The following is a 50,172-nucleotide window of genomic DNA, read 5'->3' on the forward strand; positions in this document are numbered from 1 at the left end:
CGGGGGCCGACGGTCGGCGGCGATGTCGGCCAGCAGCCGCTCGATCGACTCCAGCCGCTCCCGCAACTCCTCGACGTCCCCCTTGGTGGCACTCCGCTCGACCGCGCGGAGGGTCACCAGCAGCTGCCCGTCCGGCTCCAGCCGGGCCCGCGCGACGCCGCTCACGTCATCGCCGTTCTGCACCCGGATCGCGTGCTCCAGCTCGGAGGGGCGCAGCGCCAGCTGGTGCAGCGCGCCGGGCACCAGAACACCGTCCCGGACCACCGTGGTCGGCGTGCCCTCCAGGATCCGCGCGGCCCGCGGGTCCCGGGCCAGCCAGCGGGTCACCCCGGCGTTCACCGCGATCAGGGTGACCGCGCCGATCGCGCCGCCCAGCAGGCTGTTGTCGTTGCCGATGATCGCGTTCTGCACCACGTTGGAGAGCAGGAAGACGACCACCATGTCGAAGGTGTTCAGCCCCGCCAGCCCGCGCTTCCCGGCGAGCCGGAACAGCACCAGGATCAGTACGTAGACCGCGATCGTCCGGAGGATCTTCTCCACGATCGGAATCTGGACGACCACCAGGTCATGCCACACGGCCCCGCTCCTCCCACCACGACTGTCCGGAACGGGGCCGACGCTACTCCGCGGGCGGTGTCAGGAACGGCGCTTCGGCTTGCCCCGCCGGCCGGCCGCCGCGCTCCGGCCGCCCGCCGCCGGCTTCGCCTTGGGCTTGGGCTTCTGGGACTGCTGCTGCGGCTTGCGCTGCGCGGCGGCCTTCTTCGGCTGGGCCTTCTGCTGGGGCTCGGCCCCCTGCCCGGCCCCGCGGCCGCGCGAGCTGTTGACGGTGCGCCCCCGGACGATCCCGATGAACTCCTCCACCAGGTCCGTGGTGCGCTCCTGCGGCCAGGACAGCGCCACCTGCGACTGCGGTGCCTCCACCACCGGCCGGTAGGTGAGGTCCCGCCGGTGGTGCAGCCGGGCCAGCGACTGGGGCACCAGCAGCACCCCGACGTTGGCCGCCACCAGCTCGACCGCGTCCGCGGTGGTGTCCGGGCGGGCGATCGCCGGGCGACCGGGCAGGGTCTCGGCGGTGAAACCGAGGGTGTCGTCCAGCGGGTGGAAGACCACCTCGTCGGCGAGGTCGGCGAGCGCGACCTCCTCGGCGGCGGCGAGCCAGTGGTCCTTGGGGAAGATCACCACGGTGCTCTCGGTGTACAGCGGGATCGCGCTGAGCACGTCCTTGTCGACCGGCAGCCGGACCAGCCCGGCGTCCACCGCGCCCTCGCGCACCGTCCGCTCGCCGTCGGTGGAGGGCACCGCGACCAGGTCGAGCGGGACGTCCGGGAGCCGCTCGACCCAGACCCGGGCCCATTTGCCGGGGGTCACGCCCGGAACGTACGCGAGCCGGAAGGGCGGGTTCACCTGCATGTCTGTCACAGGGCAAGGCTACCGACCGTGACCGGAAGCGCCCGCGCACTCCCTTACCCTTGTCACATGACATCGCTCAAGCAGAAGACCAGCCAGACCATGAAGCCGGAGACGGCGGCCAAGAAGCTGGGGATCTACCTCGCAGCGGCGCCGACCGACTTCCAGGAGGGCGTGGTCTCCCGCGAGGAGCTCAACGCACTGCAGGCCGAGCCGCCGCAGTGGCTCCAGGAGCTGCGCAAGAACGGCCCGCACCCGCGCCCGGTGGTCGCCGCCAAGCTCGGCATCTCCATCTCGGGCCTGGCCCGCGGCGGGGTGACCGAGGCCCTCACCACCGAGCAGATCGACGCGATCAAGGCCGAGAACCCGCTCTGGCTCCAGCACGAGCGCGCCAACCAGGTGGACGTCCGCAAGGAAGAGGCCCGGATCAAGGCGAAGCGCGAGAAGGAGGCCGCCGAGCAGGCCGCCAAGGAGACCCAGCGCCGCTGAACCCGGCCCCGGCGACGGCGCGTTCATCACGAGCGGACGGAACTCGTTTCCGTCCGCTCGTGTATTGACCGCGCCGTCGCCGACTCCGAATAATCGGCCCGATCGGGCCGCACCAGGGAACCCGTGCCGCACTGACCACACCGGACCCGGGAGCACCCGATGCCCGCTCAGCCCGCCGACCCCACCCAGCGGATCGGCTCCGCTCCCAAAGCCGGGGCCGACGCCGCGCCACAGGCCGAACTCGCCGCGCTCGCCGAAGAGTTCTTCGCCGCCGAGAACGCCCATGACCCCTTCGAGGCGACCCTCGCCGGCACCGAGGGCTACGCCCACGAGGTGCCCGACCCGTCCCGGGCGGCCGCACTGCGCCACCGCGAGGTGCTCCAGGGCTTCGGCGCCCGGCTGGCCGCGATCCCGCTGGACGGGCTGACCGGCGAGGACCGCATCACCCACCGGGTGCTCGTCCGGCTGATCGACAACGACAGCGGGCGGATCGCCCACGGGCTGGCCGACTTCAGCATCTCCGCGACCATCGTCGCCCCGCACAACACGGTGTTCAGCTCGCTCGCCATGACCGCCGTCGACCAGGAGGGCGCCGACGCCTACCTGGAGCGGCTGGCAGGCCTGCCCGGCTACTTCGACGCCGTGCTTCAGGTCGGCCTGGACGCCGCCGCCGAGGGCCGGCACCCGCTGCGCAGCGGCGTGGACGCCGCGATCACCCAGCTGGACGGCCACCTGGCCGCCGACCCCACCGCCGACCAACTGCTGCGCCCGCTCCAGGGCCGCCCGGAGTTCGAGCGGGCCCGGGCGATCGTGCGCGACGGCGTCCGCCCGGCCGTGGCCCGCTACCGGGCCGGGCTGGCCCAGCGGCTGGCCCCGGGCGCCCGCCCGGACACCGAGGCGGGGGTCTGCCACGTGCCCGGCGGCGCCGAGGGCTACGTCGACGCCGTCGGCCGCTACACCCGCCCCGGGCTGGCCCCGGAGGAGATACACCGGATCGGCCTGGAGACGGTGGCGGCGCTGCGCGAGGAGCTCGCCGAGCTGGGCGGCAAGGTGCTCGGCGTCAACGGCACCGACGCCGTACTGACCGCGCTGCGCGAGGACCGGTCGCTGCGCTTCGGCAGCGCGGCCGAGATCGTCGCCCTGGTGGACGCCGCCCTGGAGCGCGCCCGGCACGCCTCGGCCGACTGGTTCCGCCCGTACCCGATCGCGGACTGCGTGACCAGGGAGATCGACCCGCTGGAGGCCGAGACCGCGCCGCTGGCCTACTACCAGCCGCCGGGCCCGGGCGGGCGGCCCGGCACCCACTGGATCAACACGCTGAACCCGGAGAGCCGGTTCAGCTACGAGTACGAGGCGATCGCCTTCCACGAGAGCGTGCCCGGCCACCACCTGCAGCTCGCGCTCGCCCGCACCCTGACCGGGCTGCCGCGCTTCCGGCAGCAGCCCAGCGCCCAGCTGACCGCGCACGTCGAGGGCTGGGGCCTGTACACCGAGCGGCTGGCCGACGAGATGGGCCTGTACAGCTCGGAGCTGTCCCGCTTCGGCATGCTCTCGATGGACGCGCTGCGCGCGGTGCGCCTGGTGGTGGACACCGGGCTGCACCATTACGGCTGGTCCCGGGAGCGGGCGATGGCCTTCATGCGGGACAACACCGCTACCCCCGAGGCCAACGTCCGCAACGAGATCGACCGCTACATCGCCTGGCCCGGCCAGGCCACCGGCTACCTGATCGGCCGTCGGGAGATCGTCCGGCACCGGGAGCGGGCGCAGGCCGCGCTCGGCGGGCGCTTCGACGTACGGGAGTTCCACCACGAGGTGATCGGGCACGGCAGCCTGCCGCTGGGCGTGCTGGAGGACCTGATCACCGACTGGATCGAGACGCTGCGCCGGTACTGAGATCCCTCGGGGCGCGTCCTGACATCCGTTCGGGTCGTGCACCACCGAGGTCCTGTTCGGGTCGTGCACCGAGATCCCGTTCGGGTCACGTACTGACGTCCGCTCGGGTCGCGGAAACGATTCCGCGCGCCCGTGACGGTCCTCCCGCGCCGGACCCTGCGTCACCCCTTCGGCCTCCTCGACACGGTAGTGTCCGCTGACGCGGCCTCCGGCACCTCGCCCGCCGGCCGCCCGTACTACCGCAACGACCTGGAGGAACTCCGTGCCGGCTCCCGCCCGAGGCGCCCTCGCCATAGCCGCGGCCGTCCTGCTCGCCGCAGCCGCCGGCTGCTCGTCCGGCGGCGGCCAGACCGCCAAGGGCGGCTCGCACGCCAAGGAGAGCTCCCACGCCGGCGCCCACACCTCCGCCCCGGCGGCCCCGGGCGACGCCGCCCAGCCCGTCCCGGCCGCGGTCGTGACCGGCCCCGGTCCGAAGAGCTCCTACGACGCCCAGCCGCAGCCCGCCGCGGGCAGCTGCCACTACCGCTACACCGCGGACAAGCAGCCGCTGCCCGACCCGAACTGCACCCCCGGCGCGATCAGCCCGGCCGTCAACCAGGGCAACATCAACGACACCATCTGCAAGCCGGGCGGCTACACCTCGACCATCCGCCCGCCGGTCAACATCACCGGCAAGGAGAAGGCCGAGAACGCCAAGTCCTACGGCTACAGCGGGCCGATGGGCGACGCCGAGTACGACCACCTGATCAGCCTCCAGCTCGGCGGCGACCCCAACGACCCGCGCAACCTCTGGATCCAGCCGCCCTCCCCCGGGCACGTCCCGGGCAAGGGCCCCAACAACCCCAAGGACTCGGTGGAGACCCACCTGCACACCGCGATCTGCAAGGGCCAGGTCACCCTGACCGCCGCGCAGCAGGCGATCGCCACCGACTGGACGACGGCCGAGGCCAAGCTCGGCATCAGCAAGGGCGGCGCCGCCGCGCCCACCCCGGAGGCGGACGCGGACGGCGACGGCAACTGACGGGACGTCCCGGCAGCCCCTGCCACCACGACGGTCGTCAGAGCGTCTCGACCAGCTCGGCGATGGTGTCGAACGGCCGGTACTCCGCGAACTCCGCGCCCAGCGCGCGGGCCCGTTCGCGGAACCGGCCCTCGCCGAGCACCCGCTCCACCGCCCGGCCGACCGACTCCGGCTCCGGGCAGCCGGTGCGCAGGTCCAGTCCGACGCCCGCCCACTGCACCCGGGCCGCCACCTCCGGCTTGTCCTCGCTCGCGCCCGCCACCACCAGCGGCACCCCGTACCGCAGCGCCGTCTGAACCCCGCCGAAGCCGCCGTTGCTCACCAGCACGTCGGTGTGGGGCAACAGTCGGTCGAACGGCACGTACCCGGCGGCGCGGACGTTGCCCGGCAGCCGCCCGCCCAGCAGCTCGGTCAGCACCTGCGGACCGTCCGGACGGGCGGTGGCCGCCACCACCAGGACGTCCCGCTCGGCCAGCGCGCGGACCGTCGGCACGACCAGCTCGGACAGGTCGTCATTGGCCAGCGTGCCCTGGGTCACCACCACGACCGGCCGCTCCCCGGTGACCTCCGCCCACCACTCGGGCAGCGGCTGCTCCTCGCCGACCTTCCCCGGCAGCCCGCCGATCAGCCGGTAGGAGGCGGGCGCGTCGCCGCGCGGGTACTCGAAGCCCGGAACGGTCAGCTGCAGGAACACGTCCGGCACCGTCGCCGCCGCCAACCCGCGCGGGCCCTCCGGCAGCCGGACGCCCACCTCCGCGAACACCTTCTCCGCGTACCGCTGCAACGGCTCGCCGCGCCGGTCCATCTCCTCCTGCAGCGCGCGGTTGCGGATCCGGCCCTCCTCCCCCGGCAGCGGCGGCAGCGCCAGCCCGAACGGCGCGGTGTCCACGCTCGGCAGCATCGACGGCGTGGTCCCGACCCCGATCAGCGCCGGGCGCTCCGCCCGCGGCCGGGAGAGCGCCAGCGGCAGCGCCCCCTGGACGAAGGAGTCGGCGATCACCACGTCGGCCGGGAACTCCGCCAACAGCGCGAGCAGCGCCCGGTACTGGTACGGGACCGGGTCGAGGAAGATGTGCCGCACGTCGAAGCCGATCCGCTCCGGGCCGGGCGGCAGCTCCGCCCGCCCCGGGAACGACGCGTCGAGGTCGCGGTCGTCCCAGTCGGCCTCGGCGGGCAGCGCGGCGAAGCGCACCCCGGCCCGCCCGGCGGCCTCCGCGAAGCGCGAACCACCGAGGAAGACCACCTCGTGGCCGCGCGCGGCGAGATCGGCGGAGATGGCCAGCAGCGGGCTGACGTGCCCGTGCGCGGGCAGGGCGGTGGTGATGATCCTGGACAGCGGAAGCTCCTGTGGTCGGGCCCGGTTCGTTCTGCGCCGCACGGTAGCCAGGGGCGGTAGACGACCGATCAACGGATCATCTATCCGGCACGGTGCCCCCGTTCGCGGTAGTACGGTGACGATCCGCCCGCGCGGACGATCACGGGGTACGAGGGCCGGCCGGCGGGCCGCCGCTGGAACGGCTCCTGGGCCGGCCCGGCCGAATACGCCGCCAGCCGCTCCGCCAGCCGCAGCAGGTCGGGCGCCCGCAGGACGCGTCCGTCGGAGCCCGGGAGGGGCACGTGCAGCGGCTCGGTCCAGCGGGCCGGGACGGCCGCCAGGCCGTAGCGGGCGCCGGCCAGGCCGCCGGTGACGGCGGCGACGGTGTCGGTGTCGCCGCCTAGGTCGACGGCGGCGCGCAGGGCCGCCTCGAAGCCGTCGGTGGTGCGCAGCGCCCAGACAGCGGAGCCCAGGCAGGGCCAGACTGCGCCGTTGGGCTCGGTGGCCTGGTCGGGGTGCCAGTCGTGGGCGAGGACGGTGGCGTAGCGCTCACGGTGCTCGGGGTCCACCGCGGCCAGCACGGACGGGAGTTCGGCGAGCGGTTCGGTGCCGTCCAGGGCGAGACGGACCAGCTCGTGGAAGATCGCCGTACCCTCCCAGGCGGCCCGGTCGCCGTGGGTGAGCGCGGCGATCCGGCGGGCGGCGTCCATGGTGGCCTCGCGGCCGGCGCGGGCGAAGGCGACCGCGGCGGTGGCGGCCCGCATCAGGGAGCCGTTGCCGGCGGCGCGCAGGGTGGTGTTGAAGTGGATGCCGGCGGCGAGGTCCCAGGGGTGGCCGCCAGTGAGCACGGACTCGGTCTGGATGCCGATGTCCTTGGGTTCGGCGGCGGCCCAGCGGCGGAACCGGTCGAAGATGTCCGGGAGGTCCAACTCCCCGCGTTCGAGGAGGGATTCGGCGACCAGGACGGCCATCTGGGTGTCGTCGGTGGCCTCGCCGCGCTCCCAGCCGCCGCCAGCGACCAGTTCCGCTCCGCCCCCGCCGATCGGGAAGCGGGCAGACAGGACGCCGGCCGGGCCGAACTCGTAGGGCGCGCCGAGGGCGTCGCCCACCGCCGACCCGAGGATCGCCCCGGCCGCCCGCGCGTTCCGCCCGGCCGGGTCGGTCACGCCTGGGCCGGGGTGATCGGCAGACCGCGCTTGTGCTCGGTGCGGCGGTAGTGGCCGAGGACGGTCTGGAAGACCTGCTCGCTGACCGGGCGACCCTCCAGGAAGTCGTCCAGGTCGTTGTACTCGACGCCGAGCGCGTCCTCGTCGGGCTTGCCGGGGGCGAGGTTCTCCAGGTCCGCGGTGGGGACCTTGCCGACCAGCTCCTCAGGCGCCCCCAAGTGGGCCGCCATCGCGCGGACCTGACGCTTCGTCAGACCGGAGAGCGGCATCACGTCGGCCGCGCCGTCGCCGAACTTGGTGAAGAAGCCGACGGCCGCCTCGGCGGCGTGGTCGGTGCCGACGACCAGGCCGCCACTGGCGCCCGCGGCCGCGTACTGGACCACCATCCGCTGGCGGGCCTTGACGTTGCCGCGCACGAAGTCCTCGTGGGCGTGATCGCGGAAGGTGAGGCCGGCGGTCAGCAGCGCGTCGAAGGCGGCGTCGGTCGCGGGCTTGACGTCGACGGTGAGCAGTTCGTCGGCCCGGATGAAGTCCAGGGCGCGCTGGGCGTCGGCCTCGTCCGCCTGGACGCCGTACGGCAGCCGCATCGCGGTGAAGGAGGCCTGGTACCCCTCGGCGCGCAGCCGCTCGACGGCGAGCTGGCAGAGCCGACCGGTGGTGGTGGAGTCCACCCCGCCGCTGATGCCCAGCACCAGGGTGCGCGCGCCGGAGGCCCGCAGCTGGTCGGCGAGGAAGGCCACCCGGCGCTCGGCTTCCTTCGCGGGGTCGGTGACGGGCACCACCCCGAGGGCCAGGGCGATCTCGCGCTGGACGTCCGCGGGCAGGGTTTCGGTCATGGTCGGCTCCTTCGGGTCGGTACCACGACATCATCCACCCGGGCCGCGGCCGCGCCTGCGGCGCCCCCTGGCCCGTCCGGCCTGATCCTGCCCTGAACGGCCTGATCCCTGGACGGCCTGGTCCGACCCGATCCGGCCCTGGACGGCCCCGGGCGCCCCTCAGGACGGGACTGCCGGGCCCGGCCCTCCGCCCGTCTCCGGCGCCGGGTGCCGGAGGATGTCGAGCACCACGCGGCCGTCCACCGTCTCCTGGGCGACCAGCAGCGCCGCCAACTCGTCCAGGTGGTGCCGGTGTTCGCGCAGCAGCGCGACGGCCCGGCGCTCGGCGCCGCGCAGCAGGGCGGCCACCGCCTCGTCCATCGCGCGCTGGGTCTGCTCGGAGTAGGGGCGGCGCAGCAGGTCCTCGGGGTGGTCGCCGAGGTACTGGGGGGAGCCGCTGGAGTAACCGACCGGTCCGATGTCCGGGGAGAGGCCGAACTCGCGGACCATCCTGGTGGCCACCGAGGTGGCGTTGGCGAGGTCGTTGGCGGCGCCGGTCGAGCCCTCGCCGAAGACCACCAGTTCGGCGGCCCGCCCGCCGAGCTGGACGGTGATCAGGTCGTTCAGGTAGCCCTCGCTGTACAGGTGCCGCTCCGCCTCGGGAAGCTGTTCGGTGGCGCCGAGGGCGACCCCGGCCGGGAGGATGGTCACCTTCGCGACCGGGTCGGCGTGCCGGCACAGCGCGGCGGTCAGCGCGTGCCCGGACTCGTGCACGGCGACGGCGTGCCGCTCCTCGGGCAGCAGCGCGTTGGAGGACTCCCGGCGTCCGAGCAGCACCCGGTCGCGGGCGTCGTCGAGGTCGGCGGCGGTGATGGTGGACCGTTCGGCGCGCACGGCGTTGATGGCGGCCTCGTTGACCAGGTTGGCGAGGTCAGCGCCGGAGAAACCCGGGGTGCCGCGGGCGATCCGGTCCAGGTCGGCCTCCGGGGCGAGGGTCTTGCCGCGGGTGTGGACGGCGAGGATGGCCGCCCGCTCGGCCTGGTTGGGCAGCGGCACGGTGACCTGCCGGTCGAAGCGGCCGGGGCGCAGCAGGGCCGGGTCGAGGGCGTCCGGCCGGTTGGTGGCGGCGATGACGACGATGCCGGTGCTCTGGTCGAAGCCGTCCATCTCGGAGAGCAGCTGGTTGAGGGTCTGCTCGCGCTCGTCGTTGCCGCCGATCCGGCTGCCGCCCGCGCGTCGGCCGCCCACGGCGTCGATCTCGTCGATGAAGACGATGGACGGGGCGCGCTTGCGGGCCTCGTCGAACAGGTCGCGGACCCGGGAGGCGCCGACGCCGACGAACATCTCCACGAAGCCGGAGCCGGTGACGGACAGGAAGGGTACGGAGGCCTCGCCGGCGACCGCCCGGGCGAGCAGCGTCTTGCCGGTGCCCGGTGGGCCTACCATGATCACTCCGCGCGGCCCCTTGGCCCCCGCGGCGGCGTAGCGTTCCGGGCTGCGCAGGAAGTCGACCACCTCGCTGACCTCCTGTTTCACCCCCTCGTACCCGGCCACGTCGGCGAAGCCGGTGGCGGGCCGCTCGGCCTCGATGATCTTCGCCCGGGAGCGGCCGATCGCGCTCAGCCCGCCGCCGAGCGAGCGCGCCGCCATCCGGCCGGACCACAGGAACAGCCCGCCGAAGATCAGCAGCGGCAGGAACAGCAGCAGGGTGGACCAGATCGAGCTGCCCCCGCTGGAGCGGCTGCCGGTGACGCTCACGTGCTGGTCGGAGAGCGCCCGGCTGAGCTGGGAGGTGTCCAGGGCGGTCGGGAGCTGGCTGGTGAAGTGGGTGCCGTCCTTGAGCGTGCCGGACACCCCGCCGGTGTCGCTGACGTCCACGGTCTGCACCTGGCCGGCGTCGACCCGGTTGAGCAGGTCGGTGTAGCCGTAGCGGGGGCCGACCGGGCTGGGCTTGGCGAGCAGCACCAGGAGCAGCAGGGTCACCAGCACGGCGACGGGCAGCAGCCAGCGGCGCAGCGCGGGGGGCGGCGGCTTGGGCGGGGTGCCGCCGGGGCCCCGGTTGGGACCTCCGCCGGGGCCGCGGTTCGAGCCACCACCGGGGCCGCCACCAGGGCCTCCACCACGGCCGGGCGGGTCGGGCCACCGGCCGGGGCCTCGGCCGGGCGGGGTCGCCGGGTGGCGGTCAGCGCGCAGACGCGTTCGTCCGATCATCCACGCTCACCGCCTCTCGGGCGCCGCCGGGCCTCACCCGCCGGCCCCGCACGGACTCCCCGCTCAGGGCCCACCCCTCCATGGTCGCCCCTGCGGCCCAGGACGGGAGCCGGAGGCCCGGACGGCACCGCCGTCGGACGTCGGCCGTCGGCTGTCGGACGTCGGACGTCCAGAGGCGCCCCGGGTGGGGCCGGGGCACCCCTCGGGAGGAGCCGCTCCTCAGGAGAAGTCGAGCGAGTCCGTCCGGGTCCGCTTGAGCTCGAAGAACTTCGGGTAGCCGGCCAGCAGGCGGACGCCCTCGAAGACCCGCAGCGCGTCCTCCCCGCGCGGGATCGCGCTCAGCACCGGGCCGAAGAAGGCCACCCCGTCCACGTGGATGGTCGGGGTGCCGACCTCCTCACCGACCGGGTCCATGCCCTCGTGGTGGCTCTTGCGCAGCGCGAGGTCGTACGCGGTGCTGGTGGCCGCCTCGGCGAGTTCCTCAGGCAGTCCGGCCGCCACCAGGGCCTCGCGGATGACGGTGTCGTCGGCGGGCCGGTCCTGGTCGTGGAAGCGGGTGCCGAGCTCGGTGTAGAGGTCACGCAGCACGTGCTGGCCGTACTGTTCGGCGGCGGCGATGCAGACCCGGACGGGGCCCCAGCCGGTGGTCATCAGGCGCTGGTAGCGCTCCGGCAGGTCGGTGCGGCCCTCGTTGAGGACGGACAGGCTCATCACCCGGAAGGTGAGGTCGAGTTCGCGCTGGCGGGCGACCTCCAGGATCCACCGGGAGGTGATCCAGGCGAAGGGGCAGACGGGGTCGAAGTAGAAGTCGACCTTGGTGGCCCCGGTGTTCACGATCTCGTTCTCGTGCGCGCTCTTGTTCTCGTTCTTGTTCACGTGGATGATCTTAGGGCCGGATTGGACCGGTATCCAGGGCCAATCGGATCAACTTCCAGTGGTCCACTTCTCAGCTGCAGGTGGTCCCGTCGGAAGGTACCGTACCGTCCAGCAGGTAGGCGTCCACGGTCTTCTTCAGGCACGGGTTGCCGGTGTTGTAGCCGCCGTGGCCCTCGCCGTTGAGGGTGACGGTGATGCCGACGCCTGAGCCCAGCTGCTGCGCCATGGTGCGGGCGCCCTCGACCGGAGTGGCCGGGTCCCCGGCGGTGCCGACCACCAGGATCGGGGCGGCGCCCTGCGCGGAGACCTCCGGGTGGTCGGTCTTGCCGGGGACGGGCCAGCCGGTGCAGCCGGTCAGACCCCAGGCGGTGAAGTCGCCGAACACCGGGGAGGCGGTGCGGAACTGCGGCAGCTCCTGCTCGACGTCCTGGTCGGAGTAGCGCTGCCGGGCATCCACGCAACTGATCGCCCGGTTGGCCGCGTTGAGGTTGTTGTAGTGGCCCTGCGGATCGCGCCCGAGCAGCGCGTCGGCGAGCTGGAGGAGGGTGTCGCCGGTCCCCGCCTGCATCGCCTCGGTGAGTCCGGAGGCCAGCGCGGGCCAGGCCTGCCGGCTGTACAGGGCGCTGGCGATGCCGGTGACGGCCAGGCTCTCGGTGAGCTTGCGTCCGCTGCTGGTGGGCAGCGGCGACTGCGCGATCTTCTGCAGCAGGTCGGTGATCCGCGCGGTGCCCTCGGCGCCGCCGGCGCCGGTCGGGCAGGCGGCCGCGTCCTGGGTGGCACAGGCCTTCATGAAGTCGTCCAGGGCGAGTTGGAAGCCCTGGGCCTGGCCGAGCGCGTTCTGCTGCGGGTCCTTGGTCGGGTCGACCACCGAGTCCAGCACCATCCGGCCGACCTCCTGCGGGAACAAGTGCGCGTAGACGCCGCCGAGTTGAGTGCCGTAGCTGATCCCGAAGTAGGAGAGCTTCCGATCGCCGAGGACCTGCCGCATCAGGTCCATGTCCCGGGCGGCGCTCTCGGTGTCCACGTACGGCAGCACTGCGGCGGAGTTGTGCTCGCAGGCGGCGGCGAACTGCGCGTTGCTGTCGTCCAGTGCCTTGACCTCGGCGGAGGTGTCCGGGGTGCCGTCGACGGCCGCGTTGGCGTCCATCCCCTGGTCGTCCAGGCACTTCACCCCGGCGCTGTCGCCGACCCCGCGCGGATCGAAACTCACCAGGTCGTAGCGGGTGTTGAGGGAGGCGTAGGCCGAGGACAGGGCGGGCAAGGTGGCCACGCCGGACGCACCGGGGCCGCCGAAGTTGAAGAGCAGCGAGCCGAGCCGGTGCTGTTCGTCCTTGGCCTTGCTGCGGATCAGTGCGAGGTCGATGGTCTTCCCGTCGGGATCGGCGTGGTCCAGCGGGGCCTTGAGGGTGGCGCACTCCCAGTCGCTCGCGGGCGCGGTGCCGCCGCCCTGCGCGGCGCTCGGGGCCGGGCAGGGCTTCCAGTCCAGCCGCTGGGCGGCCAGGCCGGTGGCGCTCGCACCGGTGGCCGGGGAGCTGGGCGCGGGTTCGGCGGCGGAGCGGCTGTCGCCCTGGCAACCGGAGAGGGGGGCGATCAGCAGCGCGGTCAGGCCGAGTGCGCCGGCGCCGCGGACGACGGTGTGCATGGAGCGGTCCACCTCTCGGTTGGCCGGGCTGGTACGCCGGGCTGGCCTGCCGGGCTGATCTGCTGCCGCACCGCCCGGCAAGCGCACCGGCGTGCGGCAGAACGGCGTACGCCCTGGTGCTTCGGGGAGGCGTACGCCCCGGCGCTCAGCAGCGTCGGCGCACCACAGACCCTAGGGGGCGGGGCTGGGCGACGCCCGTCGGAGTCCACGGACGGAGGGCGTGCGCCGAACGGGCTACCACCGGCCGACCGGGTGAGGATTCAACCGGGCCACGGGGTGGCAGCCTTACCGCCGGTCGCCGGTGCGTCGCCGGTGCGCCATGGAATACGTCGTGGCTGCGTCGCCGGGGGCTGCGTCGCCGGTGCGTCGTGGCTGCGGCCTCGGCATACGGAGGCTCCGTTGCGGTCCGTTGCGGGTCCGCGGTGGACCGGCGGTGGGCACGGCTCGGACAGATCGCGAACAGGGGGCGCGTTGAACGACGACACCGACTTCGTCAGCGTGGACGTCTTCATCACCACCAGCCGGCAGGAGATCCTGCTCCAACTGCGCGACGACAAGCCGGACATCCGGTGGCCCGCCCACTGGGTGGTCCCGGGTGGCCACCGCGAGCCCGGAGAGACGCCGCACCGGACGGCGGTGCGCGAACTGCGCGAGGAGACCGGGCTGGACGTGCCCGACCTGCTCCCCTTCCACCCGGTGCTGGCCGCGACCGACCACCGGGGCCACCGGCGGCGCGCCTTCCACGCCCAGGTCGACGTCGACCCGGCCGAGCTGGTCCTCGGCGAGGGCCAGGAGCTGCGGCTGGTCCCGTTCGCCGAGGCGCAGCGGATGAAGGTGCCGCCCGCACTCAAGGGCTACCTGCGCCAGCTGGAGGCCCGACTGGCGGTCGGGCGGACCCATGACTGGGCGGTGGTCGACGACATCCACCGCCACCTCTCCGACCACCGGGACGGCCTCGGACTGCCGCTGCTGCCCCTACAGGTAGTGAAGATCCAGGAGGAGGCCGGGGAGGTCGCGGAGGCACTGCTCGGCGTGCTCGGGGCCAATCCGCGCAAGGGGGTCAGCCACTCGATGGCCGATCTGCAGGGCGAGCTGTGCGACGTGATCACCGCCGCGATGGTCGCTTTGCGGGACACCACGACGGATCCGGGCGCCGTGCTGGCCGAGCACCTGGCGGGGTGGCGGCCTTCGCGGGCGTCGCAGCCGCCTCGGGCATCGCAGCCGTCGCAGCCATAGCAGCCGCCTCGGGCGTCGCAATCGTCGCAGCCGTCACAGCGGGAGGCGTAGCAGGAGGCGTAGCGGAAGGCGTGGCGGGCCGATCTCCCGCCGCATCGCCGTGCGTGCACTACCTTGCGTCGCCTGCTATCTTGCATTGCATGGTACCTGGCACCGCAAGCCCCGAGCCTGACGTTCCACCCGGTTCGTCCGGTTCGTCCGACGGCCCGGTCGCGACTCAGCTGCGCAAGGGAGTCCTGGAGTACTGCGTCCTCGCGCTGCTGCGCGACGGCCCGCGCTACGGGGTCGAACTGCTCCAGGAACTCGGCCGGTACCCGACGCTGGCGACCAGCCAGGGCACCATCTACCCCCTGCTGTCCCGGCTGCGCCGTGCCGGGCTCGCGGACACCTTCCTGCGCGACTCGGCCAGCGGCCCGTCCCGCCGGTACTACACCCTCACGGAAGCCGGGCGGAGCGCGCTGGAGGAGTTCACCGCGCTGTGGCCCGCCTTCCGTGCCACCGTCGACCACGTCCTCGCCCCAGGAGACCACCCGTGAACAACCCCATCGAGCACCCCCTGGTCCGCGCCCACCTCGACGCGGTCGCCCGCAGCACCGCCACCCTGCCGCCGGAACGCCGCCGCGAACTGCTGGCCGACCTGCGCGAGCACATCGAGATCTCGCTCACCGACACCCCGCTCACCGAGGCCGCCGTCCGCGCCGTCCTGGAACAGCTCGGCACCCCCCGGCAGATCGCCCACGCCGCCCTCGCCGAGGAGGGTCAGACTCCGCCCGCCCCGGAGCCGGCGGGCCGGACCAACCTCACCCTGGCCCTCGCCGTGCTCGCCCTGCCACTGGCGCTGATCCCGGTCGCCGGGCCCGTACTCGGGTTCGCCTCGGCCGTCCTGGCCGCCGTCCGGGTCAGCAGGTCCCGGCAGTGGACCCGGCGCGAGAAGCGCCAGGCGGCACTGCTCCTGCTCTCGCCGCTCCTCCTCACCCCGGCGATCGCCCTGGTCGTCACGGTGCTCTCCGGACTCACCCCCACCGCCCTGCTCGCCACCTGCGCCCTGGGCTTCTGCCCGAGCCTGACCGCGGCCCTGCGCCTCTCCCGGTCCGCCGCCCGGGTACGCACGGCAGGGCTCGCCGCCTGACGCCGCAGCGGCCTCCCACCCGGGCCGCGCCGGCCAGACGGTCCGACGGAGCAGCCCCGTCCCCCGGCAGCCCGCCGGCTGCGGCAGGACGACCGAGCGGCCCCAGCCGAAAGGGCGGCCAACTCCCCCACCACGAAGGGGAATCATCCACCGGGGCGAACACCCTCCGGTCGAGGTACGTGCCCCGGGCCCGGCGATCGAAACCGGCGTCAGCGGCGCCCCTGAACTCGGACCCCACCGCCCGCCCCTGACATCGCCCTCGGCGCCGGGTCAGTAGGCCGATCGGCAGCCTGGCCTGGGGAAATCGGTCGCCGGAACCTGCCGATCGGCACATGTGCGGGTGGGTGGTGGCGGGTGAGGATGGCGGTCGACGGGGCCCCTCCGGTGGGGCCCGGGAAGGACCTACGCCATGACCGCCCCTCGCTTTCTCAGCTCAGCGCAGTTCCAGCCCCGGCCTGCCGCGCACCACGTACGCCGGCAGCCGCATCTCGCCCAGTACCGCCGGGGGCAGGCGCAGCCCGAACCGCCGCCCGACCGCGCCGAGGCTCCGCTGCCGCAGACCCGCACAGGGCGAACTCCCAGGCACGCAGGAGGTGACACCGTCCGCCTCCAGGACGTTGGCGGCGACCAGCTCCGGCACGAGCAGGTCCGGCTGCTGCCCCCAGCGCCAGCGCTCCTGGCCGAGGCCGAAGCCGCACAACACGGCGCCGTCCCGGGCGTAGTCGAGCAGAGCCGGCGGCTGCTCCGGCATCGGGCGGAAGTGGACCACCTCCACGCCCTCACGCGCTATCTCGGTGAGCAGTTCACCGCCGGTGGAGTCCCCGTACTCGATCGCGAAGGACCAGCCGTCCGCCTCGCCTACCCGGATCACGCCGTCGCCGTCATCGCCGGGGCGGTAGACCTCGATGTCCAGGTCCCAGATCTCCCTGCCGCTGATCGGCCCGGTCACCTCGGCCGGGTCGGCACCCATCCGACGGGCGAGTTCCTCAGGCCGGATCCCCCGGGCGAACACCACCCCGGCCACTTCCCCGCCCGCGTCCGCCAGCCACTGGATGCCCTCACCGTCCCGCCCCTCGGCCTCGCGCGAACCATCATCGATGACGCCGATCATGACGCCCCTCCCCTCGCGCCCGCCCTGCGATGGCCAGGCACCGCCGGTCCGCACCATAACCGAGATCTCCGACATCCAACGCCGAACGCGGGGGCAGACGACCGTCCGGGCAGAGCAACTCCCCTGGGGCACAGCACCATTCACCAACCCCACCCGGCACGACGTTCCCGCCCCCTCCCCGAGGCCGGCCGGAGCACCGCCCCGGCCCCCGATGCCCCTAGCTCACCCACCTGCATTCGCCCCGCCCCGGTCACCCCCTCCACCACGACGACGGCGCCCCGCCACCACACCCGGACCTGCCACCTCCCGTGCCCTGCCCAAACGACCCCGACACCCGGAGGACAGCCCCCACCCCAACCAGGCCGACCCACACCGAAGACCCCAGCGCAGGAAGTCGAGCCGCCCGACTTCCTGCGCCACGCCCCAACTCCCGGAAGCACACCCACCCAGGCCCACCCAGCACGGTCCCCGACCCCCGGAGGCCAACGCCGACACAGGACGTCGAACCCACCGACTTCCCGCCCCCACCCAAACGCCCCCGCAACACCCGGCGGCGACCCAACCCCGCACCCGCAACCACCATAGGCAGCCCCACGCCGAGCGGGCCCAAGACAGGCCCGCGCAGGAAGTCGGACTGGCCGACTTCCTGCGCGCTGGTCAACCGCCCCAACTGCCCTCGGCCTCAACCCCTCCGGCGCAGCACCGTCCTCCGCGCGATGAGGGCGTAGACCAGGGCGGCCACCGCGATGCCCACCGGGAGGGCCAGGTCGACGCCCGTCAGGGCCGCGACGGGGCCGGTGTAGAGGGTGTCGACGCAGAGGGCCGAGGTGGCCACGCCCGCCAGGAGGGCGACCGCGCCGGCCGGATTGACGCCCGCGCGGTACCAGAAGGGGCTGCCCGGGGTCTCGTCGGTGAGGGCCCGGCCGTCGTAGTGGTTGCGGCGCAGCAGGATGTCGGTGGCGTAGATGGCGGTGCTGGGGCCGAGGAGGACGACGGTCAGCTGGAGCACGTTGCTGAACGTGTCGAGGAAGTTGGAGACCAGCAGCGCGTACAGGGTCAGCGCGACGGCGACCATACCGTCCACGAGGACGCTGAGCGTCCGGCGGAGTGGCCAGGCCGGTGGCAATGCGGGTGCGCCGCCCGTTACCAGCAGTTCGCCCACCCGTCCAGGTGACCCTAGGGGAACCGTCCCGGTGCCCCCAAGGGCCCGGGGCCGGTGGGGTTGCCCCCCGAGAGACCTGGCGGCCCGCCCCAGCGCGCCGCACCCCCTCCTCGGCGGAGGATTCTCTCACCGGCCAGGGCGGCCGGACGAGTTGAACCGATCGACCCGCACGAACCGATCGCCCCCGCGACCGCCCCGGGTCGAACCCATGAGCCGAGGAGTAGCCATCATGACCGTGACCCTGAAGCCGATCGCCCGCCGGACCGTGCTGCCCGCCACCACGGGCACCGCAGTCGCCGCCACCGCCGCGCTGCTCACCCCGGGAAGGGCCAGGGCCGCATCGGTGACGGGCCCGGCCCCGCAGTCCGCGACCGTCTCCGCGGACCTGGACCGGATCGCCCACCTCCTGCGCTCCACCGAGCCCGACGCCCCGACCGGCGGCCTACGGGCGCTGGGCGCGATGATCGGCGACGCCCGGGTCGTCGGCCTCGGCGAGGCCACCCATGGTTCGCACGAGTTCTTCACCATGAAGCACCGGGTGCTCCGCTACCTGGTCGAGGAGAAGGGCTTCACCACCTTCGCCCTGGAGGCCAGTTGGTCCGCGGGCCTGCAAATCGACGCCTTCGTGCAGGGCCAGGGCGACGACGACGCCCAGCGGCTGGTCCGCCGGGTCATGGCCGGATCGCCCTGGCAACGGCGGGAGTTCGCCGACCTGATCGGCTGGATGCGCGCGTACAACGGCACCGGGCCGCAGCACCCGGTCCACTTCGTGGGCACCGACCTCGGCTTCCCCGGGATCGGCGACCAGCCCTTCGCCGAGGTCACCGCCTACCTGCGGAAGGCCGCCCCGGCCTCGCTGTCGGGCGTCGAGCAGCTGTACGCCGGCCTGCGGCCGTTCGGCGACGTCGTCGGCTACCTGACCCGGACCCAGCTGCCCGAGCGGCAGCGCAACGCGGACCTGGCGCAGCAGGCGCTGGAGCTGGTCGCCGCGACCGGCCGGGACGGCGACGAGGAGTACGACTGGGCCGTCCTGCACGCCCGGAACATCGCCCGCTCCTTCGCCTTCTGCACCGTGCGGACCGAGGACGGCTCCTCCGTCACCGCCGCGCAGGTGCTCCGCGACCGGGCGATGGCGGACAACACCCTGTGGTGGCAGCGCCGCCTCGGCGGCAAGGTGCTGCTCTCGGCGCACAACGGGCACGTCGGCTTCGTGTCGTCCGACCCCGCGCTGTACCCCCGGACGGGGGGCTCCCTGCTGCGCGACGCGCTCGGCGCCGACTACGTCAGCATCGGCTTCACCTTCGGCGGCGGCTCCTTCCTCACCGAGGCCGACCCGTTCGCCGACGGCTGGCGGAGCGCCACCGTGCCGCCCGCGACGCTGGGCATGAACGAGTACCTCCTCGACCGGGTCCGCCCCCGCGACTTCTACCTCGACCTGCGCCAGGCCCCGCCCGCGGCCCGCGCCTGGCTGGCGACCGCCCGCCCGACCTACGACGCCGGTACCACCTTCCGCCGCGACCCGCTGCCCACCCTCGCCCTCAGCGCCGGCTACGACCTGCTGATCCACCTCCACCGGGTCCGCGCGGCCGACAAGCTCTGACCGCCGGCACCGTCGGCCGGCACCGCCCGCCGGCGCCACCCGGCCCCGCCAACTCCGCCACGAACACGGCGAGTCGACCCAGGACCAGCGCTCCCCCCAGCCCTCGCCCCCGGGCCCACGGCCGAAGGCCCGACTGCCCCGCCCAGCCCAGCACCGCCCCACCCCGCCCCGCCCCGCCCCGGCGATGAACGCAGGCCCGACCGTCCCGCCCGGATCGGCGAACTCCCGCCGTCCCCGCCGAAGACCGCACGTGCCGTCTGACATGATCGCCCCCGTCGCCCCGGCGGCCCCTCGCCCCGGCGGCCCGCCCGCCCGAGGACGGCACGACCCCGAGGAACCAGGGCATGAGCAAGACGAACACAGCGGCCGGCCGGGCATGCTGACCGCCGACCGCTGCTGGGGAGGCAACCCGGCCGAGCCCCACCTGATCACCTCCTGTGCCGGAGGGTCCCGCTCCGACGACGGCCGAACGGTGACCGAGGACTCGCCGATCGGCGGCAGCCACCGCATCGGCGCCGCCCTACCCGTCGAGTACGGCGACGGCGACAGCGGTGGCAATGGGGGGCGACGGCGACGGCGACTACCACGCCACCGGGTTCTCCTACGCGACCGGCGACCTGGCCGGACTGCTCGCCGTACCGCTCCCCGTACTGCCGGTCGGCATGCTCGGCCTGTGGCTGGTCGGTCTCGCGTTGGGCACGCGTTCGGCACCATCCCGGCCGGGGTCCGACCGTAGTCGACGGTGACCCCTCTCCGCCCGGCTGCTCCAGTGGGCGTGGGCGCCCACCGAGCCGCGGTGGCGCGGGGGCGCGGGATGCTGATGGCGTCGATCCGGTCCCAGGTCCAACTGGCCCAGCGGGCGCCGGTGAGCCGTGGGCCGGGCCGGGTGGCGCGCCTATCGTGGGCTGGTGACCGATCATCGGACCGTCCCACCACCTGCCGCCCGGACGGACTACCTGCTCGCCGCCTTCGCCTTCGCCGTCTGCATGACCGGGACCACCCTGCCCACTCCGCTGTACGGGCTGTACCAGGAGCGGATCGGCTTCTCCGAGCTGACGGTGACGGTGGTGTTCGCCGTGTACGCCTTCGGGGTCATCGGCATCCTGCTGCTGGTCGGCAATGTCTCCGACACGGTCGGGCGCCGACCGGTGCTGCTGTGCGGGCTGGTCAGCTCGGCCTGCAGCGCGGTCGTGTTCCTGACGGCGGACAGCGTGCCGCTGCTGTTCCTGGGCCGGCTGCTGTCCGGTCTGTCGGCGGGCGTGTTCACCGGTACCGCCACGGCGTACGTGCTGGAACTGGCGCCGCCACGGCACCGGGGGCGGGCGGGCTTCGTCGCGACCGCGGCCAACATGGGCGGCCTGGGCTTCGGACCGCTGCTGGCGGGCCTGCTCTCCCAGTACGCCCCGCACCCGCTGGTGCTGCCGTTCGTCGTGCACCTGGTGCTGGTCGCCGCGGCCGTCGGTGCCCTTCTGTGGCTGCCGGAGACCGTCGCCGGTGCCCGTCCGCTGCGCACCGCCCGGCCGGTCCGGCCCGGTCTGCCGCCGGAGGTCCGGCGGGTGTTCGTGCCGGCCGCGCTCGCGGCCTTCGCCGGGTTCTCGCTGCTGGGCCTGTTCACCTCGGTCAGCCCGGCCTTCCTCGCCGAGGGCCTGGGCGTGCACAACCGGGCGCTGGTCGGCCTGGTCGTCTCCTCGGCCTTCCTGGCCTCCACCCTGGGCCAGCTCCTGGTCCCCCGGCTGGGCACCGCGCGGGCCATTCCGCTGGGCTGCCTGGTGCTGATCGCCGGGCTGGCCCTGCTGGCGGGCTCGCTGGCCTGGGCCGTCCTGGCCTTCCTGGTGCTCGCCGCGCTGGTGGGCGGCGCCGGGCAGGGCATGGGCCTGCGCGGCGCGGTGGGCGAGGTCGCCGCCGCGAGCCCGGCGGAGCACCGCGGCGGTGCCCTGTCGGCGCTGTTCGTGGTCGCCTACTTCGGCATCTCGATCCCGGTGATCGGCGTCGGCCTGCTCACCGGGCCGATCGGCCTGGCCCACGCGGGTCTGGTGTTCGCCGCCTGCATGACCCTGCTGGCCGCCGCCTCCGGCGCCTACCTGCTCCGCCAGGCGGGCGCCGGGGCCTGATCACGGGCCGACCCCATCAGGGCCGACCGGTGCACGGCCACCCGACCAGTGGATGGCTACGCGACCGGTGCACGGCCACCCGGCCAGTGGATGGCTACGCGACCGGTGCACAGCCGTCCGGCCGGTGCGCGGCTACGCGGTCGGTGTCCGCCCGGCGCGGATCCGCTGACGCAGGAAGAGGGCGGCGCGGTCGAGCGCCTCGTCCGCCTCGTCCAGGACGCCGGTGAAGCACTGGAACACGTGCGGCGCATCGGCGGTGATGTCCAGGACGACGTCCACGCCCGCCGCGCTCGCCCGCGCGGCCAGCCGGGTGGAGTCGTCCAGCAGCAGTTCGTTGGTGCCGACCTGGATCAGCATCGGGGGCAGGCCGGTGAGGTCGGCGTGCACGGCCGGGCTGAGCAGCGGCTGCCGAGGATCGGCTCCGCCGAGGTACATCGCCCCGGTGTGGTCCAGGGCGGCCCGGGTGAAGATCGGGTCGATGCCCTCCTTGGTCCGCATGCTCGCGCCGCTCCGGGTGGCGTCGAGGCCCGGGGAGAAGGCGAGTACGGCGGCGGGCTGCGGCAGGCCCGCGTCCCGGGCGGCGAGGCAGGTGGTGACGGCGAGTCCGCCGCCGGCCGAGTCCCCGGCGAAGACGACTTCCGAGGGATCCTCGCCCTGGTCGAGGAGGGCGCGGTAGGCGCTCAGGCAGTCCTCGATCGCGGCCGGGAAGGGGTGTTCGGGGGCGAGCCGGTAGTCCAGCGAGTACGCCCCGAGACCGGTCCTGGCCACCAGGTTGCCGGTCAGCGAGAGTGCGGTCTCCGGCGAGCCGAAGACCCAGCCGCCGCCGTGGAAGTAGAGGATCGTCCCCGCCCCCGGACCACCGTCCGAACCGCGCTCCGCCACGTCATCCGCCCCGCCCCTCGGCTCGACGCGCAGCGCGGGCCGGTCACCGAGGACGGTCGGCGCGGTGCGGATGGAGTCGTGGGGCACGACCATCCCGGCCATCAGCTCCCGGAACCCGGCCCGAATCTCCTCCACCGACGGCGGCCCCACTGCCCCCGACTTCGCCTCGGCCCCCGACTGTCCCCCAGGTCCTGACTGCCCCTCAGGCCCCGACTGCCCGGCCGCCCTCGGCTGCCGCAGCATCGCATCGATCCGGCTGCGCTGCTCCCTGCTCATGGGCACACTCCTGCCTCAAGTAGCTTCCCGTACACTATATGCCGTGGAAGCTACATTGAACGGAGCCGTCTCCGCAGCCGATCTCCCGGAGTTCTTCGCCGACCTGGTCCGGTGCGAGACGCGCCTGTACAACGCCCTCAACGACCGGCTCCGCGAGCGGCACGGGATCGTGACCTCGCAGTACGAGTTCCTGGACCACCTGCGCCGCCACCCCGGTTGCCGGGTGGCCGACCTCGCCGCCGTGTTCGCCATCGGTGTCGGAGCGACCAGCAAGGGCATCGACCGCCTGGAGAAGCAGGGCTGGGCCGCCCGCCGGCCGAACCCCGCGGACCGCCGGTCCTCGCTGCTGGTCCTGACCGACGACGGGGCGCGGCTCGTCGAGGCGGCGGAGCGGACCTTCAGGGAGGGCCTGGCCGAGCTGCTCGCGGACGCCCTCGACGCCCCCACCCTGTCGGCGACCGCACGGACCCTGGCCGCCCTGCGCTCCGCGCTCGAACGCGACCAGGTCGGCACCCCCACCGGCTGACCCCCGGCCCGCCCGGGAAAGACGAGAGCGGGCAGGCCCTGCCGGTCGGGCCCTGAAACGAAGTGAAGACCCCGTCCGGCACCGTGCGAACAGTGCCGACCACAGCCGCGCCGGTTCCCCTACCCTGGGGGCGAGGCCCCCGGATGCCGGGCTCCGGCCGACGCGCACAGCCACCGGGGGGCCGCGTGATCCGCGTACAGCAGCACACCTTCACCTTGATCCCGTGGCCGTGGCGCGTCGTGCCGTGGGCCCAGGTGCCCGAGGGGCTGGAGTTCACCCTCTATGACGTCGTCGACCCGACCGCACCACCCCTGCGCGGCGTCGCGGTGCCCGGGACCCCGGCGGAGGCCGCCCGCTGGAAGACCGGCCACGACGCCTACCTGAGCCTGCTGCGGGAGGCCGAGGAGGAGGTGCGCCACGCCCACGGGGTGCGTTGCCGGCCCGGTTTCATGGTCGACATGCGCTCGGTGCGGCTGCGCCGCTACGGCCTGATGCCCCACCGCAAGGCCCGCTCCCGGCGGCTGTTCGCCGAGTGCCTGACCAGGATGCGCCTGTACGAGGAGACCTACCGGCCGATCCTCCAGGACATCGAGGCCCGCATCGCGGAGGCCTCCGCCGGCGCGGCCTGACCGGGGAGCCCCAATCCTGTTGCGGGAAGGGAGAGTTCAGGGCTTCATGAGTTTCGCGAGGAGTTCGAAGACCGTCGTTGGCCGACGATGACGACCTTGCCCGCGACGGTGCGCGACTCGGCCAGGGCGAGCGCGGCTGCGGCCTCGTCCAACGGGAACTCCGCAGCGATCTGGGCGGTGAGCGTGCCGTCGGCCAGCAGGGCCAGCACCCGGGTGAGGTCCTCGCGCAGCCGGGCGCGGAAGGCGGCCGGGCGGCGGCTGCCCGCCCAGAAGTTGTAGAAGTGCGCGGACCGGCCGTTGGGGAGGTGGTTCCAGAGCGCCAGCCGGGCGAACAGCTTCAGCACCGGGAGCCGCGAGTCGCCCTCCTCGTCCTTGGTGGCGGCGGTGCCGTAGGACACCAGGACGCCGCCGCGGCGCAGCAGCCGCCACGATTCCTCCAGTCCGGCGCCGCCGACGTGGTCGAACACCGCGTCGACGCCGTCCGGTGCGAGCTCCCGGATGCGCCGGTAGGCATCCGGGTCGCGGTAGTCGACCGGGGTCGCGCCCAGCCGGCGGACGGTGTCGTGGTGCCGGACGGACGCCGTGCCGATCACCGTGATCCCGGCGTGCCGGGCCAGTTGCACCAGCGTCGACCCGACGCCGCCGTTGGCGCCGAGCACCACGATCGTGGCGCCCGACGGCACCTTCGCGGTGCGGTGCAGCATCTGCCAGGCCGTCACCCCGTTGACCACGACGGTCTCCGCGTCGGCGGCCGTGACACCGTTCGGCACCGCTACCAGGTCGGCGGCGTCGAGCAGTTGGAGGCTGGCCCAGGCGCCGGTCTTGGTGACGGCGGCGAACCGCCGCCCGACCAGCGCGGGGTCGACCTCCGGGCCGGTCGCGACGACCGTGCCGACCACGTCGTAGCCGGGCACGAAGGGGAAGGGCGGCTGGTCGTAGTACTTGCCGCGGCGCATCTGCTGCTCGGCGAAGGAGACGCCGGTCGCGTCCATCCGCAGCAGGACCCGGCCCGCGGTGGGCAGCGGGAGGTCGCGGCTGCGCACCTGAAGGCCGTCCGGGTCGACGGTGCCAGGCAGGACGACCTCGGTGGCACGGGTGGAGAGGGTGTCGTTCATGGCGTCGCTCCATATCGGCCGATGTGTGAATACAGACGTAAAGTTACACATGTAATCTCAGGGCGCACAAGAGCTGTCGGCCGTAAGTTCTCACCTGTAAGCTCACGCCATGGACAACGAACCGAGCGCACCCCCCAGCCGCCCGCGCAACCGCCGTGGGGAGGGCGCCCGCCTGCGGGACGACATCGTGGCCGCCGCGGTCGAACTGCTCGACCAGGCCGGCACCGAGACCGCCGTCACCCTGCGGTCGGTCGCCCGCCGGGTCGGGATCGCCGCACCCTCGATCTACCGGCACTTCCCCGACCAGCCGACCATCATGCTGGCCGTGGTGCGGCAGGCCTTCGACCAGCTGGAGGCGCAGCTGCGCGCCGCCCGGGACGCGGCCGGCGAGGACCCCCGGCAGCGGCTGCTCGCCCTCTGCCATGCCTACCTGCGGTTCTCCGAGGACCACCCGGAGCGCTACCGCACCATGTTCGGCGGCGTCTGGGTGCCCGCCCTCCAGGACACCGCCGTGACGGCGGACGAGATGCGCACCCTCGGCCAGGAGTCCCTGCAACTGCTCACCGAGGCCCTGGCCGGGTGCGTCGCCGCCGGCCTGGCCACCAGCGACGATGCCTCCTCGGACACCGTCGCGCTGTGGCTGGGGCTGCACGGGCTGGCGCACCAGCGGGCGGTGACGGTCGCCTTTCCGTGGCCGCCGGACATCGCCGAGCGGCTGATCACCGCGCTGGCCCACCTCAAGGCCGAGTAGCCCGGTGGCAGCCGCGCGGCACGCGGGTGGCCGGAAAGCCGGCGCCCCCACCCGGCGACCGGGCGGGGGCCAGGGGCCCGCGGCCGTCAGCAGGTCGAGCGCCCCTCACGGGCGACCACCCGGCCCGCGCGCACGACCAGTTCGCGCGGCGGGAGGTCGATCACCACCTGCGGCAGGCACTCGCCACCCAGCAGCATGAAGTCGGCCGGCGAGCCCGGCCGCCGCCGCCCTCGGGGTGATCTCGCACAGCCGTTCGATGCCGCACTCCCCCCGGTCGTGCAGGTGGACGTCGAGCTGGAGGCCGTGCTCGGCGGCGAGCCCGAACAGCAGCTCCAGCTGGGCGGGACCCCGGCCGTCCGGGCCGCCGTCGAATCCGGCCGGGTCGATCCCGCGGACCGCGTCGACCAGCCCACTCGCCGCCGCCTCCGCGAGCAACCCGCCCACGCCGGGCGTGCGCCGCACCCGTGCTGGGGGAAGGCGACGAGCTGGACGTCCAGCGCACCGGCCGGCCGTTCCCGGGCCTCGGCGAGCCCGGTGACCCCGGCCAGCCCGAAGGCGGGGGTGACGTCCACGTGGGCCGGCCAGCGCGGGTGCCCGGGTCACCCGCGGGGGCCGGCAGCCGGTGGGCCCGTTCGGCGAGCGGGGTGCGCTGCCGCCGGTGGAGGTCCAGCGGACGCCGGCTTCCCGAGCCCGAGCCCCTCAGTCCCAGCCCGGCACCGGCGGCAGTGGCCAGGTGGGCAGGGCAGGCAGTGCGTCGAGCCCCGACACCGCCACCCCGTCCACCCGCAGCCCCGACACCGCCACCCCGTCCACCCGCAGGTCGGCCGCCGGGCCGCGCCCGGCCAGCCAGGCGAGCAGCACCCGCCCGGGGCCGCGCACCACCGGTCCCGAACTGCTGACCGTCCACCCCGAGCCGAGGTCCTCGGCCTCGACCCGGGCCAGCGGAATCCCCCGGTCGCCCAGCGTCGCCACCGTCTCGGCCAGCGCCCGCCGGACGAACCCGTCCGGCCAACCGGACGGCGTAAGGCCGTGGTTCAGGTCCACCCCGTGCACCTCCAGCTCCCGCCAGGCCCGCCACAGCAGGTACCAGGCCGGGTGTCGCCAACCCGCCAGCGCCGGGACCAGCACCGCCCGGCGGGCGGCGGGCAGTTCGGCGGCGTCCCGCAGCAGCCCGTCCAGGGCGGCCCGCAGGTCGGCCACCAGCGCCTCGGCGCCGCGCCCCGCGCCCTCGCCCAACTGCCGTGCCAGCTCGGCGGCGTCGGCCCGCGGGCCGGGCGCGGTGCCGGTACGGGCCAGGGCGAACGTCCACCGGTAGGCGTCGACGCTGCGGGCGAGGTGGGTCAGCACATGGCCCCGGCTCCAACCGGGCAGCAGCGAGGGCTCCCGGGCCTGGCGGTCGGTGAGCTGCTCCAGGCCCGCGCAGAGGCGTTCCGCCGAGGCCCGGACGGCCCCGTACAACCCGTCGAAGTCCGGCTGCCGATCGGCCTCAATCACGCTGGCTTCCGGCCTCGGCAAGGGCCTTGACGCCCTCCAGGGTCGCCGTGATCCCGGTCCGCAGCTCGCCCAGCCGGAAGGCGACGATCTTCTCCTCAGCCTCCGGCCGGGCGTCGATCGCCCGGGTGACACCGCTGCGGCCCGGGCCGATCACCACCGAGTGGCGCACTCGCGTGCCGCCGTCCTCGGCGGCCAGGTCGAAGCGCCAGCGGGCCAGCGCGCCGGCCGGCTCCGCCACCGGGTCGCCGTACCGGCCGTCCGCGTCCATGACGGCCCAGGCGAAGGCGCGGTGCTCGGCCAGCTCCAGCACCTCGGAGACCGTCCGCCAGTCCGGCATGCCCGCCCGGCTGTTGTACCCCTCGAAGCGCGCGCCCGGAGCGGGGCCGTCCGCGCCGTCCAGCCACTGGACCCGCTGCAGCTCCGGGCTGAACCGGGCGGGCAGTCCGATGTCCGTGACCAGCGCCCAGACCCGTTCCAGGCCGGCCCGGACGAACACCTCGCACTGGGTGCCCGGACCATCCGCGTACCGCATTCCACTCCCCCTCGACTGCCTGACCGTCTCGACACTCGACCAGCGACCTCATGGGTCGACACCCGCCGTGCCCCCGCCTCTACGCGTCCGGAACGCCGCGAAGGCAGCGGGCGGGTTGCCGCCCTCTCGCGGGCCCTGGCAACGATGGTCGATCCTGGCGAACCCCCAAGTCAATCCGTGGATTTCCTGGGAAACCCCCAAGCTGCCGCTTGGGTTGGCGGGCCTGCGGCCACCGGCTCGTCCCCGGCAGTACCCTGGGCGCTCGTGACCCTGGACGACCTCCGCGTTTTCGCCGCCGTCTGCCGGGCCGGCTCGCTCAGCGCCGTCGCCCGCGAGCTGGCGTGCAGCCAGTCCGCCGTCAGCCAGCACGTCAAGCGGCTGGAGCGTGAGCTGGGCCTGACCCTGATCGAGCGGCATCCGCGTGGAGTGGTACCCACCCAGGCGGGACGCCATCTGCAGACCGCCGTCGCCACCGGCCTGGGCGGTATCGACCACGCGCTGCGGACCATCGCCGAACTCGCGCGCGGCGAGGGCGGATCGGTGCGGATCACCACCGGAGCCACCAGCATCCGGCACTTCATGTCCGCGGCCGTGGTGGCCTTCCGCGAGCGGTTCCCGCAGGTCAGCCTGGAGTTCCAGACCGGCATCTCCAGCCGCAACTGCCTGGAGGCGCTCACCGCCGGGCACGTCGACCTGGCCTGGATCACCCTCGGCACCCCGGCCCGCGGCGTCGAGCAGCGGCCCGTCGCCGACCTGCCCTGGGTGCTGGCCGTGGCGGCCGCCGACCCGCTCGCCGCCCGGGAGCGCATCGAACCCGCCGACCTGCAGGACGCCCGGCTCATCGGACTGCCGCAGAACTCGGTGTCCCGCTCCCAACTCGACGACTGGCTCGGCAAGTCGGGGATCCGGCCGGTCTTCGACACCAGCGTCACCGATTGGGACACCGCGATCCTGCTGGCCGAACTCGGCCTCGGCCACGCCGTGGTGCCCGCGCTGCCCGAGTGGCAGGGCCCCGGCCACCCCGGCCTGCGACTGGTCCCGCTGCCCGACCTGCCGGGCCTCACCGTCGGCTGGGCCGCCCGGGACTGGGACACCCTGGGGCCGCTGGCCCGCGCCTTCGCGGAGACCGTCGCCAGCCACTGGGGGCGCCCGGCCCCGCCGCCGGTCAGCCCTGGAGCCCCTCCTCGAACTCCCTGACCGACCGCAGCCCGCCGCCGCCCAGCAGCCGGGCCACCGGCAGGCCCTCGTCCCGGGACGTCACGGCCGACAGCCGTGCGAAGTCCTCGGGCAGCACGTCCAGCAGGCTCAGCAGCTGCTCGCCGGTCCGCAGCTCCAGGACCAGGTCGCACCGCAACCGGCTTGGCAGTTCCGGGCGGTGGGCCAGGGCGTGCCACAGTGCCGCCCGCAGGTAGTGCCGCCCGTCGGGTGCCGCGTGCGTCCTCAGCCAGGCCGGGTCCGGGCGCTGGGAGAGACCGAAGTCGGCGGCCCGCTCCACCAGCCGCAGCAGCGCCGGGGTGTCGACGGCCATCAGGTCACCGGGCAGCGCCCGCTCCGTGTCCATGCCCACATCCTGGCTCATCCGCACGTTCTCGCACGACCTCGCAGGTCCGGGCACGTCCGCGCGTGTCCGGGCACGTCCCGGCACGTCCCGGCCGTCAGTGCGTCTGGAAGGACAGGCTGCGGCCGATCTCGACGAAGCCCCGGCGCGCGTACCACTCGCGCGGCCAGTCGGCCACGTCCGCCAGCAGGAACAGCCGCGGGATCCCGGCCGCCGCCGCCAGGGCCAGGCCGCTGGCGAGCAGGGTGTCGCCGTGACCGGCCCCACGGTGCGGTACCGCGGTGACCAGATCCTCCAACTGAGCCAGTCCCGCGGCCGGTTCGAGGTAAAGGTCGACCCAGGCGGCGACCTCGCCGTCCGCCGCCCGGGCGGCCAGGAAGTGCACCTGCTCGGCGCCGCGCAGCCTGGTCGGCCGACGGTCGGTGAGCTGTCGGCGCAGCTCCTCGTCCTCGTACCACTCCCTCTGCTGGCGCCGGACCGCCTCCCGCAGTTCGGCGAACTCCGTCGGCAGGGCGGCCGGTTCGGGCAGTGTGCAGCCCGCCGTGCCCCTGGCCAGGACCACGACGGCGCTGCACTCGTAACCGGCCTCGGCCAGCACCGGCGCGGCCCGCTCGCCCCACGCCTCGTCCAGCACGCTGATCACGTACTGCCGGCGCGGCCCGAGCCAGCGCGCCGCCAGCCCCGGCAGGGCTGCCGGGTCGGTGCCCGGACCGGTGACGACCAGCTGGTTGTGCTCGTGGGAGAGCACGAACTCCGGGTCCCGCACGGCGAAGACCCCGGGGAACTCCGGCAGTTCGATGACCTCGGCCGCCTGGCGGCGGGCGAAGGCGACGTGGAAGGCGGCTACCCGCTCAAGCAGATCCGACATCCTGCCATGATCGCCCCGCCCGCCGCCCGGGCCAACCGGATATCGGCCGCCGGTCAGCACGCCCGGGTGCGGTCAGCGCGCCCGACTGGGCGGCACTCGTCGATGAGCTGCCGGAAGTCGTCCTCGGTCAGGCCCGCGGGCACGAGCCACCGCGGCGCCGCCCCGCACCGGACGTCGGCCCGGCCGACTTCCTACTCCACCCCCACCCTCTCCACCCCCACCCCCGCTGCCCCCACCCCCGCGTCCGCCGCCCGCCCGAAGCGGGCCGACCACTCCGCGATCAGCTCCCGCAGCTCCGGCGGGTGGACGACGTGGAACTCCGCACCCAGGGAGCCCAGGGCCATCGCGGGCCAGTCCAGGGAGTCGGCGGTCATCCGCAGCCGGCAGCGGGCGTCGTCCACCGCCTCGACGTCGCCCCAGCGGCCGACGTGGGCGCGGACGCGGCCGGCGGGGGCGTCGACCAGGGCCTCGACGCGGTTGGGCCGGGGCATGCCGCTGAGGCCCGCGCGGACGAACTCGGCGGCGTCGGTGGCCGGGAGGGCACGCGGGGCGAAGTGGGCGCCGGTGGCCTGGGCGGCGGTGAGGCGGTCGAGGCGGAAGGTCCGCCAGTCGCCGCGGTCGAGGTCGTAGGCGACGAGGTACCAGCGCCGGTCGAGGCACACCAGCCGGTGCGGTTCGACGTGCCGATCGGTGCGTTGCACGGAGGCGGCGGTGTACGAGAAGCGCAGCCGTTCGCCGTCGCGGCAGGCGAGGGCGGCGGCCGTGAGGGCGTCGGGGTCGACGCCGGTGCCGCCGGTGGTGCCCCAGTCGACGGGTACGGTGACGGCGCGCAGTGCCTCGACCCGGCGGCGCAGCCGCGCGGGCATCACCTGGACGACCTTGGCCAGGACCCGTACGGAGGCCTCGGCGACGCCCTCGACCGGGCTGTCGGCGGCGGCCTGGAGCCCGACGGCGAGGGCGACCGCCTCCTCGTCGTCGATGACCAGCGGGGGCAGGGCCGCGCCGGCGGCCAGCTGGTAGCCGCCGTCGACGCCGCGCTGGGCTTCGACGGGGTAGCCGAGTTCACGCAGCCGGTCGATGTCGCGGCGCAGGGTCCGGACGGAGACGTCGAGCCGGTCGGCGAGTTCCTCACCGGGCCAGTAGCGGTGGGTCTGGAGGAGCGAGAGCAGTCGCAGGGTCCGGGTGCTGGTGTTCGCCATGTCCCGATTGTCGCGGGATTCAGGACAGGAAGTGGCCGCAATGGTCCGTAGCGTGGTGGTTGTCCGAAGGAGCAGGAACCGAACGGAAGGCCGGCACCATGACCACCGCCACGTCCACCACCACCCCCGTCACCGGCGAGCGCGCCGACCTCCTGGTCGCGCTGGAGAAGCAGCGGCACTTCCTGCGCTTCACCACCCGTGACCTCACCGACGAGCAGGCCGGCCTGCGGACCTGCGCGAGCGAGCTGTGCCTGGGCGGCCTGGTCAAGCACGTGACCTCGATGGAGCGGATGTGGGCGAACTTCATCGCGGAGGGCCCGTCCGCGATGCCGGACTTCACCGCCTGGACGGAGGAGGACCTGGCCCGCCGGGCCGACGAGTTCCGCCTGCTGCCGGGCGAGACGCTGGCCGGGGTGCTCGCCGCGTACGCCGAAGCCGCTCGCCGCACCGACGAGTTGGTGACCACCCTGGCGGACCTGGACGCGACCCAGCCGCTGCCGAAGGCGCCCTGGTTCGAGCCGGACACCGAGTGGTCGGCCCGCCGGGTGCTGCTGCACATCGTGGCCGAGACCGCCCAGCACGCGGGCCACGCCGACATCATCCGCGAGTCCCTGGACGGCGCGAAGAGCATGGGCTGAGAAGAGCATGGTCCGGCCCGCCACACCTCGGCGGCGGGCCGCGACCGGTCCGGGCTCAGATCTCGTCGACGAGGGTGAAGCCGGCCCCGTCGACCGCGCTGCGGACCGCCGCCGTCTCCAGCGGCTGGGCGGAGGCCACGGTGACCCGGCCGCTCGGCGCGTGCGCGACGACCTCGGTGACCCCGGGGATGGCGGCGAGGCCCGCGCTGACGGTCTTCTCGCAGTGGCCGCAGCTCATGCCGTCGACGGTGAGGACGGTGGTGATGGACATGACGGCGCCTCCAGGCGGGTCGGGTGAGGGATCGACATCAACGGGACGAGGGACCAGCGGGGTGACGGATCGGTCGGGTGACGTACCCGTCGGGTGACCGATCAGGGGGCTGTCAGCGGAGCGCAGCTGATCGACCCGCACTACGACAGCCGAATCCGGCCGCGAACCCCAGGGACACGCCGCACGGGTGGCACCATCGAGTGGTTCCGGGAACCGCGCGCCCCCCGCAACCGACGGAGCCCCCTGAACCGTCATCACTGACGTCCCCGTTCCTCCCGTTGTACGCCCATTCGGCCCTGCCCAGGAGTTGTCCCACCACCATGGCCGTCGATCCCGCCGCCCCATCCCGTCGAATACGGAACGCCGCGCTCGCCCTGACCCTGGTCGCGGCGGTGCCCGCCGGCCTGCTGTGGTGGCAGCCCTGGCACCGCGAGCCCGCGCCGCTGGCCTTCACCACCGCGCCGGGCGGCTCGGCCCGGTTCGGCAGCGGGGAGCACCTGTACCGCTACAAGGTGCGGGTGGAGGACGGGATCGCGGAGAGCCCGGCGCAGTTCGCCGCCGAGGTGGACGCGGTCCTCGGCGACACCCGGCGCGGCTGGGCGGCCGGGGACACCGCGTCGTTCCAGCGGATGCCCGCCGACCCGGTGGACTTCACGGTCTACCTGGCGACCCCGAAGTCCACCGACCGGATCTGCGGCCAGTACGGCCTGGACACCGGCAGCTGGGTGAACTGCGGCGTCCAGCACCAGGTGGTGATCAACCTGAAGCGCTGGACCGAGCTGTCCGAGTTCTACCAGGGGCAGCCGGAGCTGTACCACGCGCTCGCGATCAACCACGAGGTCGGCCACATCCTCGGCAACGGCCACGTGGACTGCCCCGGCCCCGGGGCGCCGGCGCCGGTGATGATGCAGCAGATCAAGGGCCTGCACGGCTGCGTCCCCAACGGCTGGCCGTACTCCGAGACCGGCACCCTGCTGACCGGCCCGCCGGTCCAGGCCCCGAGCAACGCGCCCTGACGGCCCTGACCCCCCTGACCACCGCACCACTCCCCCGAGCACGGATAATCACTGGTCGGACCGGGTGCCGCCGCACGGCCCCCCGGTCCCGATCGTGTCCTACCGCCCGTGCCTGGAGTGAAGAACCTTGTTCGATGTGGAGAACCTCGACTTCCCGGCCCTGCTGGAGGCCGCCCAGGCGGCCGCCCGGGCGACCACGGGCCGGGGCCATGTCGCCGACTACATCCCGGCCCTCGCCGAGGCCGACCCGGAGGCCTTCGGGATGGCCGTGGCCACCGTCGACGGCGAACTGCACGGCGTCGGGGACTGGGAGCGGCCCTTCTCCATCCAGAGCGTCTCCAAGCTGTTCTCGCTCGCCCTCGCCCTCGCCTACAGCAGTGACGGCGGCGAGGACCTCTGGCGGGGCGTGGGCCGGGAGCCCTCCGGCAACCCGTTCAACTCGCTGGTGCAGCTGGAGACCGAGCACGGCATCCCGCGCAACCCGTTCATCAACGCGGGCGCCCTGGTGGTCACCGACCGCCTGCAGTCCCTGACCGGCGACGCGTCCGGCGCCGTACGGCAGTTCCTGCGCCGCGAGTCCGGCAACCCGCTGCTGGACACCGACCCGGTGGTCGCCGCCTCCGAGGCCGAGCACGGCCACCGCAACGCCGCCCTCGCCCACTTCATCGCCAGCCACGGAAACCTGCAGAACCCGGTCGACACCGTGCTGGAGCACTACTACGCCCACTGCGCCATCGCCGCCAGCTGCCGCGACCTCGTGCTGGCCGGTGCCTTCCTCGCCCGCTACGGCGTGCGCACCGACGGCACCCGGCTGATGACCCGCAGCGAGGCCAAGCGCATCAACGCCGTGCTGCTCACCTGCGGCACCTACGACGCCGCCGGCGAGTTCGCGTTCCGCGTCGGGCTGCCCGGCAAGAGCGGGGTCGGCGGCGGCATCCTCGCGATACTCCCCGGCCGCGCCGCCGTCTGCGCCTGGGGCCCCCGCCTCGACCAGGCCGGCAACTCCGTCGCCGCCGTCACCGCCCTGGACACCCTCACCACCCTCTCCGGCTGCTCGGTGTTCTGACGACGAACGACGGACGACCAACGGCGAACGACGGCCGGGCCCGGCCGCAGTACCCACACCGCGGCCGGGCCCGCTCACCGTTCGCCGGTCGGTCCTACTCCACCGTGACGCTCTTCGCCAGGTTGCGCGGCTTGTCCACGTCCCGGCCGAGGGCGACCGCCGCGTGGTAGGCGAGCAGCTGGAGCGGGATGTTGAGGAGCAGCGGGTCCAGCTCGGGCTCGCTCTTCGGGACCAGGATGCAGTGGTCGACGAGCTTGTCCTCGGGCCGGCGGTGGGCGACGGCGATGACACGGCCGGAGCGGGCCTTGATCTCGCCGAGGGTGGTGAGGTTCTTGTCGAGCAGCTCGTCGTCCGGGACGAGGGCGACGGTGGGCAGCTCGGGACTGATCAGGGCCAGCGGGCCGTGCTTGAGCTCGCTCGCCGGGTAGGCCTCGGCGTGGACGTAGGAGATCTCCTTGAGCTTCTGCGCGCCCTCCCGGGCGACGGGGTAGCCCCGGACCCGGCCGATGAACATCATGCCGGTCGAGTCGGCGTACTCGGCCGCCAGCTTCGCGATGGACTCGCTCTGCTCCAGCACCTCGCGGATCTGGTCGGGCAGGGCCTGGAGGGCGGAGACGATCCGGCGGCCGTCGGCGGGCGAGAGGTCGTGGATGCGGCCGAAGTGCAGGGCGAGCAGGGCGAACGCGACCACGGTGGAGGTGAACGCCTTGGTGGAGGCGACGGAGACCTCGGGCCCGGCGTGGAGGTAGATGCCGCCGTCGCACTCGCGGGCGATGGCGCTGCCCACGGTGTTGACGACGCCGAGGACGCGACCGCCCTTGCGCTTGATCTCCTGGACGGCGGCGAGGGTGTCGTAGGTCTCGCCGGACTGGCTGACCGCGACGTACAGGGTGTCGGCCTCGATCACCGGGTTGCGGTAGCGGAACTCGGAGGCGGGCTCGCTGTGGGCGGGGATCCGGGCGAGTTCCTCGATCAGCTGCGCGCCCATCTCACCCGCGTAGTAGGCGGATCCGCAGCCGAGGATCTTGACCCGGCGGATCTCGCGCAGTTCCCGGGCGTCCAGGTTGAGGCCGCCCAGGTGGGCGGTGCTGAAGCGCTCGTCGAGCCGACCGCTGAGGGTGCGCTCGACGGAGCCGGGCTGTTCGTGGATCTCCTTGAGCAGGTAGTGCTCGTAGCCGCCGGTGTCGAAGGAGTCGATCTCCCAGTCGACGGTGGACGGCTGGCGGTGGGTGGTGCGGGCGTCCGCGGTGAAGGTGCGGAAGCCGTCGGCCCGGACGGTGGCGAGTTCGCCGTCCTCCAGGTGCACCACCTGGCGGGTGTAGCGGACGAGGGCGGAGACGTCGGAGGCGGCGAACATCTCCTTCTCGCCGATGCCGAGCACGATCGGGCTGCCGTTGCGGGCGACCACGATGCGGTCGGGCTGCTCGGAGTCCAGCACCGCGATGCCGTAGGTGCCGACGACCCGGCCGAGCGCGGCGCGGACGGCGTCCTCCAGCTCGACGCCCTCGGCGGCGTGGGCGGCGATCAGGTGGGAGAGCACCTCGGTGTCGGTCTCGGAGCGGAACACCGCGCCGTCGGCGGTCAGCTTGGCGCGCAGCTCGTCGGCGTTCTCGATGATGCCGTTGTGGACGACGGCGATGCGCTCGGCGTTGTCCAGGTGCGGGTGGGCGTTGGCGTCGCTGGGCACGCCGTGGGTGGCCCAGCGGGTGTGGCCGATGCCGGTGCCGCCCTTGAAGCGGGCCGGTACGGCTGCCGCGAGGTCGGCGACCCGGCCCTTGACCTTGCGGAGCTTGAGCCCGCCGGTGCGTCCGGCGACGGCGACGCCGGCCGAGTCGTAGCCGCGGTACTCCAGCCGGGCGAGTCCCTCCAGCAGGAAGGGGGTCGCGTCCTTGGGGCCGATGTAGGCCACGATTCCGCACATGCGTGGACTCCTCCAGAGATAGGGGTTGGACCGGGCTCAGCCGTAGACGATCCGGCGCAGCTGACGGGCCGAGAGCTCCGGCGCCGCGACGCGGCGGGCGGGCAGCTCCTCGGCGAGCCGGGCGAAGATCCGTTCGTTGGTGAGGCCTCGTGCCTGCAGCTCGCCGTGGCGGCGACGGACGTACTCCTCGGTGGTCTCGGAGAAGTACGCCAGCACCTCCGCCACGACCCGCGCCGCTTCCCGGGGCCCGAGCGGGCTGGTCCGGGCGAGGTGGGCGAGGAGGTCTTCGTGAGGGTGGGGTGAGCTCGGCACGACTGAGAACTCTAGGTCGTGTCGCTCGCCGAGGCCAAAGATCTTGCCCGAAATCGGGCAGGCTTTGCGACTTTCCGCCCAGGTGACCAATCGGACGCCCTGTTGTCACCTTCCCGACGGACTCTTGATGCCGCGCCGATTCCGCCCTTAGCGTGATCTCCGGCACACACCAGCCGAAGACCGGAGGGCTTGCTGATGTGCGGGATCACCGGATGGGTCGCCTACGACCGCGACCTGACCGCCGAACGGGCCGTCCTCGACGAGATGACGGCCACCCAGATCTGCCGCGGGCCCGACGCCGGGGGCGTCCACCTGGAGCCGCACGCCGCACTCGGCCACCGCCGCCTCGCGGTGATCGACGTCGAGGGCGGCGTCCAGCCGATGGCCGTCGAGCACGACGGCCGCACGCTGGCCGTGCTCAGCTACAGCGGCGAGGTCTACAACCACCGCGAGCTGCGCGCGGAGCTGGCGGCCGCCGGCCACCGCTTCCGCACCCGCAGCGACACCGAGGTCGTGCTGCACGCCTACCTGGAGTGGGGCGAGGGCCTGGCCGAGCGGCTGAACGGCATGTTCGCCTTCGCGATCTGGGACGCCCGGCGCGAGGAGCTGCTGCTGGTCCGCGACCGGATGGGCGTCAAGCCGCTGTACTACCACCCGACCCCGGACGGCGTGCTGTTCGGCTCCGAGATGAAGGCGCTGCTCGCCCACCCCTCGGTCCGCGCCGTGGTCGACCTGGACGGGCTGCGCGAACTGCTCGCCCACACCCGCACCCCCGGCCTCACCCCGTACCGGGACGTCCTGGAGGTCCGGCCCGGGCACCTGGTGCGGGTGCGCCGCGGCGGCCTCTCGGTGCGCCGCTACTGGGGCCTGGAGGCGCGCGAGCACGCCGACAGCCTGGAGTCGACCATCGCCACCGTCCGGGCGCTGCTGGACGACATCGTCCACCGCCAGCTGGACGCGGACGTGCCGCTCTGCTCGCTGCTCTCCGGCGGCCTGGACTCCAGCGCCGTCACCGCCCTCGCCGCCAGGACGCTGGCCGCCGCCGGCGCCGGCCCGGTGCGCTCCTTCGCGGTGGACTTCGCCGGGCGACCGCAGGACTTCCACGCCGACCCGGTCCGGCAGTCCCAGGACGGGCCGTTCGCCCGGCTGCTCGCCGACCACGTCGGTGCTGACCACAGCGTGATCGAGCTGGACCCGGCCGAACTCGCCGACCCGGCCCTGCGCTCCGCCACGGTGCGCGCCCGCGACCTGCCGAACGGCGTCGGCGACATGGACGTCTCGCTGCTGCTGCTCTTCCGGGACGTCCGCCGGCACTCCACCGTCGCGCTGTCCGGCGAGTCCGCGGACGAACTCTTCGGCGGCTACCGCTGGTTCCACGACCCCGCGGCCGTCGCCACCGACGACTTCCCCTGGGCCGCCAGCGTCGCCGCCATCGCCGGCACCGGCTCCGCCCCGCGCGAGCGGCTGCTCGACGCCGACCTGCTCCGCAAGCTCGACCTGGACGGCTACCGCCGGGCCCGCTACCGCGAGGCGCTCGCCGAGGTCCCGCACCCGGACTCGGCCGACCCGCTGGAGCGGCGGATGCGCGAGATCTCGTACCTCAACCTGACCCGCTTCGTCTGCATCCTGCTCGACCGGAAGGACCGGATGAGCATGGCCAGCGGACTGGAGGTGCGGGTGCCGTTCTGCGACCACCGGCTGGTCCAGTACGTCTTCAACACGCCGTGGGCGATGAAGGCCTTCGACGGACGGGAGAAGAGCCTGCTGCGCGCCGCCGTCCGGGACGTGCTGCCGGCCGCGGTGGCCGACCGGGCGAAGAGCCCGTACCCGGTGTCGATGGACCCGCTGTACCCGGCGCAACTGCGCGCCGAACTCGCCCGGCTCGCCGCGGAACGGAAGTCCCCGGCGCTCGACCTGCTCGACCCGCGGCGCCTCACCGACGCGCTCGCCCCGGACACCGACCCCCAGTCCGTCCGGCTGGCCGTCGACCTCGCACTGGACCTCGACGCCTGGCTGACGGAGTACCAGGTGACGCTGGAGCTCTGACGCCCCCGGCGCGGCGGCGGCCCGCACCGGCGGTCGTTGCGCCGTCCGGGTGAATACCGGGAACCGGAGCCCCCGGACGACGGTTGACCACCCCGCCCGGGTGGTCGGCCGTCGATCCCCCTTGATCATCGGGAACCGGCCCGCCCCACCGGGGCGTCCCGACGATGCGGTAGCGTCGCCGACACCTCCCGAATGGCGGGCGAAAACGCGGGTTCCCCGCCCCCGTGCCGTCAGGATGGGAGCGAACCGTTCACCTCGATCCGCCGGGGGATCCCGTCATGCAGCCGCGAGTCTTCGCGATTCTCACCGCCGTGCTCCTGGGAGTCCTGGGCCTCGGCTCGGTGGCCGTCACCGACTGGTCGCCCGCCACGGCCACCACGTCGCCCGCCCCCGCCACGGCCCCCGCGGCCCCCGGCGCCCAGGCGGTCGGGGCCGGCGCCGCGAGCGCCACCCCGACCGGCGATCCGGCGGTGTGGACCCGCTCGACGCTGCGCAACAAGATCATGGCCGAGATGGACGCCACCGACCCCGGCGTCGCCCTCGCCGACCTCGACAAGATCACCAAGGAGAAGCCGTACACCGTGCGCTTCTGCCACCCGATCGCGCACGAGCTCGGCCACGCGGCGGTCAAGCGCTTCAACGCCGACTTCCAGAAGGTCATCTCCTTCCCCCACGAGACCTGCGCGGCCGGCTACCTGCACGGCGCGGTCGAGGAGATGCTCAACGCCTCCACCCAGCCCGACGTGGACCTGCTCAAGCTGTGCGCCCCCAAGAACAGCGGCCCCTGCATCCACGGCGTCGGCCACGGCACGATGTTCGTCGCCAAGCAGGACGTCGCCAAGGCGCGCGAACTGTGCAACAAGTTCACCACCGACCAGAACCGGATCCGCTGCTCCGAGGGCCTGTTCATGCAGCTCTTCGGCCCGGACGAGGAGGACGAGCAGGCCAAGGCCAACCTGCCCGCCGACAAGCTCGCCCAGGACCCGCTCTACCCGTGCAAGGACCAGCCCTCGCTGTTCCAGTCCGCCTGCTACTTCTACGCCCCGACCTTCTACCTGTCCTCGCACGACTACCCGAACCACCCCGAGGTCTACGCCGACGCCCTCAAGTGGTGCCTCAACGGCAAGGCCAACGGCGGGGCGGTGGACTGCAGCCGGGGCGTCGGCTCCCGGACCATGAAGTACAACCTGGACCGCGAGGACTGGGCCGCCCAGCAGTGCGCCACCGCCGCCGACGGCTGGCAGCGCAAGGCCTGCGCGGAGGGGCTGGTCAGCTACTACACCGTCAACTACACGGACGGCGGCGCGGCCGGGCGGCTGTGCGCGAAGATCACCAACAAGGAGATGCAGGGCTACTGCCGCTCCGCGGGCGGGCTGTCCGCCTCCCTGGACTGATCGTCCCCGTCCCACCCACCGGGCCCGCGCCACACGGCGCGGGCCCCTTCCGTACCATCTGCTGATCACGGTGCGCCGAGGACGCCGCGCCTCCCCCGGCCCCTGGAGCACTCCGTTGACCCCCGAGAACTTCCGCAGCGCCGCCCACGCCACCGCCGACCTGGTCGCCGACTACCTCGCCGGACTGCCCGCCCGCCCGGTCTGGCAACCGATGGACGACGCCGCCCGGCGGGCCCTGCTCGACGCCCCGCTGCCCGCCGAGGGCCGCCCGCTCGCCGAGCTGCCGGCCGCCATCGGGCGGGACGTCCTCCCGTACCCCATGGGCAACGGCAACCCGCGCTTCTTCGGTTGGGTCAACTCCGCCCCCGCCCCCGCCGGGGTGCTCGCCACCCTCGCCGCCGCCGCGATGAACCCCAGCTCGGCCGGCGGCGACCACGCCGACGTCCACCTGGAACGCGCCGTCGTCCGCTGGATCGCCGAACTCGTCGACTTCCCGCACCCGGCCGGCGGCGGACTCCTCACCTCCGGCACCTCGATGGCGACCATCGTCTGCCTCGCCGCCGCCCGCAACCGCGCCGCCCGCCGGGCCGGCCACGACGTCCGCGAGGACGGCCTGACCGGCCTGCCGCCGCTGGTCGGCTACGTCACCGGCGAGACCCACTCGTGCGTCCGCAAGGCCGCCGAACTCCTCGGCCTCGGCAGCCGGCACCTGCGCACCGTCGCCACCGGCCCCGACGGCCGCCTCGACCCCGCCGAGCTGCGGGCGGCCGTCGAGCGCGACCGCGCCGCCGGACTGCTGCCCTTCCTGGTGGTCGCCTCGGCCGGCACCGTCGGCACCGGCGCGGTCGACGCTTTCGAGCCCATCGCCGACCTCTGCCAGGAGCAGGGCCTGTGGCTGCACGTGGACGGCGCGTACGGCGCCTTCGGCCGGCTCGACCCGGCCATCGCCCACCGCTACGCGGGCCTGGAGCGCGCCGACTCGCTCGCCCTCGACCCGCACAAGTGGCTCGGCGTCCCGGTCGACTGCGGCTGCGCCCTGGTCCGCGACACCGAGGAGCTCCGCGGCACCTTCAGCCTCGTCCCGTCCTACCTGCGCGACGAGGCCGCCGGGGAACTCGGCTGGTTCTCCGAGTACGGCACCGAGCAGACCCGCCCGTTCCGCGCCCTCAAGGTCTGGGCCACCATCGCCCACCGCGGCCGCACCGGCCTGGTCCAGGACGTCGCCCGGTGCACCGCGCTCGCCCGTCGACTCGGCGAACTCATCCAGTCCGACGGGGAGTTGGAGTTGCTGGCGGAGGTGCAGACCTCCATCGTGGCGTTCCGCCACCGGGCCGCCGGACGGAGCGAAACGGCCCGCGACGCCCTCAACCGCGAGCTGCCGGTCGCCGTCCAGCGGCGCGGACGGGTCTTCGTCACCGGCGCCCGGCTCGGCGGCCACGAGATGCTCCGGGCCTGCCTGCTCAACCCCGCGACCACCGAGGACGACCTGCGGCTGCTCCTGGACGAGGTCAAGGCCGCGGCCCGCGAGCTGCAGCCGTAACACGGCCGGCCAGACCTTAACGGCCAGGTGACGGCGGGTTCGTGGCCGGGAAACACCGGTCGGGCACGGTGGAGGCCATGGAGCACTCGAAGCCTTCCCACCACCGTGCCCGCCGCTGGCGCCGGGACACCGTCGAACTCGCCGCCGCCTTCCTCTCCGTCACCGCGGCCGACCTGATCGCGAAGGTCGTCCTCCACGGCTCCGACGGCCCGATCGTCCTCGCCGGCTCCGCCCTCGCGCTGCTCACGGCGGCCGTGCTGCACGCCTGGTGGTCCCCCCACGCCCCACCCCCGACCACCCTCTGGCGGGTCCGCACCACCGCCCTCGCCCACACCGGCGCCACCCTCGCCGAGCACCGGATCACCGTGCTCTCCCTCCACCCCCACCCCGCCGCCGACGAACTCTTCCTCCGCACTCCCGACGCACTGACCCCCACCGCCCTCACCACCCTGCTCACCGCCACCGGCCACACCCTCACGGACACCCCGACCCGGATCGCCTGAGCGGTTCAGCACTCCACGGACGCGGCCCGAGCGGGCGTCACGCCCTGGCCCCCGGGTCGTTGGGGTGCGGCTCCAGCGCGGTGACCACGGCCGTCATCCACGGCCACAGCGGCAGGCTGCCGAGCACCTCCGCCCGCAGCTCCCGTTCGTCGGCCGCCCGCCAGATCCCGATGCTGCGCGCCTCGCCCACCGGACGCCACAACCGGGCCAGCCGGCCGGCGGCCGCCAGCTCGCGGGCGCGCACCGCCTCGGCGGCGCGGCGGCGGTCCACCTCCTCGGCGGGGGTGCCGTCGGGCACCCGGGTGGTGATCTCGACCAGGAACTCCTGCACGGCCCGACTCCGAATCCCCGGAACGCGTGAACGCTCCGGCGCGGGGGAAGCCCCGGAACCCGGGGCGCACGGCTCACCGCCCCCGGTCAGGGGGCGCCGCCTTCCCCATCGTCCTGCACCGCCCGGACCGGCGCCACGGAACGGGGCCGGGCCGTCGCCGGGGGTGGGCCTTCCGGCCGGTCATCGACCTCGACACCCGTACGGATCTCCAGGGCCCGCTCGGCCAGGCCGTCGGGCCCGGTCGCGCCCGTGCCGTCGCCGACCCCACCGACCGCCGTTCCGCCCGCCCGAGGTGCAGCTGGTCCAGGAGTCGGCGGGATCGCCCAGGACCGCGCAGCCCGAAGGGTCCGCACCCGTCTTCCGGATCCGTCTTCCGCACCCGTCTTCCGGATCCGTCTTCCGGATCCGACCAACGTTCACCAGGGCTTCCGCGCCGGGTCTCCCGGCGGTCGCTCGCCCCGGGTCGGATGGGCCGACCGAACGACGGAACAGGGAGCGGGTGCGCAGCATGGATCGCCGGAAGTTCGCCGCAGCGATGGCGGCGGGGGTGGTGGTGCCGGTGGCGGCCGGAGCCGGACAGGCGAAGGCCGAGGGGACGGGCGCCCAGGAGGGTCTGCGGCGGCAGATGGTGAGGACGCTGACCGGCGCTCTGGGCGACCGCGCGGCGGCCGAGGCCGAGGTGCCGCGGATCCTGGACGTCTGCTTCGACTGGGCGCCGCCGACGGTGGATCCGGCGAAGGTGGACTTCCTGCTCGCCTACGCCTTCGGCAACCGCGCCCCGGCCGGCGGCGGTGACCCGACCAGGGTGCGCTACGAACCGGGGCCGGTGAACCGGGAGTTGGCGGACAGCGTGGCCAGGATCCACCGCCGCCGGAAGGTTCCGGTGTACGCCCAGTGGGAGATCGCCCACTTCCTGACCACCGTCCACGGGCTGACCGACGTGACCTCGATCGAGCCGGTGGTCGCCCCGGACGGGACGATCACCTACCTGAGCACCTACGGCGTGGCCGCCCAGGTCGCCGCCGCCCGCCGGAACCTGCCCGGCGGGATCGGCACCGCCGGGGTGGTCGGGTTCCGGGACCACGTGAAGCGCTGCGTGCTCACCACCCGCCTGGCCGGGATCGGGTCGGCCGGCGCCCCGGCCGGGACGGCGATGCCGGGCACCTACGACCCGCAGTCCGGCCAGGCCTGGACCCGCAGCCGCGAGCTGTACCTGGTGCACGACATGGCGGCGCAGTGGCAACTGCTGGAGCAGCGGCTCGTGGCGGCGGCGGGCGCCTGACCGGGCGCCCGCCGCCGGTCCATCGCTGGACCGGAGGGCCGCTCAGCCCTTGTCGGCCGGCTGCACCACGCACACCGCGTTGCCCAGCATGCCGCCGAAGCCGCCGAGCAGCGCGCCGGTGACGCTCTTGCAGGCCGCCGCCTCCTGCGGGGTCTTGGGGCCGTTGTTGCTGCTGCCGTTGATGCTGGTGTGGTCGCCGCTGCCGGCGGCGGCCGCCGGCTGGGCGAGAGCGAGCGGCACGGCCAGCAGAAGCGCGCAACAGGCCGTGGCCAGTGCGGAGTTCTTCGCGAGCATGGGGGATCCCCTTCGGATCGAGACGGTTCGGCGGAAAGCCGAGCCATCCCTATCCGAAGGGGATCCCGCGGTCGCGGATCCTGGGCCATCCGTGAGTGTGTCCGCGTCAGCGGCCGGCCTTCACACGGTGATCCGCTCCACCGCCCGGATGGCGGCGACCAGTTCGAGCGCCCCGCGCTTCTTCAGCACCCCGTAGTGGTCCCCGGCCGGTTCCACCACGGTGGGCGGGGCGGCCGAGTAGCCGGTGCCGCCCTCGATGAAGGAGTAGTCGTCACCGGAGGCCTTGAGGATGGTCACCGGCGCCGCCGGCCGCCGCTCGGCCAGCTCGGTCCGCCGTCGTAGAAGCGGTAGGTCTTGCGGGCGAAGACCGCCCGCCGCTGGGCTTCGCTCTCCCGCCGGCCCGGCAGTTCGACCTTCTCCCGGCCCGCCAGCCGGGCCGGGTCGCGCACCCCGGGGTCGGACAGCTGGGCCCTGACCTGGAGCCGGCTGGCCTCGGACTGGTGGTGGCCGCCGTGGCTGCCCTGGTACATCAGGGCGGCCTCGCGCGGGTGCAGCTGGACGCCGCCGATGTACAGCTCGCCCACGCCGCCGAGGCCGACCGGGGCCGGCCGCCCGTCGTCCCGACCGCATGAGGCACCGGCCTGGACCTGTGCCGGGGCCGTCCCGGCGGGGCGCCCGCGCACCCCCGGGCATTCGTGCGTTCACGATCACGTAACCGGCCGGAAGCGAGGCATCGGTAGCGTCGGCCCCATGACGGCATCCCGCACTCGCCTCGAACGGCTCTGGCACCGGCCCTTCCGCAGGTCGAACCGCAGGTGCGCGCCGCCCGAGGGCCAGACCGCGCACCCCACAGGTCCGCGCCGCCACCCCCGCCCCCACCTGACGGCGCACCCGGCCGCGGACCAGGTGTCCCGGTTGTCCCTGCCGGACGGGACCGAGTTGCTGCTGCGCCCCGCCGACCCGGCCGACCGGGCGGCGGCCCTGGCGATGCACGGCCGCTGCTCCGCCGCGGCGCTGCGGCTGCGCTACCACGGGCCGGTCCGCGACGCCGACCGCTACCTGCAGCACCTGCTGGACCCCCGGCACGGCCGCAGCCTGGTGGTGACCGCCCCCGACGGCCGGGTCCTCGCCCTCGGGCACCTGATGTGGGACGAGGACGAGGCGGAGCTGGCCGTGCTGGTCGAGGACGCCTGGCAGCGGCGCGGGCTCGGCCTGGCCCTGCTCCGGCGGCTGACCGCGACGGCCCGCACGGTCGGGATCGGCACGGTGTACGCGGTGACCCAGGCCGCCAACACCGGGCTGATCGCCGCGATGCGCCGACTGGCGGCGCCGCTGGACTTCCGTGCCGAGGACGGCACCCTGGTGATCACCGCCACCCTGGCCGCCGCGACCCCCGCGCCCACCCCGGGCCATTGATCCGCTGATCGTCCGATCGCTTCTTCACCACATCCTCACCGGACGCCCCCGGGAACCCCGGTCCGGGGCGGAGCGTCCTGCACGGAAGAGCGGCCCTCCCTGCACCGCCCTCCTCGACGGACCGTCAGCACCCCCCGCAGCGGCGTCGCAGCTGGCCGCATGGGGTCCGGATCGTCCGGTCGGGCGACGGAGTCGGTAGGCTGGCCCCGTCCCCGCCGCCCGACGGCCCGTTATCCGGCCACCGGGCGGTGCCGCAGCAAGGAGGAACCACTGAGCATGGCAGGCACCGAATCGGAGCCCACAGGCGCACGCGACGCCTCGCTGCCGGCCCGCGCCAAGATCGCGGTCACGGCCGGCAAGGTCGCCGCCGCCGTGTCCCGTAAGGCCGGTCGCGGAAGCGGCTCGGTGATCGGCGGCAAGGTCGCCCTCAGGCTCGACCCCGACCTGCTCGCCACCCTCGCCGACCACCTCGACGTCGTCCTGGTCAGCGCCACCAACGGCAAGACCACCACGACCCGGCTGATCGCCGAGGCGCTGCGCGCCGCCGGACCGGTGGTCTCCAACGCCCTGGGCGCCAACATGCCGGCCGGCATCACCTCCGCCCTGGCGGGCGGCACCGACGCCCGCTTCGGCGTGATCGAGGTCGACGAGAAGTACCTGGCCGGGGTCGCCCGCGACACCCACCCCAAGGCGATCGCCCTGCTCAACCTCTCCCGCGACCAGCTCGACCGCGCCGCCGAGACCCGCATGATGGCGGAGAAGTGGCGCGAGGGCCTCCAGGACACCGAGGCCGTGGTCATCGCCAACGCCGACGACCCGCTGGTGACCTGGGCCGCCTCCTCCTGCAAGAAGGTGGTCTGGGTGGCCGCCGGACAGGCCTGGAAGGAGGACGCCTGGTCCTGCCCCGCCTGCGGCGGCGTGATGCAGCGCCCCGGCGACGACTGGTTCTGCCAGGACTGCGGCTTCCGGCGCCCCAACCCGCACTGGGCGCTCCAGGGCACCCACGTGATCGACCCGCAGCGCGGCGCCTGGCCGATCCAGCTGCAGCTGCCCGGCCGGGCCAACCTGGCCAACGCCACCAGCTCGGCCGCCGTCGCCGCCGTGTTCGGCGTCTCCCCGCAGGTCGCCCTGGAGCGGATGCGCTCGGTGAGCGCCGTGGCCGGCCGCTACGACGTGGTCCAGTACCAGGGCCGGGACATCCGCCTGCTGCTCGCCAAGAACCCGGCCGGCTGGCTGGAGACCTTCTCGCTGATCGACGGCCCGCCGGCCCCGGTGATCCTCTCGGTCAACGCCCTCGACGCCGACGGCACCGACACCTCCTGGCTGTGGGACGTCGACTACGAGCGCCTCGCCGGGCACCCGATCTTCGTGATGGGCCAGCGCAAGCTGGACCTGGCCGTCCGCCTGGAGGTCGCCGGGCTGCAGTTCCACGTGGTGGACACCCTGGAGCAGGCCGTCCGGATGGCCCCGCCCGGCCGGATCGAGGCCATCGCCAACTACACCGCCTTCCAGCAGCTGCGGAAGGTCGTGGCCGGCTGATGCCGCGCCCGCACACCAGTCTTTTCGTGATGGAAGGCCTTCGAGGATGAGTGAGAGCAGCCTGCGCGTGGTCTGGGTCTACCCGGACCTGCTCAGCACCTACGGCGACCGCGGCAACGCCCTGGTCGTGGAGCGCCGGGCCCGCCAGCGCCATCTCAACGTGACCCGGATCGACGTCCGCTCCGACCAGGCGATCCCCACCAGCGGGGACATCTACCTGATCGGCGGCGGCGAGGACCGCCCGCAGCGGCTGGCCGCCGAGCGGCTGCGCGCCGACAGCGGCCTGGTGCGGGCCTCCGAGAACGGCGCGATCATCTTCGGCGTCTGCGCCGGCTTCCAGATCATGGGCCACGAGTTCGTCAACGACCTCGGCGAGCGCGAGCCCGGCCTGGGCCTGCTCGACGTCTGGACCACCCGCGGCGAGGGCGCCCGCTGCGTCGGCGACGTGCTCGCCGACGTGGACCCGCGGCTCGGCCTGCCGCAGCTGACCGGCTTCGAGAACCACCAGGGCGTCACCCACCTCGGTCAGGGCGTCCAGCCGTTCGCGAACGTCACCGCCGGCCGCGGCAACGGCACCGGCGACGGCACCGAGGGCGCTTGGCGGGACACCGTCTTCGGCACCTACCTGCACGGCCCGGTGCTGGCCCGCAACCCCGCCGTGGCCGACCTGCTGATCAAGCTGGCGCTGGACGTCAACGCCCTGCCGCCGGCCGACACCACCTGGTACGACGCGCTGCGCGCCGAGCGCATCGCCGCCACGACGCGCCCCTCGTAGTACTCACCGGTACGCCCCGCCCGGGTGCCCGCGATGCGGTCACCCGGCCCGCGGGCGGCCCCGGACGTACGACAATGGGGCTGCCTACTGCACACCCTCCTCGGCAGCAGGCCGCAATTCCGCGCGGGGGCGCCGACGGCGCCGCTCCCGCGTCGGCTCCTGCCCGGCCGGACCAGGGGCCGTATGCTCGACTTCGCGGCCGTTTTCGGGCGTTCTGTCCGGATCGGCCGGTCCTTCACCCCGCGGCCACCTCCCCGCCATACCCGGTGCGGGAACGCCTCGTCACGGTGACGGCTCGTCGTCCCAGCCTGTAGTCCGGCCGTTCCTCGGTTCTGCTCGGGAGTTGCAAAGCTAATGCGTATCGGAGTGCTGACCAGCGGCGGTGACTGCCCCGGCCTGAACGCGGTGATCCGTTCCGTGGTCCACCGGGGGGTGGTCGACCACGGCGACGAGATCATCGGGTTCGAGGACGGTTGGCGCGGTTTCCTGGAAGGGCACCACCGCCCCCTGACCCTGGACTCGGTGAGCGGCATCCTGGCCCAGGGCGGCACCATCCTCGGGTCCTCCCGGGTGCAGCCGAGCCACCTGCGGGACGGCGTCGAACGGGCCAAGAAGTACTGCTCCGACCTCGGCCTGGACGCGGTGATCCCGATCGGCGGCGAGGGCACCCTCAAGGCCGCCAAGCTGATGAGCGACGCGGGCCTGCCGATCGTCGGCGTGCCGAAGACCATCGACAACGACATCGCCGCCACCGACGTGACCTTCGGCTTCGACACCGCCGTCTCGGTCGCCACCGAGGCCCTGGACCGACTGAAGACCACCGCCGAGTCCCACCAGCGGGTCATGGTCGTCGAGGTCATGGGCCGGCACACCGGCTGGATCGCGCTGAACGCGGGTATGGCGGCCGGCGCACACGCCATCGTCGTCCCGGAGCGCCCCTTCCACATCGAGAAGCTCACCGCCGTCGTCCGCGAACGCTTCGACCGGCAGAAGAAGTTCGCCATCGTGGTCTGCGCCGAGGGCGCCAAGCCCGAGCCCGGCACCATGCACTGGGAGGAGGGCACCAAGGACATCTACGGCCACGAGCGCTTCACCGGCATCGCCACCCAGCTCTCCCGCGAGCTGGAGCACCGCCTCGGCAAGGAGGCCCGCCCGGTGATCCTCGGCCACACCCAGCGCGGCGGCACCCCGACCGCCTACGACCGGGTTCTCGCCACCCGCTTCGGCTGGCACGCCGTCGAGGCCGTCCACAAGGGCGCCTTCGGGCACATCACCGCGCTGCAGGGCACCAACATCAACCTGGTGCCGCTGGCCGAGGCCGTCGCCGAGCTGAAGACCGTCCCGCAGGAGCGCTACCTGGAGGCCGAGACGGTCCTCTGACCGCTCTCGCCCGCCCCGGAGCCCCCGGCCCACCCCGGCCGGGGGCTCCCGCACACCCGGCGGGCGTTCCGCCCGCCGCCCGGCTAGCGTGGGCCGCAGGCGAGCTACCGGAGGGAACGGATGGAGATCCTGGCGTACGGAGTGCAGGCCGACGAAAGGCCGCTGCTGGAACGGGCCTTCGCGGGCCGGCACGGACTGCGCTGCCTGGACGTGTTCCTCAACCGCGACACCGCCCCGCTCGCCGCCGGCTACCCGGCCGTCAGCAGCAGCGTCAACGCCGTCCTGGACGCCGAGACCCTCGCGGCGCTGGCCGCCGGCGGCACCGAGCTGATCGCCCAACGCTCCACCGGCTTCAACAACATCGACCTGGAAGCCGCCGCCGACCTCGGCCTGACCGTCGCCCGGGTCTCCCACTACAGCCCGTACGCGGTCGCGGAACACGCCTGGACCCTCGCGCTGGCCGTGAACCGCCGCCTCACCCGCGCCACCAACCGCTCCCGCGAGTTCGACTTCCGCCTCGACGGCCTCCTCGGCCGCGACATCCACGGCATGACCGTCGGCGTCATCGGCACCGGAAAGATCGGCGAATGCTTCACCCGCATCGCCGCCGGCTTCGGCACCACCCTGCTCGGCTGGGACATCGCCCCCAACCCCGCCTGCCTCGAACTCGGCATGCATTACACCGAGTTACCCGAACTCCTCTCCCGCGCCGACCTGGTGAGCCTCCACGTCCCCCTCCTGCCCGCCACCCACCACCTCATCGACGGCGCCGCCCTCGCCCGCATGAAGGACGACGCCATCCTCGTCAACTCCAGCCGCGGCGGCCTCGTCGACAGCGCCGCCCTCGTCGAGACGCTGCGCGCCGGCCGCCTCTCGGGCGTCGGCCTGGACGTCTACGAGGAGGAGACCGGCGTCTTCTTCACCGACCGCTCCATCGAGGGCATCACCGACGACACCCTCGCCCGCCTCGTCACCTTCCCCCAAGTCCTCGTCACCAGCCACCAGGCCTACTTCACCCGCACCGCCGTCGGCCAGATCATCGACGCCACCGCCCGCAACATCGACGACTTCGCCGCCGACCGCACCAACGAGAACACCCTCGTCCCCAGGGCCTGACCGGCGGGGACCCCGGCCCCGAGCGCGACGAACTCGATCGACCGGGTGGACGACGGCGTCCTCGCGCGGCGCCCGCCGTCCATCGGTCGATCGACGGCAGGCGAAGGGATCAGAGCGTGGTGGGTCAGGGCGGGCCGGAGGGTGGCGGCGGTGACGGAACCTGCTCCCGGTCCACGCGTCATGTCCGGGATCGTGCGAACGGACGGGGCCGGGCCACGCCCTACCGTGCCGTGAAGGCTCCGACCTTGAAGTCGGTGCCGCAGACGCTGAAGACGCCGCCCGGCGAGCCGTTCGCCTTCATCACGTTCACCGTGG

The 50,172-nt window shown here is 73.9% G+C and carries 49 protein-coding genes and 1 pseudogene; 26 read left to right on the forward strand and 24 right to left on the reverse strand.

Annotated features, from left to right (window positions below):
- On the reverse strand, nt 1–576 hold a 576-nt coding region (locus ACZ7BZ_RS29345), incomplete at its 3' end, for a DUF421 domain-containing protein (protein ID WP_470360965.1).
- Nucleotides 577–636: 60 nt separating this feature from the next.
- On the reverse strand, nt 637–1,419 hold the full coding sequence (locus ACZ7BZ_RS29350; protein WP_470360966.1) for a LysR substrate-binding domain-containing protein: 783 nt from the start codon (nt 1,417–1,419) through the stop codon (nt 637–639).
- A 57-nt stretch (nt 1,420–1,476) separates the two neighbouring features.
- On the opposite strand from ACZ7BZ_RS29350, the gene ACZ7BZ_RS29355 reads away from it, so the two are divergent.
- From ACZ7BZ_RS29355 to ACZ7BZ_RS29365, 3 genes are all read left to right on the forward strand, one after another.
- On the forward strand, nt 1,477–1,896 hold the full coding sequence (locus tag ACZ7BZ_RS29355) for a DUF5997 family protein (protein WP_380456702.1): 420 nt from the start codon (nt 1,477–1,479) through the stop codon (nt 1,894–1,896).
- A 159-nt stretch (nt 1,897–2,055) separates the two neighbouring features.
- Nucleotides 2,056–3,792 (forward strand): DUF885 domain-containing protein, encoded by a 1,737-nt coding sequence (locus ACZ7BZ_RS29360; protein WP_470360967.1) that lies wholly within the window; start codon nt 2,056–2,058, stop codon nt 3,790–3,792.
- 262 nt (nt 3,793–4,054) lie between these two features.
- Nucleotides 4,055–4,813, forward strand: coding sequence for a hypothetical protein (locus ACZ7BZ_RS29365; protein WP_470360968.1), 759 nt, complete (start codon nt 4,055–4,057; stop codon nt 4,811–4,813).
- A 37-nt stretch (nt 4,814–4,850) separates the two neighbouring features.
- Here the strand turns inward: ACZ7BZ_RS29365 and ACZ7BZ_RS29370 are convergent, their stop codons facing one another.
- From ACZ7BZ_RS29370 to ACZ7BZ_RS29395, 6 genes are all read right to left on the reverse strand, one after another.
- Complete coding sequence (locus tag ACZ7BZ_RS29370; RefSeq protein ID WP_470360969.1) at nt 4,851–6,191, reverse strand: glycosyltransferase; 1,341 nt, start codon at nt 6,189–6,191, stop codon at nt 4,851–4,853.
- Nucleotides 6,192–6,229: 38 nt separating this feature from the next.
- Complete coding sequence (locus ACZ7BZ_RS29375; RefSeq protein ID WP_470360970.1) at nt 6,230–7,294, reverse strand: ADP-ribosylglycohydrolase family protein; 1,065 nt, start codon at nt 7,292–7,294, stop codon at nt 6,230–6,232.
- Entirely contained in the window at nt 7,291–8,130 is an 840-nt protein-coding gene (nadE, locus tag ACZ7BZ_RS29380) for an ammonia-dependent NAD(+) synthetase (RefSeq protein ID WP_470360971.1), read from the reverse strand. The genes ACZ7BZ_RS29375 and nadE overlap by 4 nt, the downstream gene beginning before the upstream one ends.
- 159 nt (nt 8,131–8,289) lie before the next feature.
- Entirely contained in the window at nt 8,290–10,320 is a 2,031-nt protein-coding gene (gene ftsH / locus ACZ7BZ_RS29385) for an ATP-dependent zinc metalloprotease FtsH (protein ID WP_470360972.1), read from the reverse strand.
- A gap of 219 nt (nt 10,321–10,539) precedes the next feature.
- Nucleotides 10,540–11,157: a mycothiol-dependent nitroreductase Rv2466c family protein gene (locus tag ACZ7BZ_RS29390; protein WP_470361013.1), complete on the reverse strand. Its 618-nt coding sequence runs from the start codon at nt 11,155–11,157 to the stop codon at nt 10,540–10,542.
- A gap of 109 nt (nt 11,158–11,266) precedes the next feature.
- Entirely contained in the window at nt 11,267–12,838 is a 1,572-nt protein-coding gene (locus ACZ7BZ_RS29395) for an alpha/beta hydrolase (protein WP_470360973.1), read from the reverse strand.
- Nucleotides 12,839–13,309: 471 nt separating this feature from the next.
- Here ACZ7BZ_RS29395 and ACZ7BZ_RS29400 point away from each other — a divergent pair, with 471 nt between their 5' ends.
- From ACZ7BZ_RS29400 to ACZ7BZ_RS29410, 3 genes are all read left to right on the forward strand, one after another.
- Entirely contained in the window at nt 13,310–14,074 is a 765-nt protein-coding gene (locus ACZ7BZ_RS29400; RefSeq protein ID WP_470360974.1) for an NUDIX domain-containing protein, read from the forward strand.
- Between the two features lie 140 nt (nt 14,075–14,214).
- Nucleotides 14,215–14,610 carry a PadR family transcriptional regulator gene (locus ACZ7BZ_RS29405; protein ID WP_470360975.1) on the forward strand — a complete coding sequence of 132 codons (396 nt, stop codon included), beginning with the start codon at nt 14,215–14,217 and terminating at the stop codon, nt 14,608–14,610.
- Nucleotides 14,607–15,203, forward strand: a complete 597-nt coding sequence (locus ACZ7BZ_RS29410; protein WP_470360976.1) for an HAAS signaling domain-containing protein — start codon at nt 14,607–14,609, stop codon at nt 15,201–15,203. Before ACZ7BZ_RS29405 ends, ACZ7BZ_RS29410 begins: the two co-directional genes overlap by 4 nt.
- 433 nt (nt 15,204–15,636) lie before the next feature.
- On the opposite strand, the gene ACZ7BZ_RS29415 is transcribed toward ACZ7BZ_RS29410, so the two are convergent.
- Nucleotides 15,637–16,314: a DUF6461 domain-containing protein gene (locus ACZ7BZ_RS29415; protein WP_470360977.1), complete on the reverse strand. Its 678-nt coding sequence runs from the start codon at nt 16,312–16,314 to the stop codon at nt 15,637–15,639.
- Between the two features lie 682 nt (nt 16,315–16,996).
- Nucleotides 16,997–17,422: pseudogene (locus ACZ7BZ_RS29420) on the reverse strand (cytosine permease); the annotation flags it as partial.
- Between the two features lie 283 nt (nt 17,423–17,705).
- Here ACZ7BZ_RS29420 and ACZ7BZ_RS29425 point away from each other — a divergent pair.
- From ACZ7BZ_RS29425 to ACZ7BZ_RS29435, 3 genes are all read left to right on the forward strand, one after another.
- Nucleotides 17,706–19,076 (forward strand): erythromycin esterase family protein, encoded by a 1,371-nt coding sequence (locus tag ACZ7BZ_RS29425; RefSeq protein WP_470360978.1) that lies wholly within the window; start codon nt 17,706–17,708, stop codon nt 19,074–19,076.
- Between the two features lie 557 nt (nt 19,077–19,633).
- Nucleotides 19,634–19,822: a hypothetical protein gene (locus ACZ7BZ_RS29430; protein WP_470360979.1), complete on the forward strand. Its 189-nt coding sequence runs from the start codon at nt 19,634–19,636 to the stop codon at nt 19,820–19,822.
- Between the two features lie 162 nt (nt 19,823–19,984).
- On the forward strand, nt 19,985–21,187 hold the full coding sequence (locus tag ACZ7BZ_RS29435; RefSeq protein WP_470360980.1) for an MFS transporter: 1,203 nt from the start codon (nt 19,985–19,987) through the stop codon (nt 21,185–21,187).
- 132 nt (nt 21,188–21,319) lie between these two features.
- On the opposite strand, the gene ACZ7BZ_RS29440 is transcribed toward ACZ7BZ_RS29435, so the two are convergent.
- Nucleotides 21,320–22,345, reverse strand: coding sequence for an alpha/beta hydrolase (locus tag ACZ7BZ_RS29440; protein ID WP_470360981.1), 1,026 nt, complete (start codon nt 22,343–22,345; stop codon nt 21,320–21,322).
- Between the two features lie 43 nt (nt 22,346–22,388).
- Between ACZ7BZ_RS29440 and ACZ7BZ_RS29445 the strand changes: the two genes are divergently transcribed.
- Nucleotides 22,389–22,871 (forward strand): MarR family winged helix-turn-helix transcriptional regulator, encoded by a 483-nt coding sequence (locus tag ACZ7BZ_RS29445; RefSeq protein WP_470360982.1) that lies wholly within the window; start codon nt 22,389–22,391, stop codon nt 22,869–22,871.
- Nucleotides 22,872–23,056: 185 nt separating this feature from the next.
- The gene (locus tag ACZ7BZ_RS29450; protein ID WP_470360983.1) at nt 23,057–23,500 is read left to right on the forward strand and encodes a hypothetical protein; all 444 of its coding nucleotides are present in this window, start codon (nt 23,057–23,059) and stop codon (nt 23,498–23,500) included.
- Nucleotides 23,501–23,544: 44 nt separating this feature from the next.
- Here ACZ7BZ_RS29450 and ACZ7BZ_RS29455 read toward each other — a convergent pair whose 3' ends face one another.
- Nucleotides 23,545–24,615 (reverse strand): medium chain dehydrogenase/reductase family protein, encoded by a 1,071-nt coding sequence (locus tag ACZ7BZ_RS29455; RefSeq protein WP_470360984.1) that lies wholly within the window; start codon nt 24,613–24,615, stop codon nt 23,545–23,547.
- A gap of 109 nt (nt 24,616–24,724) precedes the next feature.
- Between ACZ7BZ_RS29455 and ACZ7BZ_RS29460 the strand changes: the two genes are divergently transcribed.
- Nucleotides 24,725–25,366: a TetR/AcrR family transcriptional regulator gene (locus ACZ7BZ_RS29460; RefSeq protein WP_470360985.1), complete on the forward strand. Its 642-nt coding sequence runs from the start codon at nt 24,725–24,727 to the stop codon at nt 25,364–25,366.
- Between the two features lie 699 nt (nt 25,367–26,065).
- On the opposite strand, the gene ACZ7BZ_RS29465 is transcribed toward ACZ7BZ_RS29460, so the two are convergent.
- Both ACZ7BZ_RS29465 and ACZ7BZ_RS29470 read right to left on the reverse strand, forming a co-directional pair.
- A complete protein-coding gene (locus ACZ7BZ_RS29465) occupies nt 26,066–26,860 on the reverse strand; it encodes a maleylpyruvate isomerase family mycothiol-dependent enzyme (protein WP_470360986.1) in 795 nt (264 codons plus the stop codon).
- A complete protein-coding gene (locus ACZ7BZ_RS29470; protein ID WP_470360987.1) occupies nt 26,853–27,392 on the reverse strand; it encodes an SRPBCC family protein in 540 nt (179 codons plus the stop codon). The genes ACZ7BZ_RS29465 and ACZ7BZ_RS29470 overlap by 8 nt, the downstream gene beginning before the upstream one ends.
- Before the next feature lie 264 nt (nt 27,393–27,656).
- Here ACZ7BZ_RS29470 and ACZ7BZ_RS29475 point away from each other — a divergent pair, with 264 nt between their 5' ends.
- Nucleotides 27,657–28,589 (forward strand): LysR family transcriptional regulator, encoded by a 933-nt coding sequence (locus ACZ7BZ_RS29475; RefSeq protein WP_470360988.1) that lies wholly within the window; start codon nt 27,657–27,659, stop codon nt 28,587–28,589.
- Here ACZ7BZ_RS29475 and ACZ7BZ_RS29480 read toward each other — a convergent pair.
- From ACZ7BZ_RS29480 to ACZ7BZ_RS29490, 3 genes are all read right to left on the reverse strand, one after another.
- Nucleotides 28,558–28,953 (reverse strand): hypothetical protein, encoded by a 396-nt coding sequence (locus ACZ7BZ_RS29480; protein WP_470360989.1) that lies wholly within the window; start codon nt 28,951–28,953, stop codon nt 28,558–28,560. The two genes, ACZ7BZ_RS29475 and ACZ7BZ_RS29480, sit on opposite strands and share 32 nt — an antisense overlap.
- A gap of 94 nt (nt 28,954–29,047) precedes the next feature.
- Nucleotides 29,048–29,818: a GNAT family N-acetyltransferase gene (locus ACZ7BZ_RS29485; protein ID WP_470360990.1), complete on the reverse strand. Its 771-nt coding sequence runs from the start codon at nt 29,816–29,818 to the stop codon at nt 29,048–29,050.
- Nucleotides 29,819–30,009: 191 nt separating this feature from the next.
- Nucleotides 30,010–31,017, reverse strand: coding sequence for a helix-turn-helix transcriptional regulator (locus ACZ7BZ_RS29490; RefSeq protein WP_470360991.1), 1,008 nt, complete (start codon nt 31,015–31,017; stop codon nt 30,010–30,012).
- Nucleotides 31,018–31,115: 98 nt separating this feature from the next.
- Here ACZ7BZ_RS29490 and ACZ7BZ_RS29495 point away from each other — a divergent pair, with 98 nt between their 5' ends.
- Nucleotides 31,116–31,655, forward strand: coding sequence for a DinB family protein (locus tag ACZ7BZ_RS29495; RefSeq protein WP_470360993.1), 540 nt, complete (start codon nt 31,116–31,118; stop codon nt 31,653–31,655).
- A gap of 55 nt (nt 31,656–31,710) precedes the next feature.
- Here ACZ7BZ_RS29495 and ACZ7BZ_RS29500 read toward each other — a convergent pair whose 3' ends face one another.
- On the reverse strand, nt 31,711–31,926 hold the full coding sequence (locus ACZ7BZ_RS29500) for a heavy-metal-associated domain-containing protein (RefSeq protein WP_188304488.1): 216 nt from the start codon (nt 31,924–31,926) through the stop codon (nt 31,711–31,713).
- Between the two features lie 320 nt (nt 31,927–32,246).
- Between ACZ7BZ_RS29500 and ACZ7BZ_RS29505 the strand changes: the two genes are divergently transcribed.
- A complete protein-coding gene (locus ACZ7BZ_RS29505; RefSeq protein ID WP_470360994.1) occupies nt 32,247–32,942 on the forward strand; it encodes a DUF3152 domain-containing protein in 696 nt (231 codons plus the stop codon).
- A gap of 136 nt (nt 32,943–33,078) precedes the next feature.
- Nucleotides 33,079–34,008: a glutaminase gene (locus ACZ7BZ_RS29510; RefSeq protein ID WP_470361014.1), complete on the forward strand. Its 930-nt coding sequence runs from the start codon at nt 33,079–33,081 to the stop codon at nt 34,006–34,008.
- A gap of 94 nt (nt 34,009–34,102) precedes the next feature.
- Here the strand turns inward: ACZ7BZ_RS29510 and glmS are convergent, their stop codons facing one another.
- Together glmS and ACZ7BZ_RS29520 are read right to left on the reverse strand one after the other, a co-directional pair.
- Entirely contained in the window at nt 34,103–35,929 is a 1,827-nt protein-coding gene (gene glmS / locus ACZ7BZ_RS29515; protein WP_380460980.1) for a glutamine--fructose-6-phosphate transaminase (isomerizing), read from the reverse strand.
- A gap of 36 nt (nt 35,930–35,965) precedes the next feature.
- Nucleotides 35,966–36,241, reverse strand: coding sequence for a hypothetical protein (locus tag ACZ7BZ_RS29520; protein WP_030283224.1), 276 nt, complete (start codon nt 36,239–36,241; stop codon nt 35,966–35,968).
- Nucleotides 36,242–36,436: 195 nt separating this feature from the next.
- On the opposite strand from ACZ7BZ_RS29520, the gene asnB reads away from it, so the two are divergent.
- From asnB to ACZ7BZ_RS29540, 4 genes are all read left to right on the forward strand, one after another.
- Entirely contained in the window at nt 36,437–38,287 is a 1,851-nt protein-coding gene (asnB, locus tag ACZ7BZ_RS29525; protein ID WP_470360995.1) for an asparagine synthase (glutamine-hydrolyzing), read from the forward strand.
- Between the two features lie 278 nt (nt 38,288–38,565).
- Entirely contained in the window at nt 38,566–39,681 is a 1,116-nt protein-coding gene (locus tag ACZ7BZ_RS29530; protein WP_470360996.1) for a hypothetical protein, read from the forward strand.
- A gap of 115 nt (nt 39,682–39,796) precedes the next feature.
- Nucleotides 39,797–41,221: a pyridoxal phosphate-dependent decarboxylase family protein gene (locus ACZ7BZ_RS29535; RefSeq protein WP_470360997.1), complete on the forward strand. Its 1,425-nt coding sequence runs from the start codon at nt 39,797–39,799 to the stop codon at nt 41,219–41,221.
- Nucleotides 41,222–41,298: 77 nt separating this feature from the next.
- Nucleotides 41,299–41,724, forward strand: coding sequence for a hypothetical protein (locus tag ACZ7BZ_RS29540; RefSeq protein ID WP_470360998.1), 426 nt, complete (start codon nt 41,299–41,301; stop codon nt 41,722–41,724).
- A gap of 37 nt (nt 41,725–41,761) precedes the next feature.
- Here the strand turns inward: ACZ7BZ_RS29540 and ACZ7BZ_RS29545 are convergent, their stop codons facing one another.
- A complete protein-coding gene (locus ACZ7BZ_RS29545; RefSeq protein WP_470360999.1) occupies nt 41,762–42,055 on the reverse strand; it encodes a muconolactone Delta-isomerase family protein in 294 nt (97 codons plus the stop codon).
- Between the two features lie 508 nt (nt 42,056–42,563).
- On the opposite strand from ACZ7BZ_RS29545, the gene ACZ7BZ_RS29550 reads away from it, so the two are divergent.
- Nucleotides 42,564–43,337, forward strand: coding sequence for a hypothetical protein (locus ACZ7BZ_RS29550; protein ID WP_470361000.1), 774 nt, complete (start codon nt 42,564–42,566; stop codon nt 43,335–43,337).
- Between the two features lie 42 nt (nt 43,338–43,379).
- On the opposite strand, the gene ACZ7BZ_RS29555 is transcribed toward ACZ7BZ_RS29550, so the two are convergent.
- The 3 genes from ACZ7BZ_RS29555 to ACZ7BZ_RS29565 all read right to left on the reverse strand — a co-directional run bounded on the left by ACZ7BZ_RS29555 (nt 43,380) and on the right by ACZ7BZ_RS29565 (nt 44,215).
- Nucleotides 43,380–43,631: a hypothetical protein gene (locus ACZ7BZ_RS29555; protein ID WP_470361001.1), complete on the reverse strand. Its 252-nt coding sequence runs from the start codon at nt 43,629–43,631 to the stop codon at nt 43,380–43,382.
- A 120-nt stretch (nt 43,632–43,751) separates the two neighbouring features.
- Nucleotides 43,752–43,928 carry a hypothetical protein gene (locus tag ACZ7BZ_RS29560; RefSeq protein ID WP_470361002.1) on the reverse strand — a complete coding sequence of 59 codons (177 nt, stop codon included), beginning with the start codon at nt 43,926–43,928 and terminating at the stop codon, nt 43,752–43,754.
- Nucleotides 43,925–44,215: a hypothetical protein gene (locus ACZ7BZ_RS29565; protein ID WP_470361003.1), complete on the reverse strand. Its 291-nt coding sequence runs from the start codon at nt 44,213–44,215 to the stop codon at nt 43,925–43,927. Before ACZ7BZ_RS29565 ends, ACZ7BZ_RS29560 begins: the two co-directional genes overlap by 4 nt.
- Before the next feature lie 166 nt (nt 44,216–44,381).
- On the opposite strand from ACZ7BZ_RS29565, the gene ACZ7BZ_RS29570 reads away from it, so the two are divergent.
- From ACZ7BZ_RS29570 to ACZ7BZ_RS29590, 5 genes are all read left to right on the forward strand, one after another.
- Nucleotides 44,382–45,047 carry a GNAT family N-acetyltransferase gene (locus ACZ7BZ_RS29570; RefSeq protein WP_470361004.1) on the forward strand — a complete coding sequence of 222 codons (666 nt, stop codon included), beginning with the start codon at nt 44,382–44,384 and terminating at the stop codon, nt 45,045–45,047.
- A 276-nt stretch (nt 45,048–45,323) separates the two neighbouring features.
- Entirely contained in the window at nt 45,324–46,586 is a 1,263-nt protein-coding gene (locus ACZ7BZ_RS29575; RefSeq protein WP_380457094.1) for a MurT ligase domain-containing protein, read from the forward strand.
- Nucleotides 46,587–46,632: 46 nt separating this feature from the next.
- A complete protein-coding gene (locus ACZ7BZ_RS29580) occupies nt 46,633–47,361 on the forward strand; it encodes a type 1 glutamine amidotransferase (RefSeq protein ID WP_470361005.1) in 729 nt (242 codons plus the stop codon).
- A 354-nt stretch (nt 47,362–47,715) separates the two neighbouring features.
- Entirely contained in the window at nt 47,716–48,741 is a 1,026-nt protein-coding gene (locus ACZ7BZ_RS29585) for a 6-phosphofructokinase (RefSeq protein WP_380457097.1), read from the forward strand.
- Nucleotides 48,742–48,861: 120 nt separating this feature from the next.
- Nucleotides 48,862–49,857: a 2-hydroxyacid dehydrogenase gene (locus ACZ7BZ_RS29590; RefSeq protein ID WP_470361006.1), complete on the forward strand. Its 996-nt coding sequence runs from the start codon at nt 48,862–48,864 to the stop codon at nt 49,855–49,857.
- Nucleotides 49,858–50,172 lie beyond the last annotated feature (315 nt).

This window comes from Kitasatospora sp. NPDC036934 (genome assembly GCF_055608425.1).

Excerpts from the sequence above, each read along its gene's own strand:
- ACZ7BZ_RS29355 (WP_380456702.1), top strand. The coding sequence starts at position 1,477 with ATGACATCGCTCAAGCAGAAGACCAGCCAGACCATGAAGCCGGAGACG.
- ACZ7BZ_RS29360 (WP_470360967.1), top strand. The coding sequence starts at position 2,056 with ATGCCCGCTCAGCCCGCCGACCCCACCCAGCGGATCGGCTCCGCTCCC.
- nadE (WP_470360971.1), bottom strand. The coding sequence starts at position 8,130 with ATGACCGAAACCCTGCCCGCGGACGTCCAGCGCGAGATCGCCCTGGCC.
- ftsH (WP_470360972.1), bottom strand. The coding sequence starts at position 10,320 with ATGATCGGACGAACGCGTCTGCGCGCTGACCGCCACCCGGCGACCCCG.
- ACZ7BZ_RS29395 (WP_470360973.1), bottom strand. The coding sequence starts at position 12,838 with ATGCACACCGTCGTCCGCGGCGCCGGCGCACTCGGCCTGACCGCGCTG.
- ACZ7BZ_RS29405 (WP_470360975.1), top strand. The coding sequence starts at position 14,215 with ATGGTACCTGGCACCGCAAGCCCCGAGCCTGACGTTCCACCCGGTTCG.
- ACZ7BZ_RS29415 (WP_470360977.1), bottom strand. The coding sequence starts at position 16,314 with ATGATCGGCGTCATCGATGATGGTTCGCGCGAGGCCGAGGGGCGGGAC.
- ACZ7BZ_RS29425 (WP_470360978.1), top strand. The coding sequence starts at position 17,706 with ATGACCGTGACCCTGAAGCCGATCGCCCGCCGGACCGTGCTGCCCGCC.
- ACZ7BZ_RS29430 (WP_470360979.1), top strand. The coding sequence starts at position 19,634 with ATGGGGGGCGACGGCGACGGCGACTACCACGCCACCGGGTTCTCCTAC.
- ACZ7BZ_RS29440 (WP_470360981.1), bottom strand. The coding sequence starts at position 22,345 with ATGAGCAGGGAGCAGCGCAGCCGGATCGATGCGATGCTGCGGCAGCCG.
- ACZ7BZ_RS29455 (WP_470360984.1), bottom strand. The coding sequence starts at position 24,615 with ATGAACGACACCCTCTCCACCCGTGCCACCGAGGTCGTCCTGCCTGGC.
- ACZ7BZ_RS29460 (WP_470360985.1), top strand. The coding sequence starts at position 24,725 with ATGGACAACGAACCGAGCGCACCCCCCAGCCGCCCGCGCAACCGCCGT.
- ACZ7BZ_RS29470 (WP_470360987.1), bottom strand. The coding sequence starts at position 27,392 with ATGCGGTACGCGGATGGTCCGGGCACCCAGTGCGAGGTGTTCGTCCGG.
- ACZ7BZ_RS29480 (WP_470360989.1), bottom strand. The coding sequence starts at position 28,953 with ATGGACACGGAGCGGGCGCTGCCCGGTGACCTGATGGCCGTCGACACC.
- ACZ7BZ_RS29485 (WP_470360990.1), bottom strand. The coding sequence starts at position 29,818 with ATGTCGGATCTGCTTGAGCGGGTAGCCGCCTTCCACGTCGCCTTCGCC.
- ACZ7BZ_RS29490 (WP_470360991.1), bottom strand. The coding sequence starts at position 31,017 with ATGGCGAACACCAGCACCCGGACCCTGCGACTGCTCTCGCTCCTCCAG.
- ACZ7BZ_RS29495 (WP_470360993.1), top strand. The coding sequence starts at position 31,116 with ATGACCACCGCCACGTCCACCACCACCCCCGTCACCGGCGAGCGCGCC.
- ACZ7BZ_RS29500 (WP_188304488.1), bottom strand. The coding sequence starts at position 31,926 with ATGTCCATCACCACCGTCCTCACCGTCGACGGCATGAGCTGCGGCCAC.
- ACZ7BZ_RS29505 (WP_470360994.1), top strand. The coding sequence starts at position 32,247 with ATGGCCGTCGATCCCGCCGCCCCATCCCGTCGAATACGGAACGCCGCG.
- glmS (WP_380460980.1), bottom strand. The coding sequence starts at position 35,929 with ATGTGCGGAATCGTGGCCTACATCGGCCCCAAGGACGCGACCCCCTTC.
- asnB (WP_470360995.1), top strand. The coding sequence starts at position 36,437 with ATGTGCGGGATCACCGGATGGGTCGCCTACGACCGCGACCTGACCGCC.
- ACZ7BZ_RS29530 (WP_470360996.1), top strand. The coding sequence starts at position 38,566 with ATGCAGCCGCGAGTCTTCGCGATTCTCACCGCCGTGCTCCTGGGAGTC.
- ACZ7BZ_RS29540 (WP_470360998.1), top strand. The coding sequence starts at position 41,299 with ATGGAGCACTCGAAGCCTTCCCACCACCGTGCCCGCCGCTGGCGCCGG.
- ACZ7BZ_RS29550 (WP_470361000.1), top strand. The coding sequence starts at position 42,564 with ATGGATCGCCGGAAGTTCGCCGCAGCGATGGCGGCGGGGGTGGTGGTG.
- ACZ7BZ_RS29555 (WP_470361001.1), bottom strand. The coding sequence starts at position 43,631 with ATGCTCGCGAAGAACTCCGCACTGGCCACGGCCTGTTGCGCGCTTCTG.
- ACZ7BZ_RS29570 (WP_470361004.1), top strand. The coding sequence starts at position 44,382 with ATGACGGCATCCCGCACTCGCCTCGAACGGCTCTGGCACCGGCCCTTC.
- ACZ7BZ_RS29575 (WP_380457094.1), top strand. The coding sequence starts at position 45,324 with ATGGCAGGCACCGAATCGGAGCCCACAGGCGCACGCGACGCCTCGCTG.
- ACZ7BZ_RS29580 (WP_470361005.1), top strand. The coding sequence starts at position 46,633 with ATGAGTGAGAGCAGCCTGCGCGTGGTCTGGGTCTACCCGGACCTGCTC.
- ACZ7BZ_RS29585 (WP_380457097.1), top strand. The coding sequence starts at position 47,716 with ATGCGTATCGGAGTGCTGACCAGCGGCGGTGACTGCCCCGGCCTGAAC.
- ACZ7BZ_RS29590 (WP_470361006.1), top strand. The coding sequence starts at position 48,862 with ATGGAGATCCTGGCGTACGGAGTGCAGGCCGACGAAAGGCCGCTGCTG.